This is a genomic window from Bacillus sp. RB3 (genome assembly GCF_030164735.1).
GTDB lineage: Bacteria > Bacillota > Bacilli > Bacillales > Bacillaceae_G > Bacillus_A > Bacillus_A cereus.
Window position 1 is genome coordinate 170011 of record NZ_JASNGE010000005.1, and the last position, 57671, is coordinate 227681.

Consider the following 57671-nt stretch of genomic DNA (forward strand, 5'->3'; position numbering starts at 1 on the left):
GTCATTGTTTCTATAGTTTACAAAGCCAGGGACTAATTTTATATTCATGAATGATAGCGTTAGGAGAAATGAAATGATGAAAGCATGGAAAAGTATTTTTGTTTTATGTAGTTTTCTTCTTATGTTAAGTGGTTGCTTCCATCAAGAAGAAAAGAAAGCTGAACCGAAGAAGAAAGAATCTATTCCTGAAACAAAAGAATATGGTGGGCGTGAGCTGAAAAAAGTAGGACAAAAAGTGAAAGAAACAGGATGGGGTACTTTTAAGTTAGAGCAGATGCATTCTGTGAATCAAACATTTGAAGTAGCGCCAATGAAAATTCACGTACAAGATGTGAAAGTAATTTCTTTATCACAGATGAGTGAAAAGGCAAAAAAAACATTGAAAGTATACACGGCACTAACCCCTGAAGAAGTAAAACGGAGATTAGGGGATAAAGTAAGCCAAGAAGATGCAGAATTATATGCATCGCTAAGTGGAACAGAGATTAGTAATACAATTCGTTACGTTGAGATTACATATAAAGTGGAGAATACCGGAAATAAAAATATGCAATTTTTCTCTATGAATGATGTTATGATTAATGGTAAGCAACATTTTAAAGTAGCCACTCAAAACTTTTTATATGACGAAGATACGTTAGTTGGTACAAAAAATGTATCAAGAGAAGACTATAAGCCTGGTGAAACAAGAGATGGTATTATTGGTTTAATACTTGACGATGGAAAAGACAAGGTAAAGGATATTCAGTTTACAACTGATGATTTACTTGCAGGAGATTCAGAAACACAAGATGTTGTAAAAGAGCCACAAACGTTTAACATCTCACTAAAATAATGTAAGGCAAAACAGTCAGCATTCAAATATTATGCTGACTGTTTTTTTATTTCTTTTATGTATGAATCTACATTTTGAAAAGGCACCTTAATTTTAAACGCATCTTTTTGTTCATTAAATTGCTTTTCATTGTAGGGACCGAAACGTTTATTGTGCTTTACGTCAATAATCCAATAATGTTCACTTTTTTTATTTGCAATTGCTGCGTCAGGGTTATTCGGATCTGATTTTTCCTCGGTTTGTTTTGCAATAATGTATTTATCATCCCAAGCAATGTCTGTAATTTTTGCAGGGATGTATTGTGTGGCATATACAGCATCTTGCGAGGGGAAAAGTTCAAATGCATTTCCAGAAGTACGTATGAGTTCGTATTCATCGTTAACCGTATAAGTTAAGTGACCTGTGTTTCCTGCACAACCAGTTAATAGGAAGGCGACGAATAGGATTATCCATTTTTTCAATATGGGAACCTCCTTTATAATGCTATTGTAACAAATTGTACAAGAAAAGTAAGAGAAAGGCTAGTTTACAATGTTTTTTAGAAGTGGTACGATGAGACGGGTAAAGAAGGATATGAAGGAGTCGACATAAAATGAAGTTAAAGATGCATCGTCCAGCGCTTGTAATGAATCGCATAGGTGCTTCCCTAATTGACATGTTTTTAATCTCGGTTATGTATGGTGTAGTAGTAGCTATTATGACCGGAAACTATAGTGCTATGTTTAAGCGCTTTAATATAAGCTTAGGTGATTTTAGATATGATTTCGCAGTAGTTTTTATATTAATGGCGATATATTTTATTGTGTTACCCTTTATTTGGAACGGTGTTACACTTGGAAAAAAGGTAACGAGAATAAAATTAATTTCATTGAAGAGTGAAAAGCTAACGTTGCAAACATTAATTATAAGATTTTTTGTAGTGTTATTACCGAACGTATTGCTATTAGGAATTCCATTAATATGTAATATATATATGATGTTGTTCCGCAAAGATAATTGTGGTTTTCAGGATTTAATTACAAAAACGAAAGTAATAAGTCTTGTATAATGAAAAAAAGACCTTTTTATATATAAAAGGGTCTTTTTGATTTTATAAGTATATGGGGAATGTTTACAGTAAGGAAAAGCTAAAACGTGTTAATTCTATTTATAATAGATTGAAAATTAAGAAAATGATATAATGATTAAAAATAATATCTTTATTCCGCCATATTGGGGCTGATTAAAATTTCACTTTATATAATAAGGGGGAGATTAAAATGACTGGAGGTAGTGTAATCTTTTGGGGGATTTTAATTTTCATCGGTTTAGTTTTCGATCAGCGTAATAATAAGAAAAAAGAAGGATAAAAAGTAAACGTTTACAAGTAAAATAGCAATTTTTCTTGCTTGCAGATTAATCTTATAAAGGAGTATACTGAATGACGGTAAGACTTATAGAAGGGGTAATGAAAATGAAGCTTGCAGGAAAAGTTGCTATCGTAACTGGCGGTGGCATCGGTATTGGACGTAATACAGCTCTTTTGTTGGCTAAACAAGGCGCAAAAGTTATTGTGACGGACATTGATCAAGAGAGTGGACAAGCAACAGTGGAGGAAATTATGAATCTAGGCGGAGAGGCACTTTTTGTATCCTATGATATGGGAAAGCAAGGAGATTGGCAACGCGTTATTAGCATTACTTTGAATGCATTCAGTCGCATTGATATGCTTTTTCAAAATGCAGGTTTATATAAAATAGATTCTATTTTTTCTCGCCAACAAGAGAACGATTCCAATGTACTTTGTATTAATGACGTTTGGATAGAGATAAAACAATTAACGTCATCTTTTATGAAACAGCAAGAAGAAGTGGTGCTTAGTGATTTACCGATTTTCGGTATTATTAGCACAAAAGGACAATCATTTCATACAGTAGAAGCCCTAGTATAATAATAAAAACCGCCCTCAATATATGTGGACGGTTTTTTTGTATGTGTATAGTAAAGATAAATTTTTTAGCGAATACGTTGTTCAGTTTGGTTATCAAAGAAATGTGCTTTATTCATATCAAATGCTAATTTAATTTGATCACCAGGTGAAAATGTATGTCTTGCATCTACACGTGCTGCAAAATCTTGATTTCCAAGTTTCATATATAAAATGGATTCAGCACCTAATAATTCAGCGACTTCAATTTTTGTTGTGAAGGCAGTAGATTGCGAAGCTTCTAAAAATAGTAGTTCATCATGAATGTCCTCTGGGCGAATACCTAAAACAATTTCCTTATTTACATAGCCTTGTTCACGTAGCATCTTCATTTTTCCTTCAGATACTTTAATTTTTATAGTATTGTCTATAACGAAATCGGTTTCAGTCAATTTACCACGGAAGAAATTCATCGCTGGTGAGCCGATAAATCCACCCACGAAAATGTTTTCTGGCGTTTCGTATACTTCTTTTGGAGTTCCAATTTGTTGGATTTTTCCATCCTTCATAACGACAAGACGCGAAGCCATAGTCATTGCTTCTGTTTGGTCATGTGTTACATAAATTGTTGTTGTTCCAAGGCGATGATGTAGCTTAGAAATTTCTGAGCGCATTGCAACACGGAGTTTAGCATCTAAGTTTGATAATGGTTCATCCATTAAGAAAACTTTTGCATCTCGAACGATTGCTCTACCTAACGCAACACGTTGGCGCTGTCCACCTGATAATGCTTTCGGTTTTCTATCTAAATATTGTTCAAGTCCTAAAATTTTTGCTGCATCTTTCACACGACGATCGATTTCATCTTTTGGTATTTTTCGAAGTTTTAATCCAAATGCCATATTATCATATACACTCATATGTGGATAAAGAGCGTAGTTTTGGAATACCATAGCGATATCTCGATCTTTTGGAGGAACATCATTCATTAGTTTACCATCAATTGAAAACTCGCCTTTTGAAATATCTTCAAGTCCAGCTACCATTCGTAATGTTGTAGATTTTCCGCATCCAGAAGGACCGACAAATACAATAAATTCTTTATCTTGAATGTGTAAATTAAAATCAGTTACAGCTGTTACGTTATTATCATATATTTTATAAATGTTTTCTAATTTAAGTTCTGCCATGGTATTTCCCCCTAGAAATAATTATGCAAACGTTTTCTTTGAGTTCATTATAAACGAATAGATTCAAAAAATAAATAAAAAAATAAAACGTTTTCATTTATTGGAGATTTATTAGTGGTTTTCATATGTTTTCTTAGAAAAAGAACAATAAAAATTGTAAGCGCTATTTTAAATTGAGATAGAATCTGTTATCATTCATTAATGAAAACGTTTGCGCCTTAAAAAAGAGAAAAATGAATGATGAATGAAATGGGGTAGCATAATGGAAAAACAATGGTGGAAAGAAAGTGTAGTATATCAAATTTATCCTCGTAGCTTTATGGATAGTAATGGTGATGGTATAGGAGATCTTCAAGGGATTATTTCAAAGCTAGATTACTTAAAAGAGTTAGGGATTGATGTGATTTGGTTATCACCAGTCTATGAATCTCCAAATGATGATAATGGTTATGATATAAGCGATTATTGTAAAATTATGAACGAGTTCGGAACAATGGAAGATTGGGATGAGCTATTACATGAAATGCATGAACGTAATATGAAACTTATGATGGACTTAGTTGTTAATCATACTTCGGATGAACATAATTGGTTTATTGAATCACGTAAATCAAAAGATAATAAATATAGAGATTACTATATATGGCGCCCTGGAAAAGAAGGGAAAGAACCGAACAACTGGGGAGCTGCTTTTAGTGGATCTGCATGGCAGTATGATGAAATGACGGATGAATATTATTTACATCTGTTTTCTAAAAAACAGCCAGATTTAAATTGGGATAATGAAAAGGTAAGACAAGATGTTTATGAAATGATGAAGTTTTGGTTAGAAAAAGGAATTGATGGCTTCCGTATGGATGTTATTAATTTTATTTCTAAAGAAGAGGGATTACCAGCTGTTGAAACAGAAGAAGAGGGGTATGTTTCAGGTCATAAGCATTTTATGAACGGTCCAAACATTCATAAATATTTACATGAAATGAATGAGGAAGTATTATCGCATTATGATATTATGACGGTTGGTGAAATGCCTGGTGTAACGACAGAAGAAGCGAAATTGTATACTGGAGAAGAACGAAAAGAGTTGCAAATGGTATTCCAATTTGAACATATGGATTTAGATTCAGGAGAAGGTGGAAAGTGGGATGTAAAACCATGCTCACTTCTTACTTTAAAAGAGAATTTAACAAAGTGGCAAAAAGCATTAGAGCATACCGGATGGAATAGCCTTTATTGGAATAATCATGATCAGCCTCGCGTTGTATCTCGTTTTGGTAATGATGGAATGTATCGCATTGAATCAGCAAAAATGTTAGCGACAGTTCTTCATATGATGAAAGGAACGCCATATATTTATCAAGGAGAGGAAATTGGAATGACGAACGTTCGATTCCAATCAATTGATGAATATCGAGATATTGAAACGTTAAATATGTATAAAGAAAAAGTGATAGACCATGGTGAAGATATAGAAAAAGTAATGGAATCTATTTATATAAAGGGTCGTGATAATGCTAGAACTCCGATGCAGTGGAATGATCAGAATCACGCTGGATTTACAAAAGGTGAACCTTGGATTACTGTAAATCCTAACTATAAAGAGATTAATGTGAAACAAGCAATCCAAGATGAAGGTTCAATTTTTTATTACTATAAGAAATTAATTGAACTACGCAAAAATAATGAAATAGTTGTGTATGGATCATATGATTTAATATTAGATAATGACCCTTCTATTTTTGCTTATGTAAGAACATATGGAGATGAAAAACTACTTGTCATTGCAAACTTTACTGCGGATGAAAGTGTATTTGAAATGCCTAAGGATATTAGTTATAGTGAATCAGAGTTATTTATACACAATTACGATGTAGAAATCGGATCAATAGATAACATTCCATTACGTCCGTATGAAGCGATAGTGTTCAAATTGAAATAAGAAAAAGCCTTATGCCATTTCGAACTTGGCATAAGGCTTTTTTGGATTACCATTTTAATATGGAGAATCCATATGGAGGAAGTGTAACTTGTAATACACTTGCTTCCGCTGAAAATTCTTCGTTTGTATAAATGTTAATTATTTTCTTACCAGTAACATGAAGAGGGAGTGAAACTGTAACTTCACTATTAGTAGGGTTTAAAACGAAAAAGATAGTTTCATCCTCATATGTTTTCGTATAAGAAATATAATTATGTTCATCATTTGCTTCGATGAATTGAAAAGTACCATGTCCTCCAAATGCTTTATGTTGTTTACGTAATAAAATCAATGTTTGTATATGGGTAAATAATGCATGATCTTGTTCTTTAGTATCCCAAATCATACATTTACGGCAATCAGGGTCCATGCCGCCATCCATACCAATTTCATCCCCGTAATAAATACAAGGAGAGCCGATGAAAGAAAGATGGAATACATAGAGCAATTTCAACTTATTTTTATCTCCGTTGCATGTTGTTAAAATTCTTGGAGTATCATGGCTGTCTAATAAATGAAATGCTGCTTCATTTACATTCATAGAGTAGGAATGTAGAGATTCTGTAATTTGCTTCATGAATTCACTTGCTTTAATGGAATCGTTAGCAAAGTAAGAAAGTAGAGCATTTGTAACAGGATAGCTCATGACAGCATCAAATTGATCGCCTTGTAGCCACGGAAGGGCATCGTGCCAAATTTCTCCCAAAATATATACTTCAGGATTTAGTGTCTTTATTTCAGTTCGGAATTCTCTCCAAAAGTTGTGATCGACTTCATTGGCGACATCAAGGCGCCAGCCATCTATATTGAATTCTCGTACCCAATAACGTCCTACTTCAAGTAAGTATTCTTTTACATCTGGATGAGCTGTATTTAATTTAGGCATATACGGTGTAAAGGCGAAAGTATCATAATTTGGAAGTGGTTCGGTTATAATCGGAAATTCATGAATGTGGAACCACTCTTTATATGCGGACTTCTCACCATTCTCTAGTACGTCTTGAAATTTCTCGAAAAAGTATCCACTATGATTAAACACAGCATCGAGCATTACTTTTATACCGTGCTTATGACATTCTTCAACGAGCTCTTTAAAAGTTTCTTTCGTCCCAAATTGTGGGTCAATTTCCATATAGTCAATTGTGTCATATTTATGGTTTGAATGAGCTTTGAAAATAGGTGTGAAATATAATCCGGAAATGCCAAGCTTAACAAGGTAATCAAGGTTTTGAATAACACCAGAAAAATCTCCGCCGAAAAAATTAGTTGGAGTTGGATTCGCACTTCCCCAAGGAAGGGTGTTTTCTGGATTCAGCGTACTATCGCCATTAGCGAATCGCTCAGGGAAAATCTGATACCAAATGGTGTCTTTAATCCAAGATGGTGCTTTGAATACATCATCTGCATGAATAAATGGAAAACAAAAAAAGTTACCAACATCATCATTTGGAATGCTAGAAAAGAATCCTCGCTCTGCATAAATAAGAGTGTCTGTTTCAGATTTTAATTCAAACCCATAACGTAAGCGCTTAAATTTTGGTTCGATTGCAATGGACCAATAATCAAATAATGCAGTAGAACCCGTTTTTTTCATGGGTGTACTTGCTGATATCCATTTCCCGTCTTTCCATTCGTAAGGATCACCGTAAATAAGATCGGCGCTTTGAATATCATCTCTCTTAGTACGTACTCGGATGTGAATTGTTTGTTCATCATAAGCGTATGCATAATTATCTTTCGGCCTATGATAAATGGCTTCTTTAAACATATAGAAAATCCCCCTTCAATATCTCTATACATAGTATTCCCTTAAGTGTAATAATAAAGCCTGTATTGCAAACGATTGCCTTTCTCGTAGCTTTAATATTGCTTATAAGAGTAGTATTCATTTTATATAAAGTCAATGTATAAAGAGTATAATGACATAATTTTTAAATTAATATTTGCAAAATGAATAAAAGAATGTATAATGATAGACAAATAGCGCAAACGTTTTCATAGATTGAGATATTGTTTGCGCTTCAATTAAACTATTAAATGCAAACGTTTTCAGTTACTGAGGTACATAGACAATTTAGGGAGGTTTTTGGGATGAAGAAAGCATTATCATTATTAACGGTTTCAGCATTATCTATTGGTATGTTATCTGCATGTGGACCGAAAGATTCAGGGAAAAAAGAGGAAAGTAAAGCGAAAAAAGACTATGATCTTCTTGTTTGGGAAGATGATAAAAAAGGTGTTGGTTTAGAACCAGCAGTGAAAAGCTTTGAGGAAAAATATAAAGTAAAAGTAAAAGTTGTTGAAATGCAAATGACAGATCAAGTGAAGAAGTTACGCCTTGATGGGCCAGCGGGGACTGGACCAGATGTTGTAACATTGCCACACGATCAAATCGGAAATGCAGTAACAGAAGGTTTACTTTCTGAAGTGAAAGCAGATGATGCTGTAAAGAGTAAATTTACTAATTCATCAATAGAAGCACAGACATATAACGGAAAATTATATGGTTTACCAAAAGCAATTGAGACACCAGTCTTTATTTACAATAAAAAACTAATGCCAAAAGCGCCAGAAACGATGGACGAGCTGTTTAACTTCTCAAAAGAATTTACGAAAGATGGCAAGTACGGATTTTTAGCATTAGGAGATAACTTCTACTTTGCTAATGCATTCATGGCAGGTATGGGCGGTTATGTATTTGGTGAAAAAGATGGAAAGCCAAATGCAAGTGATGTTGGATTAAATAATAGTGGAGCAGTACAAGGTGCTGAATATCTTCAAAAATGGTACAAGGAAAAATTATTCCCAAAAGGTATTATCGGTGAATCAGGTGGGCCTGCTGCTGATGGACTATTCAATGAAGGAAAAGCAGCTTCTATCATGAATGGCCCATGGGCGTTCCAAGCAATGGAAAAGAACGGGATTGATTATGGCGTTGCTCCAATGCCGAAATTACCAAATGGTCAACCAATGAAAACGTTTGTTGGGGTTAAAGGATGGCATGTAACAAGTTTCTCTAAACAAAATGATTTAGCTACAAAATTCACTGAGTGGGTAACAAATGAAGAAAACGCAAAAATTCGATTTGAGAAAACAAAAGAAATTCCTCCAGTAAAATCAGTAATGGAAGATCCAATTATTAAAGATAACGAAGCTGCAAAAGCAGTTGCAACGCAATCTGAAAATGGAATTCCAATGCCAAACATTCCAGAAATGCAAGAAGTTTGGAAACCAGCTGGAGATGCGCTTCAATTAGTTGTTACAGATAAAGAGGCACCAAAAGCGGCGCTTGATAGTGCAGTGAAACAAATTAAAGGTAATATTGAGGCAAATCATAACAAGAAAAAATAAGGTGAAATTCGTGCCTCTAATATGAGAGGCACGAATTCTCTCCCTTCCATGTAGGAAGAAAAAAGGGGGAAGGAACATGCAAACATCTATGGAACCAGCAAATGGGTTAAACCATTCAAAGCATAGGAAAATGGCAACCATGTTATCAATCATTCCAGGCGTGGGCCAAATGTATAATAAACAATTTGTAAAAGGTCTTATTTTTCTAGTATTAACAGGTTCTTTTATTGTAGCCTTTGCTGATTTATTAAATATGGGATTATGGGGTATTGTAACGCTTGGTACAGAAGTTCCACGTGACCATTCTGTCTTTCTATTAGTAGAAGGAATCTTGGCCCTTATCGTTATCGCTTTTGGGCTAGGCATATATGCATTTAACTTATATGATGCATACCAAAATGGAAAGAAACGTGATAGCGGAACACCGTTAAATTCTGTAAAAGAGCAATATCGTAATTTGTTAGATCAAGGTTTTCCTTATTTAATGGTTTCACCAGGTTTTCTACTACTTATCTTTGTGGTCGTATTTCCAATCATCTTCGTAATTTTAATTGGATTTACAAACTATGATTTATATCATTCTCCTCCAGCTAAATTAGTAGATTGGGTGGGCTTTAAAAACTTTATTGATATTTTCACTTTACCGATGTGGAGAGAGACATTTGTAAGTGTATTCTCTTGGACTGTCATTTGGACATTCGTTGCAACAACATTACAAGTTGCACTTGGTATTTTCTTAGCGATTATCGTAAATCAGCCTGGTATTAAAGGAAAGGCGATTATTCGAACAATCTTCATTTTACCGTGGGCGGTTCCAGCATTCGTATCTATTCTTGTTTTCTCTGGTATGTTTAATGAAACATTCGGAGCGATTAACAATCAAGTATTAGCTTTATTCGGAATTGAAAAGATTGCTTGGATGACAGATCCATTTTGGGCGAAGATTGCTTTAATTATGATTCAAACGTGGCTTGGGTTCCCGTTTATCTTTGCGATGACAACAGGTATACTGCAATCGATTCCGGGAGAATTATATGAAGCGGCTACAGTAGATGGAGCGACAGCTTGGCAACAGTTTCGTAAAATTACATTGCCACTTGTGTTATATGCAACAGCACCAATATTAATTACGCAATATACGTTTAACTTTAATAACTTTAGTATCATCTATCTATTTAATGGTGGAGGTCCTGCTGTAGCTGGACAAGACGCAGGTGGAACGGATATTTTAATTTCATGGATTTATAAGTTAACGATGACTTCAGCGCAGTACGGAAAAGCAGCAGCTCTTACAATGATATTATCGTTAATTGTTATTACAGTTGCGTTATGGCAATTTAAGAGAACAAAATCATTCCAAGAAGAGGATATGATGTAAATGAATATTAAAAGACAGAAGATGTTACGTCTCTCATTAAGTTATTTAGTTATTTTCGTAATGTGTGCCATCATTTTCTATCCGTTATTATGGATTATTGGCTCATCGTTTAATCCAGGTGATAGTTTATCTGGATCAAGTATTATTCCACAAAATGCAACGTTAGATCATTATCGTAAGTTATTAGATCTAGAGAATAGTAATTACTTACTATGGTATAAAAACACATTAAAAGTAAGTGTTTTAACGATGATTTTCTCAGTGTTAGCAATTAGTTTTACCGCTTATGCATTTTCGAGATATCGTTTTGTTGGAAGAAAAAATGGTTTATTAACATTTTTAATTCTGCAAATGATTCCAAACTTTGCAGCGTTAATTGCTTTATACGTATTAGCTCAATTAACAGGATTAATTGATACACACCTTGCATTAATTTTAATTTATGTAGGCGGGGCTATTCCGATGAATACATGGCTTATGAAAGGGTATTTTGATACGATTCCGAAAGAACTGGATGAATCAGCTCGAATGGATGGAGCAGGACATTTTCGTATTTTTTGGCAAATCATTATGCCACTTGCAAAGCCAATCGTAGCGGTTGTAGCGTTATTTACTTTCATTGGTCCATTTACAGATTTCATTTTAGCGAGTATTATTTTGCGAACACCAGAAAATTATACTTTAGCAGTTGGATTATATGAAATGGTTGCGAAGAAATTCGGTAATGAATTTACAACGTTTGCAGCGGGTTCTGTGTTAATTGCGATCCCAATTTCAATTTTATTCCTATCACTACAAAAATACTTTATTTCTGGTTTAACAGCTGGAGGTACAAAAGGATGAAAAATGGGACATTACGTCCCATTTTTCTTTTCATCTCCCTATAAATAAGTTTATAGGGAGATGAAAAGAGATTTGACATCACATGTGAAAAGAAGTGAAATAAATAGTATATTATAGTATAGGAAAAAATAGCTATATCCCTTACAATACATGAAGAGGGAGAATAGGATTAGTTTTGCAAGATATAAGAAATGAAAGTTTATGACTTGCAATGAGTGCGAGATAAAATATATGAAAAATGGCAGAGAAATGAGAGGAGGGGGATTTTTATGACAGTTACAATTAAAGATGTGGCGAAGCAAGCGAATGTTGCACCATCAACAGTTTCTCGTGTAATTGCTGATAATCCAAGTATAAGTGAAAAGACAAAGCGCCGTGTTAGGAAAGTGATGAGTGAATTAGGGTATCATCCCAATTTAAATGCGAGAAATCTTGCGAACCAAACGACGAAAACACTTGGTCTTGTTATGCCAAGTTCTGCAAGTAAAGCTTTTCAAAATCCATTTTTCCCAGAAGTTATAAGAGGGATTAGTTCATTTGCACACGTAGAAGGTTATGCGCTTTACATGTCGACAGGTGAAACGGAAGAAGAAATTTTTAATGGTGTCGTAAAGATGGTACAGGGACGCCAAATTGGTGGCATTATTCTTTTATATTCAAGGGAGAATGATCGGATTATTCAATATTTACATGAACAAAATTTCCCGTTTGTTTTAATAGGAAAACCATATGATCGAAAAGATGAAATTACATATGTAGATAATGACAATTATACAGCTGCAAGAGAAGTGGCAGAATATTTAATTTCATTAGGGCATAAGCAAATCGCGTTCATTGGTGGTGGATCAGATTTACTTGTAACGAGAGATCGTTTAGCTGGTATGAGTGATGCCTTGAAATTAGCAGACATTGTATTACCAAAAGAATATATTTTACATTTTGATTTTTCGAGGGAAAGTGGTCAACAAGCTGTTGAGGAATTAATGGGACTGCAGCAACCGCCAACGGCAATTATGGCAACGGATGACTTAATTGGACTTGGTGTGTTAAGTTCTCTTTCTAAAAAAGGATTCGTTGTACCGAAAGATGTTTCTATTGTAAGCTTTAATAATGCTTTATTATCAGAAATTGCGAGCCCTCCACTTTCGACAGTTGATGTGAATATTTATCAGCTAGGATATGAGGCAGCAAAAGCTTTAGTTGATAAAGTAGAGAATGCAGAATCCACTGCAAAGTGTATCATTATTCCTCATAAATTACTAAAACGTCAAACTTGTGATCATTATGCATAAAAAAGCTAAGAGTTTAACTCTTAGCTTTTTTCATTAGAAAGGCTTCTAATCGGTCGCAGCCTTCTTTTAAAGTTTCGATACTATACGCATAGGACAAGCGAAGGTAGCCTTCACCGTATTCAGAGAATGCTGTTCCAGGAACTACAGCTAGTCCCGCTTCTTTGACAAGATCAAGTGCAAAATCAAATGATGAAGATGTCAAATGACCAACATATGGGAATAAGTAAAATGCACCTGTTGGCTTTTCAACTGTTAATCCCATTTGAGTGAGTCTATTATATACGTAATCACGGCGTTTTTTATATTGGTGGCGCATCATTTTTGGTGCGTCTTTAGCTGCTGTTAATGCTTCAATTGCAGCGTATTGAGCGATTGAAGTAGCACACGTTACATTGTATTGATGAACTTTTAATATGTGTCCTGCTAAATAACTTGGTGCAAATAAAAGTCCAACACGCCAGCCAGTCATAGAATGTGATTTAGATAAACCGTTAATGACAATTGTTTTTTCACGCATTTCTGGGAAATGAGCGATAGATGTATGCTTTTGTTCATATACAAGCTCGCTATAAATTTCATCTGAAAGGACGAAAATATTTTTATCTTTTAAAACATCTACAATATCTTTTAGCTCTTCTGTTGATAAAGTTACACCGGTTGGGTTAGAAGGATACGGTAGTACGATACATCTTGTTTTTTCTGTAATAGCATTTTTAAGCGCTTCAGCTGTTAAACGAAATCCAGTTTCACGAACATCTACAAAAATAGGCGTTGCACCGCATAATCGAATAATAGGTTCGTAGCCTGGATAAATAGGAGCAGGTAAAATTACTTCTGTTCCTGGCTCTAAAATCGTTCGGAATGCAACATCAATTGCTTCGCTAGCACCGATTGTAACGATGGTTTCGTTTTCAGGTGAATAATGTAAATCGTAGTTATCTTTTACGAAGTTACAAGCTGCCTTACGTAATTCTAGTAAACCAGCGTTATGTGTATAGCTTGTATAGTTTTCTGTAATAGCCCGTTTAGCCGCTTCTTTCACGAGAGAAGGTGTAGGGAAATCGGGTTGTCCAATTGTTAAAGAAATCAAATTATCATAGTTTTGAATCATGTTAGAGAACTGACGGATTCCAGAAATTTGGATGTCCTTCACTCTAGGGTTAATGAATTGTTCCATTGTATCTCCCTTTCTTCCGTTTGAAAATTAAGTTCATTTTATCATATTTTCTATGATTACGCTTTGTATATGTTATTTAGAAAGAGAGAGAAAAGAGAAAAAAAGCCGCTATAAGCGACTTTTTAATATCCGTATTCCCAATCTATTTCATCTTCATTCCAGAGTACAGAGGATACCTTGCCAAGGTGAACGACTGATTCGTTTACAGCACATGTGCAGTTTTCATCTCCCGCTTTATGCTGTAACTCTTCATATACTGATTTTTCAACATTTTCTAGAACAACCAAATTTTCTTCTTTTAAAACAAGCGTAGTACCCGCCATATTTATCTTCCTCCTACTAAAGTAATGATCACTTATTTGTAAACATAGATAGTATGGATTATATGCTGTATTTTGCTATAATTGTCCGTCTAAAAAAGTATTTTTATATTTTCTTTGTAATCCGTATTCATTGTATACTGCACGAAGGAAATTTGGTACAGGGTTTACAATCATTTCGAAAATCTGTAACAATTATTATGAGTTGTTAACAAAGAATTAACAAATATGTTAAGAAAAATCAAAATTTTAAAACAAATACACCTATAAAATGATATAATCATATCAAAATACATATAGGGGATGAGAGGTTATGGAGCTTATCCGTGATTTATTGATTCAAATTGCCATCATAATTTTGCCACTATTTTTATATGAAGCGATTCGTTTAAATCGCTATCAAGAAATGCCTCCGAAGCCAAATCGTTACTTTATTATGTTTTTATCTAGCGTTACGCTCGTTCTCTCCATGACATACTCTATTTGTTTTGGCAATGTGTGTGGGTATAACTTTCACCCCATTCCAATTGTCAGTGGTTTTTTATATGGTGGGATTGTTGGTTTAATCCCAGCGGTTATTTTTGTTGCATATGAATGGTTACTAAAGGGAATGAGCTTTCTTCCAGTTTTAGAAGTAATATTTCTATTGATAGTTCCGCTATTTTTATCAAAGAAATGGTCTCTTTTTTCAAGGGATAAGAAATTAATTTTAGCATTTATGATTTCATCATTTTATGTGCTTGTTTCTTTAGTATTAGGCATGATTAATGTTCTTTTGGAAACAGGATTTACACCGTATATTTCGCAAATATATAGCGGATTTATATTTGCCTCGCTTATCATGGTCATGACAATGGTATTTCAGGTGTATTTAACTGAATATTTAAATGAAAATGCATTGCTACGTACAGAGATGCAAAAATCAGAAAAGCTTAATATTGTAAGTGAGTTAGCAGCAAGTGTGGCACATGAAGTTCGAAATCCACTAACTGTTGTTCGTGGATTTATCCAATTGCTAGAAAGTACGGAAGATGTGAAGAATAAGGATTATATGCGTCTTGTATTAGCTGAATTGGATCGGGCGGAACAAATTATTTCAGATTACTTAAATTTAGCAAGGCCGCAAATTGAGAAAAAAGAACACATTTGTTTATCAGCCCAATTAATAGAAATGACCACTCTTATGTCGTCATTTGCAGCGATGCAAGGTGTATATTTACAAGTTGAAATTTCAGAAAGCCTTTATACGATTGGTGATAAGACAAAATTGAAGCAAGCTATTATGAATGTTGTTAAAAATGGTATTGAAGCAATTCAAGGAAATAAAGGATATTTAAAAGTAACAGCTATTCAAAAAGATGAAACAATCATAATAAGAGTTAAAGATAGTGGTGTTGGTATGACGAAAGAACAGTTAGCAAGGCTTGGGCAACCATATTATTCTTTAAAAGAAAAAGGGACAGGATTAGGACTTATGGTAACATTTAGTATTTTACAAGCGCATAATGGTACATTGGAATATAAGAGTGAAAGTGGAAAAGGCACTGAAGCAATTATTATATTACCAGCTGTACAAAATAAGGAATAAAAGTTACCGATGAAAGGTAACTTTTTAATTTATATTGTTTATTCATTTGTTTTTTCTTGTTTTGCTCGGCTAAATAAACTTTTAAATGATTGAAAGAAGCTTTGCTCTTTTGAGGCAGCAACCATTCTTTTTGTTTCTTGAATTTCTCGAATAACTTGCATAAGCTGTGCATCACGGTTACTGTCTTTGTTATAAATTTGACTAACAAGTTTATTCATTTTTTCTTCCTGTTTGGATTCTCGTTTATACATATGATTCATTAATAAGTCCATCTTTTCTTTTTGCAGTGCATCTGTTTGAGCGGCGTGATCGACTAACTCTTGAAGCATTTTTTCTTGAGAGCCTTCTTTTACATAAACTTGTTGCATCAATTCGTCTAGTTTCTCATCCTTTAAACGATTTTGTGTAATTAGAGTAGAATTTTGATGAATAATTGCTTCATTTAATTGAGCTAGCATTTCAAGTTTTAACATGAACTCCTCAAAGTTACGCCCATCTTCTTTTTCTTTCGTTTGTATCTCTTGCTTATCTTGTATAACTGGTACAGGTGGGGCCTCTTTTTCTTTTAAAATAATCGATATCGTTTCTGAAATATCTTCTTGTAATGTAGCAGCTCTTTCGTGTATAGATTTCAATAGTTTTAAATCATCAAGTTTATAAATACGAGCATCAGCTGTTTTGGAAATCATATAACCATGTTCCTCTAACAGCTGACTATATTTGCGAACTATATGTTTTGGGATGCCTGTTTTATTCGTGACATCTTTCGTTTTATAGGTAGCTTCCATCATATTTCCTCCCCAAAAAGTATCGTATATATCATTTCAATCTTTTATGAGGACTTCCTTTGAAAAAGAATGTCGGAAGGCTATTAGTTTTCTACAGCATTAGTGAAAAAATGAAAATTTTTGGCGGAATGGCAAGGAATAACTAAAATAATGTCTGAAAACATATACAGGAGAAGTTTGTTATAATAACGGAGGAAAAGAAACTGGTAGAAACATGGAGGTATACATGAAGCAATTAAAAGGTATTATCATTTCAATTATCGCAATTCTGTCTATTTTAGTAGCAGTTTATGAAGTACTTGTGCCAGAGGAAACAAGTGTAAAGAAAACGAATACGTATGATCAAGTGTTAGAATTTCCGAAAGAACGTTATCCAGAGACAGGAAAACATATTACGGATGCTATAAAAGAAGGGCATTCAGAAGTTTGTACAATCGATCGTGGTGGTGCTGCAGATAGAAGGAAATTGTCGTTAGCACCATATCCATCAAAAAAAGGGTATGATCGTGATGAATGGCCAATGGCGATGTGCAAGGAAGGCGGAAAAGGAGCACATATTGAATATATAAGTCCGGCGGATAACCGTGGAGCAGGCTCTTGGGTAGGGAATAAGTTAGATAAATACCCAGATGGTACGCGAGTAAAATTTGAAGTGAAGTAGTAGTTGTATATTTCATAATGAAGGAGAAGGGGAACTATGGAGTTAACGATTTCTTATTCGCAATTAATGTTGATGAACTATGACGGTGAGCAGCCTTATGTAGATTGGACTGATGAAGATTTTGAAAGAGGTTATGCTAAGGCAGATGGAACTGTTATTTTTGAAGCACTTTCTGATTATACTTGTGAAGTGAAAGTGACCCCAGGGAAACATATTGAAAAAGAAGAAGTAGTTAGAACGATTACGGTTCCTTTTACAGTTGAAAATGAAAGTATCGTTATAACGAGTATTCTTTCTAATAAATTTCAAATACCTATTCCAAATGGTGAGTATACAGTTGTATTACAAGCAATTCCTCTTGAAGAGCCAACGGATGATGAATTATATAAAATACAATATGAATTCTTTTTTGAAAGTAAAGAATAAAAAATGGGTTATCCTGAGAAAAGGATAACCCATTTTTGTTATGCGTTTGTTTTTAAAAGGGAACGAGCATCTTTCGCTGCTTGCACCATATGTTCTAAAGCTGGAATAACTTCTTCTGTTCTTCTCGTTTTTAAACCACAATCGGGATTAATCCAGAAATATTTAGGATCACATACTTCTAAAGATTGTTCTACGATTTTATACATTTCATCTTTACTCGGTACACGTGGGCTATGAATATCATATACACCTAGGCCAATGCCTTTTTCATATGTTGTATGTTTTAATGTATCAATAAATTCTCCGTGACTTCTTGATGTTTCGATAGAAATTACATCTGCATCTAATGCGCGAATCGCGTCAACAATATCTTCGAAGTTACTGTAACACATATGAGTATGAATTTGTGTTTCATTTGCTACAGAAGAAGTTGCTAAAAGGAAGGATTGTACTGCCCATGTAATATAAGCATCCCAATCTTTTTCTTTTAGTGGCATTCCTTCACGAAGTGCGGGCTCATCGACTTGGATTACTCTAATTCCAGAAGATTCAAGTAGTTCAATTTCGTGACGAAGAGCTAGTGCAATTTGATACGAAACTTCTTTTCTTGGAATATCATTTCGAACGAAGGACCAATTTAAAATTGTAACAGGTCCGGTTAACATTCCTTTTACAACTTTCTCTGTTAAGCTTTGTGCATAAACTGTTTCCTTAATAGTCATGCCGTTAATAAAGGCTACATCACCATAAATAACAGGTGGTTTTACGCAGCGGGAACCGTATGATTGTACCCAACCGTTTTTAGTGAATGAGAAACCAGCAAGGCGCTCACCAAAATATTCGACCATGTCAGTTCTTTCAAATTCACCATGTACAAGTACATCAAGCCCAATTTCTTCTTGGTAACGAATCCATTTTTCTGTCTCTTTTTCAATAAATTGTTCATATTGGTCATTTGAAATAACACCGTTACGCCATTCTTTTCGCGTTTGACGAACTTCAGTTGTTTGCGGGAAGCTACCAATAGTCGTTGTTGGTAATAGCGGTAACTCTAGAGCAACTTGTTGTAATTCGTATCGTTTTTCAAATGGAAGAGGACGTGAAAAATCTTCTTCTTTTAGTGCTGTTCGTGCTGCTTTGACATCTTCTCGGTTACGTGCAGCAGATGAACGAATTGTATGATGTACGTTTCGATATGTTTCCAGCTCATTACTAATGCTTTCTGTACCTTGAGTGAGAGCGGAATGAATAAGAACTAACTCTTCTAATTTTTGATTTGCAAATGCTAACGCATCAAACAGCTCAGTCGATAAGTGAGTTTCTTCTGTTTTATCGATTGGTGTATGCAATAAGCTACAAGAAGGCTGAACGATGATATCTTTCGTTTGGACTTGTTTTTGTAACGTTGTAAATAACTCAAGAACTTCATCAAGGTCAGCTCTCCAAATGTTACGGCCATCTATACAACCGACAGCTAAAGTTTTATCAGCTGGGAATCCATATTTTGAAATAGCATTTAGATTACCTTCTTTACCATGAATGAAATCTAATCCAATACCGGATACCGGGAATGTAATAATTTCTTCATAGTTTTCTTCTACGCTATCAAAATATGTTTGTAAAAGAAGAGTCGCATTTGGAACTTCTTTACGAATAGCTTCATAAATTTCTTTTGCTTGTTGAACTTCTTTTTTAGTTAAAGAAGCGAAAATCGGTTCATCAACTTGAATGGCTTGTGCCCCAGCTGCATGTAGTTCTGAAAGCAGTTGTACGTAAGGTGCAACTAACTGTTTTAAAATGTTAGGAAATTGTTCTTGTGTATAGCCTTTAGCTAATTTTAAGAAAGTATATGGTCCTAAAATAACAGGCTTTCCATCTACTCCTAATTCTTGTTTTGCCTCTTCGTATAAGCGAAGTGGGCGATTATCTTTTAAAGAGATTTGTAATCCCTCTTCATATTCAGGAACGATATAGTGATAGTTTGTGTTAAACCATTTTGTCATTTCGGAAGCTACGTGATCTTTAGAGCCACGCGCCATTGCGAAATATACATCAAGGTAAGATGTAAACTCAGAAAAACGTGATGGAATAAATCCTAGCATATAGGCAGTATCCAAAACGTGATCATAATATGTAAAGTCGCCAATTGGAATGAGTTCAATCCCTTTTTCTTGCTGTACTTTTACGTGTTGAAGGCGAATTTCTTTCATTGTTGTTAAAAATTGTTCTTCATCGATTTTATTGGACCAAAAAGCTTCCAATGTTTTTTTCCACTCTCGTTGTAGTCCGATACGTGGATAACCTAAGTTACTTGTTTGAATTGCCATTTTAAATTCCTCCCTAATTGAAAGTAAGCATTTCCGTTTACTAGGAAATACCTATAACAAAAAGTACAAAGACATAGAAAATAAGCCTTCCTTTTTGTTTTAACACCTCATCATCATCCGTGAATCTATCAGTGTTGTTAAAACAGGCAGGTCTCCTGACTTATGCTTCATATAATTTCTTTCACCTTCCCGTTTTCACAGTGGCACCAAAAAGAAATCTCAGCATTTACAGTGGCGGGACCGTGTTGGAGTTTCACCAAGCTTCCCTTTTAAACACGAAACGAAACTTTCGTGTACCTATTTTCCTTTTGAAAGGAATTTAACAAGCGATATGATATTGAAACAAATTCTAACACAATTTTTGGAATTTTGTCTACTGTTTTGAAATAAGAAAATTCAAAAGTTTTTATTTCTTATTATTATGACTTTTCATCCTGGATTAACTAATAATATTACAGTATAAAAAGAGAAATTGAGCTATGAAAGAAGTAGGGATGCCTTCTTTCATAGCTCAATTTTCATCTATAGCAACTTCTGAAAGTCGGCCTGCTATAGCATCTTTAAGGAGGGTGTTTAGCCATTGTAATTCAACTGTAATATGCTCAATTACACTTTGCAAAATATATAGTTGTGCACGTGGAACCTTTCCTTTATTACAATCATATATCGTTTGCATAGTATGTAAATATTGAAGAGTATCGTTTTTCTTTTTTTCTAAAATAGGAACTAATTCGTGATCATTGCTAAAGTGAGCGAAAGATAAGGCCGAATAAATAGGTTTATATATTTGGTTTTTGGCTTCGAATTGTTTTAATAGTAAAGTGTGGAATAGTTTTTTGCCTTCTTCTGTTATATGAAAAATCGTTTTGTCAGGTCGATTTGTGTCTCTAATTACATTTGTAATATGAATTGCGCCTTGCTTTTCTAATTGCTCGAAGGCGTAATAAAGTGATCCTTTAGCATATTTAATGTAACAATCCATTTGTCGTTCTTTCATAATATGCTGCACTTCATATGGATGTTTATCTCCTTCGAGTAGCAAGCCGAGAATGACTAATTTCATGCTCATGCTGTCTCAACTCCTGTATATAAAAACTTTATCTAGTAAGATCCCCACCCAAAAATTCAGCGGAAGCAAAGAAGTTAGGTGGGGATTAACTGCCCGTAAAAGCCCGATTGGTGAGGGCTAATAATCAGTGGGGGATGAACACCCCCCCACTGATTAAAGTTTCACTTTATACATATTATAAACGGCATATCCTTTTTCATAAAGGAATATGCCGCTTCTTTTTTATATTAACTAACTTGCTTTTGTTTTTCTTTCTTTTTAGGGCCTGTAAAGAGGCGTTCATTTCCCATAAGTAAAATACAAATAATACTTAGTACAGCCGGGATGAGTGCCCAGAAGAATGTATTCGCAATAGATGTAGCGAGAGCTTCTTTAATACCCGCTAATATTTCAGCAGGAATTTTTGCGGTAGCGCCTGGTGATAATAAGAAACTTGTGTCTCCGCCTTTTGGAGCTAATTTTGCTAGTTCAGGGGGAAATACAGAGTTTAGTTTATCTGTAAAAATATGATTTTGAATTGTACCGAAAATCGTTACACCAAGAGTCATACCGAGTGATCGGAAGAATGAGTTTGTTGATGTCGCCGAACCACGGTCCCGCATTTCCAACTTGTGAATAGAAGACATACTTAATACTGAGAATGAGAAACCAACACCAAGCCCAGCGAGAATCATAAATAGTGTTACGAGTAAACGAGGTGTGTCCATTGTTAAAGTACTTAATAAATAAATACCAAGAACGAAGAAGAAACCAGATACCATCATAATGTTACGATAGCTTGTTCGAGACGCTAATTGTCCTCCGGTTTGACTTCCAATTACAGAACCAACCATCATTGGTGTTAAAATTAATCCAGCATTAGAGGCGGAACCTCCAAGAACGCCTTGAATGAAGATTGGAATATAAACTGTACAGATAATAAAAGCGGCACCATAGAAAAAGGCAACTCCTTGACTAGCTGCGAATAAAGGTTTTTTAAATAGATGGAACGAAATAATAGGCTCGGTTGCTTTTCGTTCTACAAAGAAGAAAATAATAAGCGTAATAACTACTGTTGTAAATAAGCCAATAATTACAGTAGAATTCCAGGCATATTCTTTACCACCAAGTTCTAATGCGAACATTAAGCAAACGATACTTATGACAAGTGTAATAGCACCAGCCCAATCAATTTTTTGTTTTCTAAATCCTAGAGACTCACTGTAGTATTTAGTAATGAAGAAAAAGGAGATAAGTCCTAATGGAATATTAATATAGAAGACCCAATGCCAACTTATGTAGTCAGTAATATAAGCACCTAATAAAGGGCCGAATACACTAGATGTCCCAAAAACAGCACCGAATAGTCCTGTCATCTTCCCGCGTTTTTCTGGTGGGAAGATATCATACATAATTGTGAAGGCGATAGGCATAAGGGCACCACCACCGATACCTTGAATAGCTCTATAAATACTTAATTGCTCAATACTTGAAGCTGTTCCGCAAAGAGCAGAACCGAATAAGAAAAGAATGAGGCCCCCAATATAAAAACGTTTCCGCCCGTACATATCAGAAAGTTTCCCGAAGATAGGCATCCCTGCCATTGTTGCTACCATATAAGCTGATGTGACCCAAACAAACTTATCAAATCCTCCTAGGTCTCCAACGATTGTTGCCATTGCGGTTGCAACGATTGTATTATCCATTGCGGCCATTAATATACCAAGCAGTAAACCAGCAACAACAAATTTTGTTTTGTTGGCGTCTTTTTTTAATGGTTGAGTTTCCAAATATAACCCTCCTTTAGAAATAAGTAAACTATATTAAGTTTTGAGTGCAGTGGATAAAAAATTTTAAATGTATAGTTGATTTTAATTCCTTTTCCATAAGTGCACTGATATGCCATAAAGAATATTATAGTCAAATTTGACTATAAGGCAAACTTTTTCTTCCGTCAAAATATTCTTTCGTATGAGTAGAGAACGAGTGAGCCATACTGAATATTGCTATAAAGGAAATGAAGTAAATTGTAAAAAAATTTCATAAAGAACACCTTCTGTTAATAGATGAAAAATGGTTTTTTCTTCATATTGTCGAATAGGATAAAAGGAAGAGAAATATTAAACATTGCTTGTAGCAAGCTTTAGTGATTTGGGGAATTCATTGTGTGTATGTTACATCTGAAATGAGGTGAATATATATTATGAAAATATGGGGACGAATTTCGGATACAGGAAAGTATTCAATACCGCTACAACCAGTATTGTGGATTGACGGATCGAAAAAGGAAAACGAATTTCCTCAAGTAGCCGTTACATTACAAATTGGTAGTATGTATACAGAACAGTTTTCGTATGAATTGACCTACGATGTAAACGACATACTTATTATGCGAATTGAAGTGGAAAATAAAGGGGTAGAAATGATTTCGAGAGTTGTTGTAAGTCATATGATTCGAGATTACTTTGCTTATATTCCTAATTCTTTAAAAGTTGATAAGGGGATAAGTGAGTTTTTATTCCAGCTTGTTAGATGGCGAATTGATGATTTGTTACCGAATGAGAAGGTGGAACTACGTTGTAAAATAAAAGCTAATAAAGATAAAGCTCTTAAACAAACATTCTTTCAGGCTACATATACATTTCAAGATAAAGAGATATCATATGGCCCACTGCAAACAAATGAAGTTGTTGTGCGTCAATGATAAAAAGGAACCTGTACAAAAGGTTCCTTTTTTAGTGAAGGTTGTGTTTTTTGAGTATTTTCTTTTGCTCTATTCCTTTTTTTCCTACATAGTTATTTTTGTAGCCAAAGTATAGAATAAATAAAAATGAAACAACATTAACAATAGCGTCGATTTGATCGTTTGTAATAAAGTGTATGCCGAAAGAGGTAAATAATAATTTTAATGATAATAGAAAACCAGCTAGTAAACGCATAGCATCTGATAGATTCTCTTTTTGTAGCATATAGATTACTCCTTTCTATAAAAGTTATATTATATATATATGAAATAGAGTAGAAAAGGTATACAAGCTTAAGCAGAAATGTACATTGCATATGTACATTTTTTATTTTGTAGAAAAACATTATTGATATAGAAACATATATTGGTATAAAAGGGGGAAAAGTATGAAACATAAAGGGAAAATTAGTGGATTATTGCTTGGCAATACTGTGGCAGTTACAGAATGGATTGCACTTCAGGATGTAATTGCAAAACTGGATTCACGATCATTTTATACCGTCTTTATTATTTATATATTGCAAATGATACTAAGTTATTATTTTGGACATTGGTACGATAAAAGAGCGAACGAGCGTATGGGTATGGAAGTAGGAGGAATGGCAAGCAATGATTTTGTTGTTGATTTTTTTGGGAAAGTAGCTGCTTTATCTGAAAGAGATTCTCGTAATATTACAGTGTACATTCTTTCTGTAAAAGAATGGGAAGGATTAAAAGACACGTTGCAAGAAAAAAAGTTGGGAGTATTAGTACAAAAATTAGAGAGTACCATTGTAAAGACAATTCGGAAGGGCGATGTTGTTACAAAGTGGGATGAAAATAAGTACGTTATTGTAGCAATTGATAATGGTCATGAAACATCAACAATAACAAAACGATTAATGAAAAATATTGAAAGTGAAATAGAAGGTGATTTACTCAGTGTCACTCTTTTATTTGGAGCAGCTAGCTATCCAGTAGAAGGAAAAACGTTTGAAGAACTGTTGAGAAAGTCGCAAAATCAATTGTACCAGTATAGAAATTTGCAAGAAAATGAGTGAAGCTTTGATTTGAAGATATATGATAGGAAGATGTTTTATTTGTAACATTTTTTTGACTTTTATTACAAAAAAACGCCACGTTTGTAATAAAAGTCTTTAAAAATATATGAAATAAGCATATAATTATGATGGTAGTGTCAATGCAATTTGCACAGTGTGTTTTATTTTAAAAGTGTAGAGGAAAGCAAGCTCTACACTTTTCCTTTTTAGGAAATGAAAAGAATATTTGTAAGTTGTTGCGAGATATCGATTGTACTGTGTAAAATGAACAAAGAGATTAATTGATAGAAAGCTGGAAAGGGAATGATAGACGTGAGAGCGGAGCGATCACCTTTTATCAGGTGAACTATTATAGTCTTATTAAGACTGAGGTGAAATTCCGTGGACATTAAAGTAATACATAGTGTAAACAGGCCTTAAAAAACACGAAGTAGTATACTTAAAGATGGATATGGAATTGCTAAATAATTCAAAAAGAATAATGTAATATCAAGTAATAATTTGTACAAACAATATTAATGATCTTCGTAAAAAAGATGCGAGTGTATAGAACAATTACATATTTTATAACTTTTTTATATTACACGATGGTCGTTTATAAGTAGGAGGAAGAGATGTTGAAATATAGTAAATTAGCAATTGTAACTGCATTATCAATGATTTTATTAGCCGGTTGTTTCGGTCCGAAACCAGAAGAAGAATTATATGTAGCGTTTGAAAACGCTGCTAAACAAGAAAAAACAATGTTTGAAGATGCAAAAAAACTTGAGACTTTAGAGAAAGAAGGACAAGAATTATATAACCAGATTGTTCAAGAAGGAAAAGATAATAATCAAACTGTTAAAGAAAAACTGAATCAAGCAGTGAAAAATACAACTGAACGAGAAAAAGTGCTTGCAAAAGAAAAAGAAGTTTTAAATAAAGCGCAAGAAGAAGTGAAGTCAGCTGATAAGTATGTGAAGAAAATTGAAGATAAGAAATTGAAAGATCAAGCTGATAAAGTGAAAAGCACGTATGAGAAACGACACGATTCATTTAATAAAATGTATGACAGCTATGACAAATCTTTAAAACAAGAAAAAGAGTTATATACAATGTTACAAGATAAAGGTACTAAATTAAAAGATATTAGTGAAAAAGTAAAAGTAGTAAATCAATCTTATAAGGATATTGAGTCAGAAAAAGATAAATTTAATGAATTCACAAAGTCTTATAATACAGAAAAAGTAGCTTTTTATAAACAAGCAAATATTAAAATTAAAGAAGAGAAAAAATAAAACAGTTTGGCCTACACTTGGCCAAACTGTTTTATTTTTTTGTATAAGTACGACTATACCATGGAACAGGTTCACTTAATTTTTTTTCTTGTTTTAATGCTTCAGGACCAATATAATCTTGAATTGTTTTTTTTGCCACTGTTAAAGATAAGGTTGTTTTCGGATTTCGATAGGAGGATTCAAGATGACCAAGATGCGGTAGAATTCGAAAATCTTCTTTCGTAGGAGGGATGTGGAAAAAATAATCGCCTAAACGTATAAGGACATCAGATTGTTGTTGGCTAAAACGTGGGTTTCTAGAAAAATGTAATCCTTCTTTAATTGCTTTTTTTTCAGCAATCAAACGTTCTAAAGCTGTCTTTTTTAACCAGTATAAATATTTAGGATTAGTAGCTGCTTTAGCATGACGATTCACAACGAAAATAGATTGAGCTAGTCGATTAATAGAATGTTGGTTTTGTAATTGAGATTGTGGTTGTGAAGGTTTCATATTGAATCTCCTTTCAATTTTTCATTATTATACCATAAATAAAATAGGTATTTATTATACGCAAAAAGTGATTGTATATATTTTCAATATTAAAGCAATATTGTTACAAAAAACAACTATTTTGTATAATAGTAATAGAATATGTTTTTGAAATTTGATAATGAAAGAGTGAGAAGTTTGAAAGAAATATTAAAACAACAGTATGCCATTATAGATATTGGATCTAATACAATGCGTTTAGTTATTTATGAAAAGCAAAATGGAGGTTTTTATAAAGAGATTGAAAATACGAAAGTTGTTGCTAGGTTAAGGAATTACTTAATTGATGGTGTGTTGAATGAAGAGGGAATAGAAGTATTATTACAGACATTATTTCAATTTCAAGAAAGTACAAGATTCCATCAGTTGCATCATGTACTTTGTGTTGCAACAGCAACAATTAGACAGTCGGAGAATCAAGAGGAAATTAAAAAGCTTGTTGAAGGACAAACGGACTTTACTCTTAGAGTATTATCAGAGTATGAGGAAGCGCGTTACGGATACTTGGCGGTTATGAATTCTACATCGTTTTCAGAAGGAATAACGGTAGATATCGGCGGGGGAAGTACAGAAGTTACATACTTTAGAAATAGAGAGATTTTAGAGTACCATAGTTTTCCATTTGGGGCACTTTCTTTAAAGCAACAATTTATTAAAGGGGATATTCCTACTAAAGATGAGTTAGAGGGAATGCAACAGTATTTAGAGTTTCAATTTCGAACGTTACCATGGTTAATCAATAAGAAATTGCCTCTTATTGCAATTGGTGGTAGTGCTAGGAACTTAGTGAAAATCCATCAAAATTTAATATGCTATCCTATAGCAGGATTACATTTATACAAGATGAAAGAAGAAGATATTGAAAGTGTAAAAGATGAATTGGAAAAATTGTCGTACATAGAACTTCAGAAATTGGAAGGATTGGCAAAAGATCGAGCAGATACGATTATTCCAGCGGTTGAAGTATTTCATACACTTGTTAATGTTATAGAGGCACCGGCATTTGTATTAAGTAGAAAAGGGTTAAGAGAAGGTGTTTTCTATGAAGAGTTGACAAAAGATTTGGGGATTTCATATTATCCGAACGTAGTTGAAGAAAGTCTGCATTTACTATCACATGAATACGAAATGGACATGGAATTTGTTATTCAGCTTATTAAACATGGAAGACTAATTTGCAAACAACTTGAGGAAATAGGGCTTATTTCTATGTCAGTAAAAGACTGGGAAGTGTTCCATCAAGCAGCGAAAGTATTTAATATAGGCAAATATATAGACGAAGAAGCAAGTCGTTTACATACGTTTTATTTATTAGCGAATAAGACAATTGATGGCATGATGCATAAAGATCGAGTAAGGCTAGCGCTTATTGCATCGTATAAATCAAAAATGTTATTTAAACAACATTTATCTCCATTTGAAGGTTGGTTTGATAAAAGCGAACAAAAAAAAATCCGCCTGTTAGGAGCTGTTTTACAATTTTCAGCTACTTTAAATGTAAGGCAACGATCGCTTATTGATACCATATCTATAACAGAAAACGAAGAAGGATTAACATTTAAAGCTTTATGTGAACAATCGGCATTAGCGGAAAAAGTGCAGGCTGAAAAACAAAAAAAACAGTTAGAAAGAGTGTTAAAAACGAATATTAACTTGTTATTCGAACTAAAACATTAGGTTGTACGGATGTCTTTACAAAAAAATTACACTTTATAATATTGTAATTTGCTAAAATAAAAGTAACTAAATTATAGTGAAAAAGTTTCAAGGGGAAGTGTGAAGAGAATGGAATTATTGAAGGGGAATGCAGTAAATTTAAATGATACAGCTTATTACAATAATCGAGAGTTAAGTTGGTTAGCATTTAATGAACGTGTCTTACAAGAAGCGCAAGATGCAAATAATCCACTTTTGGAAAGATTGAAATTTATTAGTATTTTTAGTTCGAATTTAGATGAATTTTTTATGGTACGTGTAGCGGGATTAAAGGATCAAGTGAGTGCTGGATTTAATCAGCCAGAAAATAAAGCTGGCTTAACACCAAAAAAGCAATTAAATAAAATTGCGATAAAAGCCCATGCACTAATGACAGTACAATATGATACATTTAAAAATTATGTATTACCAGCGCTTGAGTTAGAGGGAATTGAACGTTTAACATTCAATGATTTGACGAAAGAGCAGCGAGAATTTATAGAAGAGTATTTTGATGAGCAAATTTTTCCGGTGTTAACTCCTGTAGCTATTGATGCATATCGCCCATTTCCAATGTTATTAAACAAAAGTTTGAATTTGGCTACTCTTTTATATGATGAGAAGCAAGCGGAAGAGGAAAACAGGACGAAGTTAGGAATTGTGCAAGTTCCTTCATTACTTGAGCGCTTCATAATTTTACCGAGCGAAGGGCAAAAGCATAAATTTATTTTATTAGAAGACGTAATTAGTAGCTTTACTCATAAATTATTTACGGGATATACAGTATCATCTGTTACTCGTTTCCGTATTACACGCAATGCAGATTTAACGATTCATGAAGAAGGTGCGAGAGATTTATTAAAGGTAATTGAAAAAGAATTAAAAAAGCGTAAGTGGGGGGCTGCTGTTCGTTTAGAAGTTGGGAAAGAACACATTGATGAAAGAGTACTAGCGTTATTATATGAGGTTCTGGAAGTAAAAGATGAAGATGTATATATAATGGATGGTCCATTAGATTTAACATGTTTGTTTTCTTTATATAAAAAACTAGCTCCTTTATATGAACATCTTGTATATCCGGCTCTTATTCCGCAACCACCTCAAGATTTAGGTGATGAAGAAGATGTATTTGAAAAAGCAATTGAGCATGATATTTTATTACATCATCCTTTTGAATCATTTCAGCCGGTAGTTGATTTTGTCCGTGATGCGGCGGACGATCCGAATGTACTTGCGATTAAACAAACGTTATATCGTGTAAGTGGTGATTCACCGATTATTCAGGCGTTAAAGATAGCGGCTGAAAAGGGAAAACAAGTAACAGTATTAGTTGAATTAAAGGCAAGATTTGATGAAGAAAACAATGTTCATTGGGCTAAAGAATTGGAACAGGCAGGCTGTCATGTTATTTACGGTGTAAGTCACTTGAAAACACATAGTAAAATTACATTAGTTGTAAGAAGAAAAAACGGAAAAATCGAAAGGTTCGTACATCTCGGAACTGGAAACTATAATGATGCAACAGCGAAGTTATATACTGATTTTGGATATATTACATCAAGAAAAGACTTTGGGGTTGATGCAACCAATTTCTTTAATTATTTAAGTGGTTATACAACAAAGCCACATTTTCATCATTTATCGGTTGCTCCATTTGATATAAGAGAGCAATTTATAGATTTAATAGATGAAGAAATCCGTTATCATAGGCAATATGGAAATGGATATATTATCGCTAAGATGAATTCATTAACAGATAAACCATTAATTAAAAAAATGTACGAAGCATCACAAGCTGGAGTAAAGGTAGAGCTCATTGTTCGAGGGACATGTTGTTTAAGACCTGGCATTCCAAATGTAAGTGAAAATATTCGTGTAGTTAGTGTTGTTGGAAGATACTTAGAGCATAGCCGTATTTATTATTTCCATCATAATGGGGAGGAGAAAATATATTTATCTTCAGCTGATTTGATGACGCGAAATATGGAGAAGCGAGTGGAAATATCTTTCCCGATATTAGATATTGAAATGAAGGCACGAATTAAGGCGATTTTACAGCTTACATTAGCTGATAATGTGAAAACACGTGAACAAAATAAAGATGGTGATTACTATTATGTTATTAATAGTAGTACAGAAGAAATTGATAGCCAAGTGAAGTTGTTTAAGATGGCATATCAAAATACAGACGCTGAATAATGAAAAAAGTAAAAACCTCTTATGTCAATAAGAGGTTTTTACTTTTTTCTACTCATATGCTCCAAAAATGGAAGGATGAGTAGAAACAATAGTTTTATTATAAGCGTGTAATGAGATGGCTCGTTGAGAGAATAATATTTGAAAGAATCGTTATTTTAACTTAGTAATAGTATGGTTGCTGACATGGTCCACCGTAACAAGGATAAGGTGCTGGCGGCGGGAAAGGTGGTGGATAAGGTGGATAAAATGGTCGAGGGCCGAAAGCTAATGCTCCGCCGAGCAATCCACCAGCAATTCCAGCTAGAAAGGGAACGCCAAAAAACGGGAAGAAGCGTGAGTCGCCTACTGGACCAATAGGTGCTGAACGGACTGGAATTGGTTGATAATATGGATACATGAACATACCTCCTTTATTGGACTCACTTTTATCATATGGTAAACAAAACGTGGATGAGCGCGTACAAGAAAGGATATGTAAGAAAATAGGCGAATTATTACGAATGTTGGAGTGTGAAAATTGTGATTTCAGGTTTTGACATAAAGCGAAATGGGACACGTGTTCTTCCCAGGCCTCGATTGACATAGAGAGTTAAATCCTGAATTGTATAGAAGCCTTCAATATAGTCTTTGGCGAGTGAAGGTGTAATAATAGCTCCTAAAAAAGGAATTTGTACTTGTCCGCCGTGACTATGACCAGAAAGTTGCAAGTTGATTGGATATTTAGAAACTTTGGGCGCGATATCTGGTTCGTGAACAAGAACAATGTTATAAGTACTTTGCCGTGCATGCTCTAATGTTTTCTCTATTTTTGGTTTGCCTAATAGTATATCATCGAGACCGAAAATAGAAATTTCACTATTATCCATTAGATGAATTCTTTTTTCACTATTGAGCAATAGCTCAAATCCTGATTCACGCATGATGTGCTCATAGTATTCAGTTCCATATCCACCGTGATCATGGTTACCATAAATAGCGAATTTACCAAAGGGGGCTTGTATATTTTTTAAAATGGATGCAACGAAAGGAGTGTCAGTATACGTTTGATAATTATCAATGAGATCTCCGGTAAAAAGGACAATATCTGGATTTACAGCATTAATTTTAGAAACAACTTTAGATAAATGTTGAAGCGAGAAATAGTATCCGAGATGTAAATCGCTGAATTGAAGAATTTTCATACCATGAAAACTTTTTGGGATGAGTTGTGATTTTAATGTGTGCTGTGTAAAAGAAATGAAATGGGGCTCTATATATTTAGCATAGTAGTATCCGATGCTACTGGTTATAAATGAATAGAGACAAGTACGCATACCAATTTTTAAAAAATTTCTTCTTGTAATGTGCTTCATAAAAATATGAGTATACCTCAATGTTTTCATTCCATTTATAGGCTACTCAAATCTCCTTTCAGTTTATTTAAAATATACTTTACATAATAAAAAGTAGTATAGATTACGAAAAAAAATGAATAAAAAGAAAGTTCTTTACGCTAAAATATCAGAAAAGTTTAAAAATATAAAGATTTCTATTAAATAAAGTGATAAAATGAATGTGTATTCATTTTTTGGAGGGGATGTATGTGAAAGAAAAGGTAGTTATTATAACAGGTGGATCGAGTGGAATGGGAAAAGGAATGGCGACTCGTTTTGCAAAAGAAGGGGCACGAGTTGTTATTACAGGACGTACAAAGGAAAAACTAGAGGAAACAAAGTTGGAAATTGAACAATTTCCAGGGCAAGTATTACCTGTACAAATGGATGTAAGAAATACGGATGACATTCAGAAAATGATTGAACAGATTGATGAGAAGTTTGGTAGAATTGATGTTTTAATAAATAATGCAGCTGGAAACTTTATTTGTCCAGCAGAAGATTTATCTGTGAATGGCTGGAATTCAGTCATTAATATTGTATTAAACGGTACGTTTTACTGTAGTCATGCTGTCGGAAAATATTGGATTGAAAAAGGTATAAAAGGGAATATCATTAACATGGTAGCAACATATGCATGGGATGCTGGTCCAGGAGTTATTCATTCGGCTGCAGCGAAGGCAGGAGTATTAGCGATGACGAAGACGCTCGCTGTTGAGTGGGGACGTAAATATGGAATACGAGTTAACGCTATCGCGCCAGGACCAATTGAACGTACGGGCGGTGCTGATAAATTATGGATTTCAGAAGAAATGGCTAAACGTACGATACAAAGTGTTCCGCTTGGAAGGCTGGGTACGCCAGAAGAAATCGCTGGTCTAGCTTATTATTTATGTTCAGATGAAGCTGCGTACATAAATGGAACTTGCATGACAATGGATGGAGGACAACATTTACATCAATATCCATTTTAAAAGGGATAAAAAAATGAATATTTGATTCATTTTTTTATGGCTAAATGTGACGGAATTGTGACATATGAAAGAAAAGTGTTTACAAGAGGTCATATATACGTTATATTTAAGACCTCTTTTTTCTTCATAGTAGAATTGCTAATTCCCCTTAGCATTTTACCCCTCTAATCCCTTCAGGAAAACTGAAGGGATTTTTTATTATTTTTCCGTAAATATCATGTTATAATTTTTGAAAAGTAAAGGGAGGGAAGCACGTTGATAGATGCATTAGATGTAATGAGTAACTTGGATAAAGTCCTTCCTTATTATCAAGCTATTTTTAGTGCTGATGAGCATACTGTAATTGGATACGAAGTAGTAGGACGTATTCAAACAGAAGAGGGCATACAAAGTTTAGCTTCTTTCTTTCACGATGATTCGATTCCAAGTGAATTTCAACTGGAAGCGGATAATATTATAGTAGAAAAAGCTTTAAATCGTTATTTAGAAAGCGATCAAAAATTATTATTATTTATACATCGGAATGCTAATGTATTAATGAATGATGATGATGAAAGCTTGCTTCAACTTTTATTGAGGTATGAAGAACAAGGTTTAAATTTAAAACAAATTGTTTTAGAGATTACAGAACATGAATGTAAAGAAGATATAGAGCAATTTAATCATTTGCTTATGTATTATCGTACATATGGTATTCAAATTTCGATTAATAAAGTCGGAACGGGCACAAGTAATTTAGAGCGTATTAGCGTGTTAGCACCTGATATTTTAAAAGTAGATTTAACGAACTTAAGGCAAACAGCACTTTTACAATCTTATCAAGATATTTTATATTCTTTATCATTACTTGCTAGAAGAATTGGTGCAACTTTGTTATATGAAGAAATAGATGCTTTTTATCAACTGCAATATGCTTGGAAGAACGGCGGAAGATATTATCAAGGTAATTATTTGAAAGAATGTTTACCTGATTTTATTGAAACGAATGTTTTGAAAGAGCGACTAGGTAATGAATGTCATCAGTTTATTCAGCATGAAAAGAAGAAGTTACAAAAAATTTATAATTTAACAGAGATGTTACGCGATCGCATTGGCGATGTTTTATCAAAACAAAAAAAGAATGAAGATATAAATGATTGGTTATTACAATTTAGTCAAAGTGTATCACAGTGTAGTTTTCGTATATTTATTTGTAATGAAGATGGTTTCCAACAATCAGGAAATGTTATGAAAAAAGATGGAGAATGGATTGTGATGCCGGATTATTATATGAAGAACTGGAGTTGGCGCCCGTATTTTCTCGAGAATATCATGAAAATGCGTTTTGAGAATAAGGCGAGGCTTTCAGATTTATATGCAGATATTGAAACGGGAGAAATGGTACGAACATTTTCTTTCCCGATTGATGATGACAACTTTTTATTTATAGATTTATCTTATGAATATTTATATGAAGAAGATGTTTTATTTTAATGCACGAAGAGATTCGTGCATTTTTTGTTTGTTTTTATCATAAATTGGTAATAGTGAAAATGGTGATGAAAATGCTGTCTATCGTTGTAAAGATTTTACGAACGAAATCTGTCCTGTCTTTGCATAATCATTGTTACAATGAATACTACAAAGACAAGTTCTTTTAAAAGGAAGGTGAAAAAATGAGGAAATATGGAATATGGCTTGTTCTATTTGTATGTGTTGCCTTTCTAGTTGGTTATAGTGTTACGACTGTTTTAGGAAAAGAGGAAGTGGAAGTCGATCGGAAAGAAGTATTTACAACGATACAAAAAGGCTATGAAACCCAGTTTTCAATTCGTGGGAAGCATTTGCCGATGAATAAGATGATAGAGACGTTATCACCGTATTTTACAGATAATTTCCTTCAAGTATTTACAGATGAAAATAGCAGAAGTGATAAACAAAGTGGTGAATATTTACTTCCGGCAAAAGAAGCACCGTTTTCTTTTAATTCAGAAACGAAAATGTCGTATGATGAAGAACATAAAAATTTATATGTATATGAGCGGACAAAAAGTGGACAGTATCAAATTGTAACATTGAAAAGGGATCAAGATAAATGGAAGCTAGCAGGATATCATGAAAGTCAGGAACTTTTAACTGAAATAAAAAGGTTGCAACAATTATAAAGTGAAACTTTTAATCAGTGGGAGGGATTACTCTTCCATCTAACTTCTTTGCTGTAGCTAAATTTGGGGTAGGAGTTTTACTACCCACAAATAGCGGGATAAGAATAGGAATAGGTATTTACCTATTCCTATTCTATATTGAGTAGTTGTTGTAACTTTTCAATTTGAAACCCTGCAACTACTTCGCCATCAATTACGACTGTTGGAGTTGAATAAGAATCATAGTCGTATAAAAGACGATTGCGAGCAGCAGCGTCTTTTTTTACGTCAAATTCTTCATATGCAACGTTATTATGCTTCAAAAATTCTTTCACAATAACACAGGGCGGACAATCGGGTTGTGTATAAACCTCAATTTTTTTCATTGTTATTCCTCCTTTTTTCTGTTTTTTATTATATTCTTCCAGTATAAAAACCGCAATAAAGAAGGGGAAATATGTTCTTTCTGTTTTTTCCTTCGCATTTCGACAAATTTTTAGTTGAGTTTCTGGCCAATAACCTTTATCCTAGAGTGTGGAACATTTTTTCTGTTATGACGGATAGAATGAGTATAGCTGTAAAACCTATTGGTAGGAAGATCAGAGAAAGGAGAGATTTCATGTCTCTACTCCAAGGAATTTTAACTCGACTTGTTAGTCTACAAGAACAAGCTGAAAGCGGTGAAGTAGCACAACGCTATTTTGAAGTGAACGGTGAGCGCAAATGTAGCGTGAAATTTTTCGATAAAAGTGAAATGTATGAGTTAGAAGTGTATCAACAAGGTGAAAAACCTCAAGTGTATCAATTCGATAATATCGACATGGTTGCAATTGAGATTTACGATATCATTTCTTGATACATATAAAAAAGGTACTGCCATGTGGCAGTACCTTTTTTAGTTCTATTACTTTCTAGTGGAATGTATAGAAGTTTTTTATTTTTCCTACAATGGTATTAAAATGAAATTTTAATCCGTGCAAGTTTGCTTATCCATGTGGAAAATGAGTCCCGTCAACCGGGTGAATATGTGAAGCTAAACTTCTCACAATCGCTGGGTTCTGCAAATAGCGGGAGAAATATAACTAGGAGGTTATCGTATGGAACGTTTACCAGTTGTGATTTGTCCTAATTGTCAAAGTTCTGCTGAGATTATTCATGTATTAACGGCTCAATCTAATCAAAATGTAATTTATACGTGCCAAGTTTGTCACTTTGTAATTCGAAATATTGAAACGAATAAAGGATAGGAAGTTATAATTTTAGTTTTTGTCCCATACAATGAGAATACGAAAAGTCTGTCTAATTGAAAGGACGTGACTCTGTGGACGGTGCACATAAATTTTACAATGTTTCAGAGAGACATTTAAATTTTGATATGGTCTTTAACCGTATTTGTAGTTTCATTGAAAAGGATCCGCGAAATTTATATCGATTATCCATTGGGACAGACTCACAAGCGCATCAAAAGGATACGAGGTTTATTACAGCAATCCATATTCATCGTGTTGGAAAAGGTGCCTGGGGCTGTTTACACCATAGATCAGTAAAAGATAAGCCGGCAACCTTACGTGAGAAAATATATTTAGAAACGCAGTTTAGTCAAGAAATCGCATGTCTATTTACGCCTACTCATATACAAACAATATGGGAGTTATTGCATCCTTATGCTCAAGATGGGGCTGGATTCATAATGGAAATTCATTTAGACATTGGGAATGATGGTTTAACAAAAGAATTTATTTTAGATATGACAGAAAAAATTCGAGCGATGGGATTAACTGCAAAAATTAAGCCAGATGCTTATGCGGCGTTTAGCTATGCAAATCGATATACGAAATGATTTTTTTGTATGTATACGATTGCTATATATCTTTTAATAAAAACTGAATATTACATCTATTAAATAGGTTGAATTTTCTATATAATAAGAGTAACGATGCGAGTGTAAGGAGAGGGGTATATGCAAAGGGAAGTTGTTTTAACGAAGGAAGAAGAAAGTTTACTACTAGATATTTTATTTCAGCAAAATTACGCAAGTGAAATTTTAGCTGTGGAACTTACAGATATTGAGAATGGTTTGAAACAGACAGATGTGATGCAATATAAAAAAATCACAAGGTTATTTTACAGATTAAAAAATAAAGGGTATTAAGCGCTACCGGAATGGTAGTCTTTTTTTTGTGCTGTATGCTAAAATAGCTGTGTGATTGTATTTTTATTGAAATAAATTTAGGACAAAATAATAATATGAAAACGCTGTCATAAAATGTGAATAGAGTTGTGAACATAAGCAGGAAAAAGGGAAAATGGGGGATGTAATATGATTAGTATTCCGAAAGACGAATTTCAACAAATTCTTGTGAAGGATTTAATGATTTCATCGGAAAAAGTAGCTCATGTCCAAATTGGAAATAGTTTAGAACATGCTTTACTCGTTCTTGTGAAATCTGGATATTCGGCGATACCTGTCTTAGATCCAATGTATAAACTACATGGTTTGATTAGTACTGCCATGATATTAGATGGTATGTTAGGATTAGAACGTATTGAGTTTGAAAGACTCGATGATATGAAAGTAGAGCAGGTGATGAAAGAAGATATACCTGTTCTTAAATTAGACGATTCATTTGCAAAAGCTTTAGAAATGACAATTGATCATCCTTTTATTTGCGCTGTTAATGAAGAAGGCTATTTTGAGGGGATTTTAACACGTCGGGCTATTTTAAAATTGTTGAATAAGAAAGTAAGGCAACATAATCGATAACGTAAGAAAAGTGACTTCATAGAAACGAAGAAGTCACTTTTTTTTCGTGCATATCACTTGTGTATGTATTATATTTAAAAAGACATAAAACATAAGGAAAGTTTGCGCTGGACAATTGTATTTTCTGAATGAAAGCATTCGGGTAAATTAAGGATGAAAAGCTTATTGAAATAAGGTGTATGGAAGCTAAGGAAAGAGGGAGAAAGTTGCAAATTGATGATTTTCAAATGATGGTTGTGTTAGCTCAGGAATCAAATATGAGAAAAGCGGCGGAACGTTTATTTGTTTCCCAACCTGCGCTGAGTCAACGATTACAATCTATGGAGAAACAATGGGGAATGAAGTTTTTTATTCGCTCACAAAAAGGATTGACAATTACACCTGAAGGGGAAAAAGTTGCAAATTATGCTAAAGAAATGTTGCAAAGGGAAGAAGATATAAAAAGTGAGCTAGCTGTTTTCAGAACGGAAACTCATGGAACGTTAAAAATAGCTGTTGCATCAGTTATTGGTCAATATTGGCTCCCTCCTGTTTTGAAAAAGTTTGTGCATAAATATCCTTCTGTCAAGATATCGCTGTTTACTGGATGGAGTAGTGAAGTGCAAAAGCAGTTTTATGAAGGAGACGTTCATGTTGCTATACTGAGGGGAACACAAGAATATAAAGGTCAGAAGCAACAATTATTTGAAGATGAACTGTATTTAGTTGATAAAGAAATAAAAGATATTTCGATGTTAAAAGAAACAAATAGGCCGTTCATTCAATTTAAAAGTGATTCGACTTATTATGGACAAATACAAAATTGGTGGTATGGTTTATTTTCTAATCCGCCTAAGCGAACGATTGTAGTTGACCAAATTGAAACATGTAAACAACTTGTTTTAAATGGTATAGGTTATGCCCTTTTACCTTCTACTGTTTTAAAGGAAGTACAGGAAAATATGTATAAAACACCTGTTCAACTGACGAGAGAAACATGGTTGTTAACAAGTGACTCGGCAAGGCAGTTGAAGCAAGTACAAGCATTTTTAGAAATTATAGAAGAAATTCAAAGGGAAAAATAAGATTATTATCTTGCTACTCGCTCTTTCGTTTGGTAGAGTAACATTATAAATGGATTTAGGAGGCAACAAGAATGAAAATGATGGACGCTAACGAAATTATTTCGTTTATTCAAAAAAGTGAAAAGAAAACTCCTGTAAAGGTATACATAAAAGGGGATTTAAAAGAAGTAACATTCCCTGAAACAGTACAAGCATTTGTGAATAAAAAGTCAGGTGTATTATTCGGAGAATGGTCTGAAATTAAGACAATTCTTGATGAGAATAATAAGCACATCGTTGACTACGTTGTAGAAAACGATCGTCGTAATTCTGCAATCCCGATGCTTGATTTAAAAGGTATTAAAGCTCGCATCGAGCCAGGTGCTATTATTCGTGACCATGTTGAAATTGGTGACAACGCTGTAATTATGATGAATGCAACAATTAACATTGGTGCTGTAATTGGTGAAGGTTCTATGATCGACATGAACGCAGTACTTGGTGGACGTGCAACAGTCGGTAAAAACTGTCACGTAGGTGCAGGTGCTGTACTTGCAGGTGTTATTGAGCCACCTTCTGCAAAACCAGTTATCGTTGAAGATGATGTAGTAATCGGTGCAAACGTGGTTGTTTTAGAGGGTGTTACAGTAGGGAAAGGTGCAGTCGTAGCAGCAGGAGCTGTTGTAACAGAAGATGTGCCTCCATACACAGTTGTTGCAGGTACTCCAGCACGTGTAATTAAAGAAATTGATGAGAAGACAAAAGCAAAAACAGAAATTAAACAAGAGCTTCGTCAATTAAACCCAGAGAAATAAAAAGTAAAAAAAGCGTAAGAGCGTAAATGGGCTCTTGCGCTTTTTATAGATAGAGGTGCAAAAATGACAGTAAGCAAATTTATCCAAATTCGTAGAGATTTACATAGAATTCCAGAAATCGGATTTAAGGAATGGAAAACACAACAGTATATTTTAGATTATATAGGAACACTTTCTCATGAATTTATGGAAGTGAAGACATGGAAAACGGGTGTAATCGTTAAAGTAAATGGAAAAAATCCCGAAAAAATAATAGGTTATCGTGCAGATATAGACGGTTTACCAATTACAGAGGAAACTGGATACGAGTTTGCTTCTATTCATGAAGGAATGATGCATGCATGTGGCCATGATGTACATACAACAATCGGTTTAGGCCTTCTAACGAAAGCTGTGAGCGAAAGAATAGATGATGACCTTGTATTTCTATTCCAGCCAGCAGAAGAAGGACCAGGCGGTGCTCTTCCTATGTTAGAAAGTGAAGAGTTAAAAGAATGGAAACCAAATATAATTCTTGGTCTTCATATTGCACCAGAATACGCTGTGGGGACAATTGCAACGAAAGAAGGACTGTTATTTGCCAATACTTCAGAATTATATATTGATTTAAAAGGGAAAGGTGGCCATGCTGCCTATCCGCATACTGCAAATGACATGATTGTTGCAGCGAGTCACCTTGTTACACAGCTTCAATCCGTTATTAGTCGCAATGTAAATCCTCTTGATAGTGCAGTAATTACAATCGGGAAAATTACAGGTGGTACGGTTCAAAATATTATTGCAGAAAAATCTCGTTTAGAAGGAACGATTCGAACATTATCAGTGGAATCAATGAAGCGTGTGAAAAGCAGAATTGAGTCAATTGTTGCAGGTATCGAAGCTTCTTTCCAGTGTGAGGCGATTATAGATTACGGAGCAATGTATCATCAAGTATATAACCATGAAGAGTTAACGAGAGAGTTTATGGAATTTGTACATAAACAAACTGATATGAATGTTATTACATGTACTGAGGCAATGACGGGTGAAGATTTTGGTTATATGCTTCGAGAAATCCCTGGATTTATGTTTTGGCTTGGAGTAAATTCAGAATATGGTTTACATCATGCAAAATTAAAACCAGACGAAGAAGTGATTGAAAAGGCAATCACATTTTTAAGCCAATATGTAAAGTGGAAAGGGAATAGAAAATAAAACTTCCGCTCTCTTGAAGGTTCCAAATAACTTTTTGTTCTGAGGTGTAAGTAACGCTCGTATAGATTGATTTTAGACATTTACATACAAATGGAAGAATTAAAGTTAATTGTACTGTTTTAATAATGAGCAGGGGGTTTAGCCACTGCTCATTATTAATTATTTGACTAACTTATATATGTTTACTTTTAGTATGAAAAGTGTGTAAAATCAATGTGAAACATAGAAAAAAGGGTGGGGAATTACGTGCAAATTAGCAGTGCGATTTTATGTTTCGTCTTATATGCGTATGTTATTATTGCGGCGGTTTATTTTGGGATAAGTTTTTATGCCTATCGTCTAGTAGATAATAATGAATATGACGAAACATACAAATGGGTGAAGAGATATTTATCACCTGTACTAGAAATTATGAATGGGTTTGTGCTCTTTTTATTTATTGGATTAATTGCTTTCTCAACGAGTTTAGTAGGGAATAAAACTACGTTATTTGTATTGGGTATCATTATTTTTATGTTGTTAGGAATAAGGATTGGTAATACGGTCTTTTGGAATGAAAGAAAAGTAGATGGTTGGACGGGAATGTTAATTCCGTGCATGTTAGCTGCAATCGTGACAAATATAGAGCATGAATATTATCAATTACATTTTTGGCTTATTATCGTTTTAACAATTCTTTCTGTTTTGTATATAAGCACAGTAGTACTAACATATATTGCACATGAAAAAGGAGATGTTAAAGGCACTCGTTTCTTTAGAGGACGGGCATTATTTTGGAGTGTGCCGACGATGGCAGTTATCGCGCTTATTGCGATATTAGTAAATGGATATCAATTTTCTAATTGGCAACTATTTTTAGAAAATTGGTGGATCTTTATCTTTTCGTTTATTGCTTTTTTAGGTGCAACGCATTATTTATTCCATCAACATCATTACATATGGGCGTTGTTATTTGCATTCACACAGCTTCTATTTGCCTTTTTTGGTCAAGAAACATTATTATTCGTTTTTGAAACATTTAGTTCTTTTGGAAATATATTTGTATTTGCTATGCTACTTGTTGGTATCGCTTTTTACTTGCAACAATATTTTTATATACAAAAACAAAAATAAGAGCTAATCATAGTTTTTGTGACGCATATAAAGTGTGTTACACTGAAAATAAATAGTACTTGAAGTTATTGGAGGAATTCTTGTGGGTGAGAAAGAAAAAGAATTTGCTGTCATTGGACTTGGTCGCTTTGGTGGAAGTATTTGTCGAGAACTAGCTCAATTAGGTATGGAAGTAATGGCAATCGATTCAGATGAGGATAAAATTAATGAATTTGCAAATATAGCTTCGCATGCTGTAATTGCAGATTCAACAGATGAGATGGTATTAAAAAGCCTTGGTATTCGAAATTTTGATCACGTAGTCGTTGCTATTGGAGATAATTTAAATTCAAGTATTTTAACGACTTTGATTTTGAAAGAGTTGGGTGTAAAAAATATTACTGTAAAAGCTCAAAATGATTATCATGAAAAAGTGTTAAGTAAAATAGGTGCAGATCATATTGTGCATCCAGAACGTGATATGGGAAAAAGGATTGCTAATAATATTGCATCAAGCAATGTGCTAGACTACCTTGAGCTTTCAGATGAGCATAGTATTGTAGAGATTATTGCGAATAAAAAAATTGATGGGCACTCTTTAATTGAATTAGATATTCGTGCGAAGTTTGGATTGAATATTGTAGCAATTAAACGAGGCAAAGAAGTTATCGTATCCCCTCGAGCTACGGAGAATATTCAAGCAGGAGATATATTAATTGTCATTGGTCATGACGATGAAGTGGATCGATTTAAACACTTTTTAAGATAAGAGAAAAGAAAAGGACAATGCCTTCATGGCATTGTCCTTTTTCTTATATTTCCATAATGATTGGTAAAATCATTGGACGACGTTTCGTTTTCTCATATAGGAATGGGGCTAATGTGTCTGTAATTTCATTTTTAATTTCAGACCATTGTGTTGTTTTACGCTCCATTACTTTTTCTAAATGAGTTGTAATTAATGTTTGTGCATCATTGATTAAATCGCTGCTTTCACGCATGTAAACGAAACCGCGTGAGATGATATCAGGTCCTGCTGCAACTTTAAATTCTTTCATATCAATGCTTACAACTACAATTACAAGTCCTTCTTCAGAAAGGATACGACGATCGCGTAATACGATATTGCCAATATCTCCAATACCGTTTCCATCAATGTAGACCGAACCAGATGGGATTTTTCCAGCTACGCTAGCTTCATCCGAACGTAAAGCAAGAACATCGCCATTATCCATAATGAAGCAATTTTCTTCAGGGATGCCACAATCATTTGCTATGTTCATGTGCATACGCTGCATACGATATTCACCATGAATTGGCATGAAGTACTTCGGTTTAATTAGACGTAACATTAACTTTTGTTCTTCTTGTCCACCGTGTCCACTTGTATGGATATTTGAAAGTTTCCCGTGAATTACATCAGCGCCAGCGCGGTACAACATGTTAATTGTACGACTTACGCTAATTGTATTTCCTGGAATTGGTGAAGAAGAGAAAACAACTGTATCTCCAGGAATAATTTGAATTTGGCGGTGTGTACCATTTGCAATACGTGAAAGTGCTGCCATCGGTTCACCTTGACTACCTGTACATAAAATAACAACTTTATTAGCTGGTAAGCGGTTTAGTTGAGATGCATCTATGAATGTATCTTTCGGGCAACGAATATAACCAAGGTTTTGTCCAATTTCAATCGCTGCTTCCATACTTCGACCAAACACAGCTACTTTACGGTTGTTTTCAACAGCAGCTTCAACAACTTGTTGTAAGCGGTGGATATTTGATGCAAAGGTTGCGAATATAATCCGTCCTTCTACTTTACGGAAAATGTCTTGAATGCTATCACCAACGCGACGCTCAGACATAGTAAAGTTTGGAACTTCACTGTTCGTACTATCAGATAATAGACATAGTACGCCATCTTTACCGATTTCAGCCATTTTTGTTAAATCAGCTGGTTCACCAACTGGTGTGAAGTCAAATTTGAAGTCACCTGTATGAACAACTTGACCTTGAGGTGTTTTCACAACAACGCCGTACGAATCTGGAATACTGTGAGTTGTACGGAAGAAGGATACAGACGTTTTTTTGAATTTAATAACGTCATCTTCTTGAATCTCGTAAAGTTTTGCTTTACGAAGTAAGCCGTGTTCTTCTAATTTGTTTTTGATGAGTGCAATTGCTAATTTTCCGCCGTAAATCGGAATGTTCACTTGACGTAATAGGTAAGGGATTCCGCCGATATGATCTTCGTGACCATGTGTAATGAATAACCCTTTAATTTTATCTTCGTTTCGCACAAAATAAGTGTAGTCTGGTATTACATAATCGATCCCGAGAAGTTCGTCCTCTGGAAATTTAATTCCAGCATCAATTATAATAATTTCATCTTGAAATTGAACAGCGTATGTATTTTTACCGATTTCACCAAGCCCACCGAGAGCAAATACAGCAACTTGGTCGTTTTTTAGAAATTTCATATCGCTATACGATTTCCGCTAATGTTAAATCAGCGTTTTCTTTTTCATATTCAAGATGAGCGCCAGTAACAGACTGAACAAACTCGATATTATATGCGAACTTATTTAACTTTGTACGAACATCCTTTTCAGACGTAGCCTCTAAATATAAAACTTTTGTATTTTCACGTACTGGAACCTCAGTTAATTTTTCTTGATAAAATACTTTAAAAATCATTTGGAAAACCTCTCCTTGTCTATGTTTTGCATTATCTGTTACTTATTATAAAGCAAACAGTCACGATTTTCATGTTTTTTCGAATGAGAATGAAGAAAAAGCCCGAAATGGGCACAATTTAAGCGATTGTCTTTTTACGGACTAGACCGTTTAAATAACGCTTGAGCTTTTTCTTCAGCTTCTTCAGCATGATTACTCCTTCCTTTCCTTATTTTAAACATGCCTATTACTAGTGAAAACTCTATCTCTGATATAAGAGATAGGACAAAAGTGAATGGTGAATCTTGTCCTTTCCCATACAGTGAAAGTTATTCTATAGTAACGATCAGTAGCCGTTAGTTATAGGTATAGTATGAGGAAGAATGGAAAAGAAAATTCATCCGAACAAGTATCTACATGTTTTACTAATATATATATGCAAAGTTTACAAATAAGGTCAGAAAGGGAACGCTTTCTTCACAGATGTTTAATATGTTATACTTTTTTTTAGAATTTGAAAAGTGATATTCAAAATAGGAATATAGAGTCCCAGAAAGGATTTTGACAAATGAATGATAAAATTGTCTTTTTTGATATTGATGGAACATTATTAGATCATGATAAAAAAATTCCGCAATCTACACGAGATGCAGTAAAACAGTTACAAGAAAAAGGTGTACATGTAGCAATTGCGACAGGGCGCGCGCCATTTATGTTCGAAGATATTCGCAGGGAACTTAATATACATAATTATGTTAGTTTTAATGGACAATATGTTGTCTTTGAAGATGAGGTAATATTTAATAATCCGTTACATCCAGATGCTTTACATAGGTTTACTCAGTTTGCAAAACAAGAAGGATATCCACTTGTATATCTTGACCATCAAGATATGAGAGCATCAGTGGAATATCATGATTATGTGAAAGAAGGCTTTGGAAGCTTAAACTTTGAGCATCCAGCATATGAGCCTAATTTTTATGAGGAACGTAATATTTATCAAACACTACTTTTTTGTGAAGTAAATGAAGAGGAAAAGTTTATTAATCATTATCCAGATTTTCATTTTATTCGTTGGCATGCATATTCAATGGATATCATTCCGAATGGTGGTTCTAAGGCAAAAGGAATTGAGAAATACATTGAAAAGTTAGGTTTTAATCGTGATCAAGTGTATGCATTTGGAGATGGCTTAAATGATTTAGAAATGATCGAAGCCGTTGGCACAGGTATTGTGATGGGAAATGGCCATGAAGACTTGAAAAAACTTGCAAATCATGTGACAAAGGATGTTAATGAAGACGGTATATATCATGGACTAAAGTGGGCTGGATTGCTATAAGTGAATATGGAACCCATTTCATAATAAAAAGGCGGAAGATTAACTTCCGCCTTTTTATTATTATCGCTCTAGAGGTTTGGAATCATTAGGAGCGGCAAAAGGATTTTCTTTATTGATATGGTCATAGAACATAACGCCATTTAAATGATCAATCTCGTGTTGGAATACGATTGCTGGTAAACCTTTTAAACGTAATTTTACTTCTTCTCCGTTAATAGAAGTTGCTTTTACTGTAATTCTTGTATAACGAGGAACATAACCAGGTACTTCGCGGTCTACAGACAGACAGCCTTCACCACCCTGTAAATATGTACGTTCAACAGAATGGCTAATGATTTTTGGATTGAATAATGCATGGCTATATAATGTACCATCCGCATCGGTTACATGAACTGCAATCATTTTTTTTGAAACACCGATTTGCGGAGCCGCTAATCCGATTCCAGGGCGTAAACTATATTTTTCAGCCATTTCAGGATCTTGGCTATTTATTACGAATTCAATCATTTCTTTTAAGGTAGTTGTATCTTCTTCGCTTGCCGGTAATGACACCTCTTCTGCAACGTTGCGCAAAATAGGATCTCCTTCGCGAATAACATCTTTCATTGTAAGCATATGTAATCTCTCCTTTCCTCTTTAGTCTACCAAAGGAGATGGAAAAAGTCATCGGCAAGAAAGGGAAGGCATTTTGGAAATTGTTCTATTATAGAGTAGTTATGTATGTGATAAAAAGAAAAAGACGGCAAAGCCGTCTTTTTCTTTCCATAGTTGTTTCGTTTTACATTAGCGAATGCAAGCAGCACCAACGATAATTAAAAGAATAAACAACACAACGATTAAGGCGAAGCCGCGTCCAGACCCGCCACAAGAACCGCCATAACCGTAGGAAGGATATGAACAAGTTGGATAGCAATATGAGTATCCGTACATGAGATGACCTCCTTTATCATTTCCCGCTAATACTGCGGTTACTATAATGTATGGAAGAGAGGGTAGAAATGTATAGGTATTTACCTAAAAAAGGAAGAGTAGTTTGTATATTTTTGTTACGAAGAGAGAAAAACTAAAGAGAATTAAATCGTTTACATATTATTCTAAGAGAAAAAATAAGTGAAAAAGGGAATAATATAACAGTAGGTCAATGCTTACTAATACAGATGTAAAAAATAAAAACACGTTTGTGTAGTAGAAACCTGCATATTATTTATAAAAAAACGTATTCAAAGTAATTGACATCGTAATTAGAATAGTTGTAAACTAAAAAACGTGATCAAGATTGTATTAATATGTTTCTGAAAAAACATTAGTACAGATTGTTAGGTACACAAAATTATTCTCAACCGACATACAAACATGTTGGTTTACATCGTTGCGCTTTTTAAACTGGAAAATAGCCAGTGAAAGCGTTTCAGAATATGGTTCAAGAGAGGAAGAGGTGAACGGAATGGGTACTAAAACAAAAAAGACCCTATTTAATGTTGATGAGCAAATGAAAGCTATCGCAGCTCAATTTGAAACATTACAAATTTTAAATGAAAACGGTGAAGTTGTGAATGAAGCAGCTATGCCTGAATTATCTGATGATCAATTAAAAGAATTAATGCGTCGTATGGTGTATACTCGCGTATTAGATCAACGTTCTATTTCTTTAAACCGTCAAGGACGTTTAGGTTTCTACGCACCTACAGCTGGACAAGAAGCTTCTCAATTAGCAAGTCATTTCGCACTTGAAGCAGAAGACTTCATCTTACCAGGATACCGTGATGTACCACAATTAGTATGGCACGGATTACCATTATACCAAGCATTCTTATTCTCTCGTGGACACTTCATGGGTAACCAAATGCCTGAGAATGTAAATGCATTAGCTCCACAGATTATTATCGGTGCGCAAATCATCCAAACTGCTGGTGTTGCGTTAGGTATGAAACTACGTGGTAAAAAATCTGTTGCAATTACTTACACTGGTGACGGTGGTGCTTCACAAGGTGACTTCTACGAAGGTATGAACTTTGCAGGTGCATTCAAAGCTCCAGCAATCTTCGTTGTTCAAAACAACCGTTATGCAATCTCTACTCCAGTAGAAAAGCAATCTGCAGCTAAAACTGTAGCACAAAAAGCAGTAGCAGCAGGTATTTACGGAATTCAAGTAGACGGTATGGATCCATTAGCTGTATACGCAGCAACTGCTTTTGCTCGTGAGCGCGCAGTAAATGGCGAAGGCCCTACTTTAATCGAGACTTTAACATTCCGTTACGGTCCACATACAATGGCTGGTGATGACCCAACTCGTTACCGTACAAAAGATATCGAAAACGAATGGGAACAAAAAGACCCAATCGTACGCTTCCGTAAGTTCTTAGAAGCTAAAGGCCTATGGTCTCAAGAAGTTGAAGAGACAGTAATCGAAGAAGCAAAAGAAGATATCAAACAAGCAATTGCTAAGGCTGACCAAGCTCCAAAACAAAAAGTAACTGATTTAATGGAAATCATGTACGAAAAAATGCCTTACAACTTAGCTGAACAATATGAAATCTACAAAGAAAAGGAGTCGAAGTAAGCCATGGCTCAAATGACAATGATTCAAGCAATCACTGATGCTTTACGCGTTGAAATGAAAAATGACCCTAACGTACTTGTATTTGGTGAAGACGTTGGTGTAAACGGCGGTGTATTCCGTGCTACTGAAGGTTTACAAGCTGAATTTGGTGAAGATCGTGTAATGGATACTCCACTTGCAGAGTCTGGTATTGGTGGACTTGCAGTTGGTCTTGCACTTGAAGGATTCCGTCCAGTTCCAGAGATCCAATTCTTCGGTTTCGTTTATGAAGTAATGGATTCAATTTCTGGTCAATTAGCTCGTATGCGTTACCGTTCTGGTGGACGTTGGACTGCTCCAGTAACAGTTCGTTCTCCATTCGGTGGTGGTGTTCATACTCCTGAACTACATGCTGATAGCTTAGAAGGATTAGTGGCTCAACAACCTGGTCTAAAAGTTGTTATTCCATCTACTCCATACGATGCTAAAGGTCTTTTAATCTCTGCGATTCGTGACAACGATCCAGTTATCTACTTAGAGCATATGAAATTGTACCGTTCATTCCGTCAAGAGGTACCAGAAGGTGATTACACAATTGATTTAGGTAAAGCTGATATCAAACGTGAAGGTACAGATGTATCTGTTATCGCTTACGGTGCTATGGTTCACGCTGCATTAAAAGCTGCTGAAGAACTTGAAAAAGAAGGTATCTCTTTAGAGGTTGTTGACTTACGTACAGTTCAACCATTAGATATCGAAACAATCATCGCTTCTGTTGAAAAAACAGGTCGCGTAGTTGTAGTTCAAGAAGCTCAAAAACAAGCTGGTATTGCAGCTAACGTTGTAGCGGAAATTAACGACCGTGCAATCTTAAACTTAGAAGCTCCAGTTGTACGTGTTGCAGCTGCTGATACAGTATTCCCATTCTCTCAAGCAGAGAGCGTATGGTTACCAAACCACAAAGATATTGTTGAAGCTGTAAACAAAGTAATGAACTTCTAATTTTTAGCTTTTCATGTGCAAAAGAAATCAGCACATGCTGGTTTCTTTTGCACATATTCCATAATAATGAAATGAATCAGGGGGCTGAATTCCGTGGCATTTGAATTTAAACTACCAGATATCGGTGAAGGTATCCACGAAGGTGAAATCGTAAAATGGTTTATTAAACCAGGCGATGAAGTAAACGAAGACGATGTACTTCTTGAAGTACAAAATGATAAAGCAGTAGTAGAAATCCCTTCTCCTGTTAAAGGTAAAGTACTTGAAGTACTTGTAGAAGAAGGAACAGTTGCAATCGTAGGAGATACATTAATTAAATTTGATGCTCCTGGATACGAAAACCTTAAATTTAAAGGTGACGATCATGATGAAGCTCCAAAAGCTGAAGAAGCAGCAGTAGAAGCTCCAGCAGCGGAAGCTACTCCAGCAGCAACTGCAGAAGTAGTAAATGAGCGCGTAATTGCTATGCCATCTGTTCGTAAATACGCTCGTGAAAAAGGTGTAGACATTCATAAAGTAGCTGGTACTGGTAAGAATGGCCGTATCGTAAAAGCTGACATCGATGCATTTGCAAATGGTGGACAAACTGTAGCAGCAACTGAGGCTCCAGCAGCAGTAGAAGCTACTCCAGCAGCAGCGAAAGAAGAAGCACCAAAAGCACAACCAATCCCAGCTGGTGAATATCCAGAAACTCGTGAGAAAATGAGTGGTATCCGTAAAGCGATTGCGAAAGCAATGGTTAACTCTAAACACACAGCTCCTCACGTAACATTAATGGACGAAGTAGATGTAACAGAACTTGTTGCTCACCGTAAGAAGTTCAAAGCAGTAGCAGCTGACAAAGGTATTAAATTAACTTACCTTCCGTACGTTGTTAAAGCTTTAACATCTGCATTACGTGAATACCCAATGTTAAACACTTCTTTAGACGATGCATCTCAAGAAGTAGTTCATAAACATTACTTCAACATCGGTATCGCAGCTGATACAGACAAAGGTCTATTAGTACCAGTTGTTAAAGATACAGATCGTAAGTCTATCTTCACAATCTCTAACGAGATCAATGATCTTGCTGGTAAAGCACGTGAAGGTCGTCTAGCTCCAGCTGAAATGAAAGGTGCTTCTTGCACAATTACAAACATTGGTTCTGCAGGTGGACAATGGTTCACTCCAGTTATCAACCACCCAGAAGTAGCAATCCTTGGTATCGGCCGTATCGCTGAAAAACCAGTTGTGAAAAACGGTGAGATCGTTGCAGCTCCAGTATTAGCATTATCTCTAAGCTTTGACCATCGTTTAATTGACGGTGCAACTGCTCAAAAAGCGTTAAACCAAATTAAACGTCTATTGAATGACCCACAATTATTAGTAATGGAGGCGTAATAACAATGGTAGTAGGAGATTTCCCAATTGAATTAGATACAGTCGTTGTTGGTGCAGGTCCTGGTGGATACGTTGCGGCAATTCGTGCAGCACAATTAGGTCAAAAGGTAGCAATCATTGAAAAAGCTAACCTTGGTGGCGTATGCTTAAACGTTGGATGTATTCCTTCAAAAGCGTTAATCAATGCAGGTCATCGTTATGAGAATGCAATGCATTCTGATGACATGGGTATTACTGCAGAAAACGTAAAAGTTGACTTTACAAAAGTTCAAGAATGGAAAAACGGCGTAGTTAAGAAATTAACTGGCGGTGTTGAAGGCCTTCTTAAAGGTAACAAAGTTGAAATCATTCGCGGTGAAGCTTACTTCGTAGATGCTAATACATTACGCGTTATGACTGAAGATGCAGCTCAAACTTATACGTTTAAAAATGCTGTTCTTGCAACTGGTTCTACACCAATCGAAATTCCAGGATTCAAATACTCTAAACGTGTTATCAACTCTACAGGTGCTTTAAGCTTACCTGAAATTCCTAAAAAACTTGTTGTAATCGGCGGCGGTTACATCGGTATGGAATTAGGTACTGCATATGCTAACTTCGGTACAGAAGTTACTGTAGTAGAAGCTGGCGACGAAATCTTAGCTGGTTTCGAAAAAGCTATGAGCTCTGTTGTTAAACGTGCTCTACAGAAAAAAGGTAACGTAAATATCCATACAAAAGCTATGGCTAAAGGCGTTGAAGAAACAGAAACTGGCGTAAAAGTTAGCTTTGAAGTTAAAGGTGAAATCCAAACTGTAGAAGCAGATTACGTATTAGTAACTGTAGGTCGTCGTCCAAACACTCAAGAAATCGGTCTTGAGCAAGTTGGAGTTAAAATGACTGACCGCGGCATCATCGAAATCGATGAGCAATGTCGTACAAATGTACCAAACATCTATGCAATCGGTGATATCGTTCCTGGACCACCATTAGCTCACAAAGCTTCTTACGAAGGTAAAGTAGCTGTAGAAGCAATTAGTGGCCATGCATCAGCTATCGATTACATCGGAATTCCTGCAGTATGCTTCACTGATCCAGAACTAGCATCTGTTGGTTACACTAAAAAACAAGCTGAAGAAGCTGGAATGACTGTAACTGTATCTAAGTTCCCATTCGCTGCTAACGGTCGTGCATTATCATTAAACAGCACTGACGGTTTCCTACAACTTGTAACACGTAAAGAAGATGGTCTTCTTGTAGGTGCTCAAGTTGCAGGTGCAGGTGCTTCTGATATTATTTCTGAGATTGGTTTAGCTATCGAAGCTGGAATGACAGCTGAAGATATCGCTCAAACAATCCATGCTCACCCAACATTAGGTGAAATCACAATGGAAGCAGCTGAAGTTGCTCTTGGAATGCCAATTCACATTGTAAAATAATTTAAGTAATGTAAATAGCCCTTCTCTTATTGTAAGAGAGGGGCTATTTTTATTTTCATCAAATGACTTGCAAGGTCTTTAAACGTACTTGTCGAATGAATATATAATACTTTAACAAATGATTCAGGCTTAACTTACTTCGAAGGTAATATATATCATCCTATAATATGTAATTGATTCAAACTTACCCCCATATATTAATAAAATAGAGCATGTCAAAGGAGAAGGTTCCATGAAAATATTACATGTTATATTTTATCATTTACTACTATGGAGTGGCTTTTCCACTGTATTAACATTATCGAATGGTGATAAGTTTCATTATAAAGTTATTCTTTTTTTCGTATTTCTATATTTAGCCTATGTAATAGCATATTTTGTATTGCACGTAAGAAAGCAAGCTTTATTTCTTACATGTTCGAATTGTATATTATTTTTAATCATATTATCTATTTTTTAAATTAGCGTTTATAAAAATACATTGTTCTTCCATTAAATAATTGTAACTCTCCTTCTAATTTCTTCGCTAAAAAACGGCAAAATTCATTTGCTTTCCCTTTGTCACCAAATGTTGCATTAGGTGGTAAAGAAACTTGGATGAAAGATTGTTCATTTTCTATACCAACACCAATATAAATTGAGTCATACCGGTCGTGAGTGGATTGAAGTTTTAATGTTGTTGTAGATGTATCTAAAATTTCATAAGGAAAAGCGGTATTTGTATACGTGTAATTAATTTGGGCACCAGTTTTAGAAGTAACTGTTTTATAATAATGAAAAAGTTGTTTTATATCATCTATTGAAACTGATTGTTGGTTGGATTTCGGTACAAGCGTAATAAAGGCGTGTTGCATATAAGTTCCCCCTAGCTTAGTAGAATACTATCATTCTACATCCTACTGAATTTTTTGACAATTAAAAGGAGTATTACATGTTTTGTTTAATATACTATTAATGAAACGTGATGTAGAAAGGTGGAAACCAATGTTTGAAAAATTGTATGATGAGCATGAAAGTGTGAAGGTACGATTTTTAGGGTTTATGACACATGATACACGTTATGATTTTGGTGTTATTTATACAAATATGTTTTTTGGAAAGCCGCTCATTGTTTGTATGCAAACAGGAAGGTCTACTTTACTCGGACGAGATGATGTAGAGAATGTTCAATATATACAGGAGATTTTTAAATTAGGATCAGAAGAGGAAGCAAAGGAGTTAGCTCAGTTTTTCAAATTTCTAGTTCCGTCAACTTCTTTACATGCGGAATATGAAGAATAATTAATGTGAAACAGTCGTACTTATAAATATGGCTGTTTTTTTATTTTAATATCGCATACTAATTTAAATTAAAAATATTTAATGTGTTATACTAAAAACCTATTGACGTAAAAAGTATAACATATTAAAATAAAGACAGAAAGTTAAGCGGTTACAAAAAGTTTTTGGGATTATAAACTTAGGGGGAAATGAAAAATGGGAACAATCGTATGTCAAGATTGTGAAGGTACAATTGCACACTTCGAAGATGAGAAAGTAACGGTACTTTACGGGAAATGTGGATCTTGCGGATGTGATCACACAGAGCATACAAAAGCCCAATAATTGATAGGAAATGGACAGCTAAAAGTTTTTAGGACCATAAACTTAGGGGGAAATGAAAATGGGAACAATCGTATGCCAAGTATGTGAAGGAACAATCGGACATTTTGAAGATGAGAAAACGACGGTACTTTACGGAAAATGTGGAACAAATTGTGACTGTGCTAGAAAAGATAATGCGAAAGCTTAATGATAAATAAATAGATTACTATTAAAACTCAGGGGGAAATGAAAATGGGAACAATCGTATGCCAAGTATGTGAAGGAACAATTGGACATTTTGAAGATGAAAAATCAACAGTACTATACGGGAAATGTGGATCTCATTGCGAATGTGACCATAAAGAACATACAAAAGCTTAATAATAAGAAAAAGCGCCTACATGTGTAGGCGCTTTTTTAATAAATTGTAGTTGTATGACCAACTGTTGCAACGATTGCATCATCTCTAATTGGAATAAAGCTTATGGATGTATGTGGTGTACTAGAAGAAGCATATTGGCTCATTATACGGCTATCGATACGGGTAATAGTATCAGTCAAGAAAGCTGAAATAAAAGCGTAAGGGACTCTTCGTTCATTTAATGAATAAATAATTTCTTCTTTTGTTTTTACACCCACGCCATGTCCGTAAAAAAAGAAATTTCCTAAATAGATTGTGTTTTCTCCTTGCCACTCAATCGTAGCTGGATTCACTTGTGGGTTTTTAAAGTAAACGAGGTCACCTGGAACAAGATCGCCACCGTTTTTTGTTATGAGCCTTAGATCTTGATCGTAGTCCCATGTATAAAGTAAAAGATTTGCAAATAGACGATTGAAAGTTTCTTCCTCATACAATGATAGTAAAGCTTTATAAAAAATAATGATCATAGCGGTTGCGCATTCAGTTCCATATAGTTTTCCATTTTTAAAAATATCTTGTATGGCAATAGAAGATGGTATGTTTGGAAGAAGCTCGAATCCTCCAAGGGATGTTCTTTTCCAATACTGGGGGTTGCAAAAGGATTGTTGAAATGTGCGAAACTGAAATCCACTTTGAAAAAGCTCTAGTGCAGAGATAATAATATTAACTCGTAAATTGAGATCAAAGCTGAGTTCATCAGCTGTTCGGAAGGAATAAACTTCTTGATTTCCTGCCATTATTGATAAAATTTGTTGTTTCTCTGCTGCAAATGGCTCATATTCATTTGTAATATAAGGATGTACAATAGAACGGCCTATTACAATCATAATAGTATCCCCACCTATACGTTACATTCTTAAGTATCGTATGAAGAAAAGGAAAAAAGGTGAAAAAAAAGCCTATCAACTGATAGGCTTGTACTCTTTAATAACACGTAATGTTTGTAATGTCATATCTTCAGGACCTTGTACAGGTAAACCTGCTTCTAAGTTTTTCCGAATATACTCTAAGTTTTCTTGTGTAATAATTTCCCCCGGAGTAAAGATTGGAATCCCTGGCGGATAAACCATAACAAAATCAGCTATAATACGACCCGCTGCATTTTCAAATGGGATGACTTCTGTTTCCGAATAAAAAGCATCTCGAGGAGAAAGTGCTAGCACTGGAATTTCTGGAATCTCTACTTGTACTTGAACACCTTTATCTGCCCTATTTCTAAATGTTGCTGCTAAATCGTGTAAAGCTGCAATAAGTGTATTTGTATCACTTTCTGTATCTCCCAAAGTGATAAGACATAGTATGTTGTATAGATCTGAGAGTTCTACTTCAATGTTATATTGCTCTCTAAGCCATACTTCAGCTTGGTGGCCGGTAATACCTAAATCTTTTACAGATACAATTATCTTTGTAGGATCATAGTTAAAGGTAGCATCTGTACCTAACATTTCTTTTCCAGGACAGTAAAGATGCTCAATAGAATTTATAGCATCACGAACATGCTCAGCTAATTGTATTGTTTGTTCTATGAGTGCTGTTCCTTCTGTAGCAAGACGTTTTCTCGCAACATCAAGGGATGCTAACAAGATGTAAGAAGTTGATGTAGTTGTAAGCATACTAATAATAGATTGGACATGCTTTACATTCACTAAGCCTTCTTTCACATTAAGAATAGAACTTTGAGTTAAAGAGCCTCCTAATTTGTGAACACTTGTTGCTGCCATATCCGCACCAGCTTGCATCGCTGACATAGGTAATTCATCGTGAAAATGAATATGAACACCATGAGCCTCGTCGACTAGTACAGAGATGTCATAAGAATGTGCTAATTGTACAATCTGTTCTAAGTCTGCAGCAAACCCAAAGTACGTTGGGTTAATAACAAGTAAGCCCTTTGCATCTGAGTGCTCTTCAAGTGCTTTTTTGACAGATTGAATTGTGATTCCATGAGAAATACCGAGCTTCGGATCGATTTCAGGATGCATGAAAATCGGTTTTGCACCTGAGAAAATAATAGCTGACATTACTGATTTATGCACGTTTCGTGGTACTAGGATTTTGTCACCAGGACCGCAAACGCTCATCACCATTGTCATAATAGCGCCACTTGTACCTTGAATAGAAAAGAAAGTATGATCTGCACCGAATGCAGCGGCTGCTAAATCCTGTGCTTCTTTAATCATACCTTTTGGATGATGTAAATCATCGAGTGGCGCAATATTAATTAAATCAATTGCTAATGCATTATGCCCAATAAATTCGCGAAATGTAGGATCCATGCCCTGTCCTTTTTTATGACCAGGAATATGGAATTGAATTGGATTTCGCTTACTGTGCTCAACTAAAGCGGTAAACAATGGTGTTTCGTATTGGGACAATCTATACACCCCTTCTTCTTCATAATATTTAGTGTAATTTGTTTTATATAATCCTGCTCTAAAAAAGTGTAGCCTTTTTTAGAATAAGGCTTGTTTTTCTGCCATTCAAAAAATCGTTTTTGAGATGGTAGCTTCACTTTATTTTCTATAAAACAAAAGCATTATATCACCAATAATTATAGATGTATAGAAAAAAATGTTTTTAAGGTGAGTATGTTTAATAGTTAGCCTCAACTAATGAATAGAGGAAGACAATTCCATTAAAATGAATAAATAGTGTATAATGCAGAGTGGCTATAATGAAGAATAAAATATTCTCTTTAAGATAGCATAATGAAACAAGAAGAAATGATAAATGAGGTGCGAAATGGAATATCAATATCCGTTAGATTATGATTGGTCAAATGAGGAAATGGTTACAATTGTTAAGTTTTATGAAGCGATTGAGAAAGCTTATGAAAAAGGGATTATAAGAGAAGAGTTAATGGGTTTATATCGTCGTTTTAAAGAGATTGTTCCATCGAAAGCAGAAGAAAAGAAAATTGATAAAGAATTTCAAGAAGTAAGTGGATACTCTATATATCGTGCTATTCAAAGGGCAAAAGAAGTCGAAGAACAAAAGCTCGTAAAAATGTAAAAATATTTTGAAAAATAAAAACTGAAGTGATATAATGTGATAACAACTAAAAACGGACAATATAAATTGTCCGTTTTCTACTATCGATTACACAGTGCATATAAAGGAAGGAGTGATTGCATCGTAGATTCAATCTTAGCAAGGAATTGTTCGTTGGTCATTGCTGAAAACTCCTCTGGTGATATATGAATACCAACTAATAATTCTGCTTTTTTTACAGTAGCTAATCGTTCAATCATCTTTTGTAAGTCTTCGGTTTCAAGTGTTTTATGTAATTTCACATTTGGTTTAGTATGGTCAATGGACCAAACGAAGTCATTTG

The 57671-nt window shown here is 34.5% G+C and carries 64 protein-coding genes and 1 riboswitch (2 of these 65 only partly in view); of the genes, 42 read left to right on the forward strand and 22 right to left on the reverse strand.

The window, feature by feature from the left end; all coding sequences use genetic code 11:
* Both QO049_RS09930 and QO049_RS09935 read left to right on the forward strand, forming a co-directional pair.
* Positions 1–36: the end of a DUF4184 family protein gene (locus QO049_RS09930; RefSeq protein ID WP_246961077.1), read on the forward strand. The gene continues 693 nt to the left of window position 1, outside the view; only the last 36 of its 729 coding nucleotides appear in the window; its start codon lies off the left edge, out of view; its stop codon occupies positions 34–36.
* Between the two features lie 37 nt (positions 37–73).
* Complete coding sequence (locus QO049_RS09935; protein WP_000973895.1) at positions 74–835, forward strand: hypothetical protein; 762 nt, start codon at positions 74–76, stop codon at positions 833–835.
* Positions 836–864: 29 nt separating this feature from the next.
* Here QO049_RS09935 and QO049_RS09940 read toward each other — a convergent pair whose 3' ends face one another.
* Positions 865–1296, reverse strand: coding sequence for a DUF3997 domain-containing protein (locus QO049_RS09940; protein WP_000758785.1), 432 nt, complete (start codon positions 1294–1296; stop codon positions 865–867).
* A 131-nt stretch (positions 1297–1427) separates the two neighbouring features.
* Here QO049_RS09940 and QO049_RS09945 point away from each other — a divergent pair, with 131 nt between their 5' ends.
* The 3 genes from QO049_RS09945 (at position 1428) to QO049_RS09955 (ending at position 2765) form a co-directional block, all read left to right on the forward strand.
* The gene (locus QO049_RS09945; protein ID WP_000769098.1) at positions 1428–1883 is read left to right on the forward strand and encodes an RDD family protein; all 456 of its coding nucleotides are present in this window, start codon (positions 1428–1430) and stop codon (positions 1881–1883) included.
* A 211-nt stretch (positions 1884–2094) separates the two neighbouring features.
* Entirely contained in the window at positions 2095–2184 is a 90-nt protein-coding gene (locus QO049_RS09950; protein ID WP_000145650.1) for a hypothetical protein, read from the forward strand.
* A gap of 71 nt (positions 2185–2255) precedes the next feature.
* On the forward strand, positions 2256–2765 hold the full coding sequence (locus QO049_RS09955) for an SDR family NAD(P)-dependent oxidoreductase (RefSeq protein ID WP_000218410.1): 510 nt from the start codon (positions 2256–2258) through the stop codon (positions 2763–2765).
* A gap of 65 nt (positions 2766–2830) precedes the next feature.
* On the opposite strand, the gene QO049_RS09960 is transcribed toward QO049_RS09955, so the two are convergent.
* Positions 2831–3931 (reverse strand): ABC transporter ATP-binding protein, encoded by a 1101-nt coding sequence (locus tag QO049_RS09960; protein ID WP_000818931.1) that lies wholly within the window; start codon positions 3929–3931, stop codon positions 2831–2833.
* Between the two features lie 262 nt (positions 3932–4193).
* Here QO049_RS09960 and malL point away from each other — a divergent pair, with 262 nt between their 5' ends.
* A complete protein-coding gene (malL, locus tag QO049_RS09965) occupies positions 4194–5870 on the forward strand; it encodes an oligo-1,6-glucosidase (RefSeq protein WP_000415178.1) in 1677 nt (558 codons plus the stop codon).
* Between the two features lie 46 nt (positions 5871–5916).
* Here the strand turns inward: malL and QO049_RS09970 are convergent, their stop codons facing one another.
* Positions 5917–7677 (reverse strand): alpha-glycosidase, encoded by a 1761-nt coding sequence (locus tag QO049_RS09970; RefSeq protein WP_246961074.1) that lies wholly within the window; start codon positions 7675–7677, stop codon positions 5917–5919.
* A 323-nt stretch (positions 7678–8000) separates the two neighbouring features.
* Between QO049_RS09970 and QO049_RS09975 the strand changes: the two genes are divergently transcribed.
* The 4 genes from QO049_RS09975 (at position 8001) to malR (ending at position 12773) form a co-directional block, all read left to right on the forward strand.
* Complete coding sequence (locus QO049_RS09975) at positions 8001–9260, forward strand: extracellular solute-binding protein (RefSeq protein ID WP_000709923.1); 1260 nt, start codon at positions 8001–8003, stop codon at positions 9258–9260.
* 76 nt (positions 9261–9336) lie between these two features.
* A complete protein-coding gene (gene malC / locus QO049_RS09980) occupies positions 9337–10638 on the forward strand; it encodes a maltosaccharide ABC transporter permease MalC (protein WP_001194996.1) in 1302 nt (433 codons plus the stop codon).
* Positions 10639–11481: a maltosaccharide ABC transporter permease MalD gene (gene malD / locus QO049_RS09985; protein WP_001022608.1), complete on the forward strand. Its 843-nt coding sequence runs from the start codon at positions 10639–10641 to the stop codon at positions 11479–11481. It abuts the gene before it with no gap.
* Positions 11482–11750: 269 nt separating this feature from the next.
* The gene (gene malR / locus QO049_RS09990; RefSeq protein ID WP_246961071.1) at positions 11751–12773 is read left to right on the forward strand and encodes a maltose operon transcriptional repressor MalR; all 1023 of its coding nucleotides are present in this window, start codon (positions 11751–11753) and stop codon (positions 12771–12773) included.
* 13 nt (positions 12774–12786) lie between these two features.
* Here malR and QO049_RS09995 read toward each other — a convergent pair whose 3' ends face one another.
* Together QO049_RS09995 and QO049_RS10000 are read right to left on the reverse strand one after the other, a co-directional pair.
* Positions 12787–13950 carry an aminotransferase A gene (locus tag QO049_RS09995; RefSeq protein ID WP_000434578.1) on the reverse strand — a complete coding sequence of 388 codons (1164 nt, stop codon included), beginning with the start codon at positions 13948–13950 and terminating at the stop codon, positions 12787–12789.
* A gap of 122 nt (positions 13951–14072) precedes the next feature.
* Entirely contained in the window at positions 14073–14273 is a 201-nt protein-coding gene (locus tag QO049_RS10000) for a hypothetical protein (protein WP_000929277.1), read from the reverse strand.
* 310 nt (positions 14274–14583) lie between these two features.
* Here QO049_RS10000 and kinB point away from each other — a divergent pair, with 310 nt between their 5' ends.
* On the forward strand, positions 14584–15858 hold the full coding sequence (gene kinB, locus QO049_RS10005; protein WP_000420369.1) for a sporulation sensor histidine kinase KinB: 1275 nt from the start codon (positions 14584–14586) through the stop codon (positions 15856–15858).
* Positions 15859–15896: 38 nt separating this feature from the next.
* On the opposite strand, the gene QO049_RS10010 is transcribed toward kinB, so the two are convergent.
* On the reverse strand, positions 15897–16646 hold the full coding sequence (locus QO049_RS10010; protein WP_284489266.1) for a DUF3967 domain-containing protein: 750 nt from the start codon (positions 16644–16646) through the stop codon (positions 15897–15899).
* Between the two features lie 226 nt (positions 16647–16872).
* On the opposite strand from QO049_RS10010, the gene nucA reads away from it, so the two are divergent.
* Together nucA and comJ are read left to right on the forward strand one after the other, a co-directional pair.
* Complete coding sequence (gene nucA / locus QO049_RS10015; RefSeq protein WP_000811494.1) at positions 16873–17307, forward strand: DNA-entry nuclease; 435 nt, start codon at positions 16873–16875, stop codon at positions 17305–17307.
* A 36-nt stretch (positions 17308–17343) separates the two neighbouring features.
* Entirely contained in the window at positions 17344–17733 is a 390-nt protein-coding gene (gene comJ, locus QO049_RS10020; RefSeq protein WP_000424030.1) for a competence protein ComJ, read from the forward strand.
* A gap of 38 nt (positions 17734–17771) precedes the next feature.
* Here comJ and metE read toward each other — a convergent pair whose 3' ends face one another.
* From metE to QO049_RS10035, 3 genes are all read right to left on the reverse strand, one after another.
* Positions 17772–20060, reverse strand: a complete 2289-nt coding sequence (metE, locus tag QO049_RS10025; RefSeq protein WP_001007604.1) for a 5-methyltetrahydropteroyltriglutamate--homocysteine S-methyltransferase — start codon at positions 20058–20060, stop codon at positions 17772–17774.
* 128 nt (positions 20061–20188) lie between these two features.
* A riboswitch (cobalamin riboswitch) is annotated at positions 20189–20376 on the reverse strand.
* A 195-nt stretch (positions 20377–20571) separates the two neighbouring features.
* The gene (locus tag QO049_RS10030; protein ID WP_000062063.1) at positions 20572–21129 is read right to left on the reverse strand and encodes a PadR family transcriptional regulator; all 558 of its coding nucleotides are present in this window, start codon (positions 21127–21129) and stop codon (positions 20572–20574) included.
* Between the two features lie 227 nt (positions 21130–21356).
* Positions 21357–22898 (reverse strand): MDR family MFS transporter, encoded by a 1542-nt coding sequence (locus QO049_RS10035; protein ID WP_000449902.1) that lies wholly within the window; start codon positions 22896–22898, stop codon positions 21357–21359.
* 413 nt (positions 22899–23311) lie between these two features.
* Between QO049_RS10035 and QO049_RS10040 the strand changes: the two genes are divergently transcribed.
* Positions 23312–23812: a hypothetical protein gene (locus QO049_RS10040; protein ID WP_000708120.1), complete on the forward strand. Its 501-nt coding sequence runs from the start codon at positions 23312–23314 to the stop codon at positions 23810–23812.
* Positions 23813–23843: 31 nt separating this feature from the next.
* Here QO049_RS10040 and QO049_RS10045 read toward each other — a convergent pair whose 3' ends face one another.
* Complete coding sequence (locus QO049_RS10045) at positions 23844–24077, reverse strand: SPP1 phage holin family protein (RefSeq protein ID WP_000939446.1); 234 nt, start codon at positions 24075–24077, stop codon at positions 23844–23846.
* A 163-nt stretch (positions 24078–24240) separates the two neighbouring features.
* Here QO049_RS10045 and QO049_RS10050 point away from each other — a divergent pair, with 163 nt between their 5' ends.
* A complete protein-coding gene (locus QO049_RS10050; RefSeq protein WP_000680811.1) occupies positions 24241–24894 on the forward strand; it encodes a diguanylate cyclase domain-containing protein in 654 nt (217 codons plus the stop codon).
* A 614-nt stretch (positions 24895–25508) separates the two neighbouring features.
* Positions 25509–26171: a YkyA family protein gene (locus QO049_RS10055; RefSeq protein WP_000922482.1), complete on the forward strand. Its 663-nt coding sequence runs from the start codon at positions 25509–25511 to the stop codon at positions 26169–26171.
* Positions 26172–26202: 31 nt separating this feature from the next.
* On the opposite strand, the gene QO049_RS10060 is transcribed toward QO049_RS10055, so the two are convergent.
* Positions 26203–26661, reverse strand: a complete 459-nt coding sequence (locus tag QO049_RS10060; protein WP_000804862.1) for a YkyB family protein — start codon at positions 26659–26661, stop codon at positions 26203–26205.
* Positions 26662–26802: 141 nt separating this feature from the next.
* Here QO049_RS10060 and QO049_RS10065 point away from each other — a divergent pair, with 141 nt between their 5' ends.
* Complete coding sequence (locus tag QO049_RS10065; protein ID WP_050552234.1) at positions 26803–28377, forward strand: Ppx/GppA family phosphatase; 1575 nt, start codon at positions 26803–26805, stop codon at positions 28375–28377.
* A gap of 108 nt (positions 28378–28485) precedes the next feature.
* Positions 28486–30594, forward strand: a complete 2109-nt coding sequence (locus QO049_RS10070) for a polyphosphate kinase (RefSeq protein WP_000421677.1) — start codon at positions 28486–28488, stop codon at positions 30592–30594.
* A gap of 160 nt (positions 30595–30754) precedes the next feature.
* On the opposite strand, the gene QO049_RS10075 is transcribed toward QO049_RS10070, so the two are convergent.
* The gene (locus tag QO049_RS10075; RefSeq protein WP_000283738.1) at positions 30755–30991 is read right to left on the reverse strand and encodes a hypothetical protein; all 237 of its coding nucleotides are present in this window, start codon (positions 30989–30991) and stop codon (positions 30755–30757) included.
* Positions 30992–31088: 97 nt separating this feature from the next.
* Positions 31089–31946, reverse strand: a complete 858-nt coding sequence (locus QO049_RS10080; protein WP_033667426.1) for a metallophosphoesterase — start codon at positions 31944–31946, stop codon at positions 31089–31091.
* Positions 31947–32176: 230 nt separating this feature from the next.
* On the opposite strand from QO049_RS10080, the gene fadH reads away from it, so the two are divergent.
* From fadH to QO049_RS10095, 3 genes are all read left to right on the forward strand, one after another.
* Entirely contained in the window at positions 32177–32941 is a 765-nt protein-coding gene (gene fadH / locus QO049_RS10085) for a 2,4-dienoyl-CoA reductase (protein ID WP_000660913.1), read from the forward strand.
* 255 nt (positions 32942–33196) lie between these two features.
* A complete protein-coding gene (locus QO049_RS10090) occupies positions 33197–34414 on the forward strand; it encodes an EAL domain-containing protein (protein ID WP_000564306.1) in 1218 nt (405 codons plus the stop codon).
* Positions 34415–34596: 182 nt separating this feature from the next.
* On the forward strand, positions 34597–35085 hold the full coding sequence (locus tag QO049_RS10095) for a DUF3993 domain-containing protein (protein WP_001233804.1): 489 nt from the start codon (positions 34597–34599) through the stop codon (positions 35083–35085).
* A 128-nt stretch (positions 35086–35213) separates the two neighbouring features.
* On the opposite strand, the gene QO049_RS10100 is transcribed toward QO049_RS10095, so the two are convergent.
* Positions 35214–35450 (reverse strand): glutaredoxin family protein, encoded by a 237-nt coding sequence (locus tag QO049_RS10100; protein ID WP_000717875.1) that lies wholly within the window; start codon positions 35448–35450, stop codon positions 35214–35216.
* A 233-nt stretch (positions 35451–35683) separates the two neighbouring features.
* Between QO049_RS10100 and QO049_RS10105 the strand changes: the two genes are divergently transcribed.
* The 10 genes from QO049_RS10105 (at position 35684) to QO049_RS10150 (ending at position 42741) form a co-directional block, all read left to right on the forward strand.
* The gene (locus QO049_RS10105; protein WP_000055151.1) at positions 35684–35920 is read left to right on the forward strand and encodes a YkuJ family protein; all 237 of its coding nucleotides are present in this window, start codon (positions 35684–35686) and stop codon (positions 35918–35920) included.
* Positions 35921–36161: 241 nt separating this feature from the next.
* Positions 36162–36311 (forward strand): hypothetical protein, encoded by a 150-nt coding sequence (locus QO049_RS10110; RefSeq protein ID WP_000440540.1) that lies wholly within the window; start codon positions 36162–36164, stop codon positions 36309–36311.
* A 74-nt stretch (positions 36312–36385) separates the two neighbouring features.
* Positions 36386–36904, forward strand: coding sequence for a ribonuclease H-like YkuK family protein (locus QO049_RS10115; RefSeq protein ID WP_000348489.1), 519 nt, complete (start codon positions 36386–36388; stop codon positions 36902–36904).
* Positions 36905–37024: 120 nt separating this feature from the next.
* The gene (abbA, locus tag QO049_RS10120) at positions 37025–37216 is read left to right on the forward strand and encodes an antirepressor AbbA (protein ID WP_001188692.1); all 192 of its coding nucleotides are present in this window, start codon (positions 37025–37027) and stop codon (positions 37214–37216) included.
* Positions 37217–37384: 168 nt separating this feature from the next.
* The gene (gene cbpB / locus QO049_RS10125) at positions 37385–37828 is read left to right on the forward strand and encodes a cyclic-di-AMP-binding protein CbpB (protein ID WP_000623579.1); all 444 of its coding nucleotides are present in this window, start codon (positions 37385–37387) and stop codon (positions 37826–37828) included.
* A 179-nt stretch (positions 37829–38007) separates the two neighbouring features.
* Positions 38008–38892: a LysR family transcriptional regulator gene (locus tag QO049_RS10130; protein ID WP_001987174.1), complete on the forward strand. Its 885-nt coding sequence runs from the start codon at positions 38008–38010 to the stop codon at positions 38890–38892.
* 71 nt (positions 38893–38963) lie between these two features.
* Complete coding sequence (gene dapD / locus QO049_RS10135) at positions 38964–39686, forward strand: 2,3,4,5-tetrahydropyridine-2,6-dicarboxylate N-acetyltransferase (RefSeq protein ID WP_000783241.1); 723 nt, start codon at positions 38964–38966, stop codon at positions 39684–39686.
* Between the two features lie 63 nt (positions 39687–39749).
* Positions 39750–40880, forward strand: coding sequence for an N-acetyldiaminopimelate deacetylase (locus QO049_RS10140; RefSeq protein ID WP_000218662.1), 1131 nt, complete (start codon positions 39750–39752; stop codon positions 40878–40880).
* Positions 40881–41126: 246 nt separating this feature from the next.
* Positions 41127–41993: a cytochrome c oxidase assembly protein gene (locus QO049_RS10145; RefSeq protein ID WP_001167321.1), complete on the forward strand. Its 867-nt coding sequence runs from the start codon at positions 41127–41129 to the stop codon at positions 41991–41993.
* 82 nt (positions 41994–42075) lie between these two features.
* Positions 42076–42741 carry a potassium channel family protein gene (locus tag QO049_RS10150; protein ID WP_000504032.1) on the forward strand — a complete coding sequence of 222 codons (666 nt, stop codon included), beginning with the start codon at positions 42076–42078 and terminating at the stop codon, positions 42739–42741.
* 43 nt (positions 42742–42784) lie between these two features.
* On the opposite strand, the gene rnjA is transcribed toward QO049_RS10150, so the two are convergent.
* Together rnjA and QO049_RS10160 are read right to left on the reverse strand one after the other, a co-directional pair.
* Positions 42785–44452: a ribonuclease J1 gene (gene rnjA / locus QO049_RS10155; protein WP_000670377.1), complete on the reverse strand. Its 1668-nt coding sequence runs from the start codon at positions 44450–44452 to the stop codon at positions 42785–42787.
* Positions 44453–44456: 4 nt separating this feature from the next.
* Positions 44457–44669 (reverse strand): DNA-dependent RNA polymerase subunit epsilon, encoded by a 213-nt coding sequence (locus tag QO049_RS10160; protein ID WP_000576435.1) that lies wholly within the window; start codon positions 44667–44669, stop codon positions 44457–44459.
* A 547-nt stretch (positions 44670–45216) separates the two neighbouring features.
* Between QO049_RS10160 and QO049_RS10165 the strand changes: the two genes are divergently transcribed.
* A complete protein-coding gene (locus tag QO049_RS10165) occupies positions 45217–45990 on the forward strand; it encodes a Cof-type HAD-IIB family hydrolase (protein WP_000998279.1) in 774 nt (257 codons plus the stop codon).
* Positions 45991–46050: 60 nt separating this feature from the next.
* Here the strand turns inward: QO049_RS10165 and def are convergent, their stop codons facing one another.
* Together def and QO049_RS10175 are read right to left on the reverse strand one after the other, a co-directional pair.
* A complete protein-coding gene (gene def, locus QO049_RS10170; RefSeq protein WP_000957049.1) occupies positions 46051–46605 on the reverse strand; it encodes a peptide deformylase in 555 nt (184 codons plus the stop codon).
* Positions 46606–46773: 168 nt separating this feature from the next.
* Positions 46774–46920: a YjcZ family sporulation protein gene (locus QO049_RS10175; protein ID WP_000274562.1), complete on the reverse strand. Its 147-nt coding sequence runs from the start codon at positions 46918–46920 to the stop codon at positions 46774–46776.
* A 514-nt stretch (positions 46921–47434) separates the two neighbouring features.
* Here QO049_RS10175 and pdhA point away from each other — a divergent pair.
* The 5 genes from pdhA (at position 47435) to QO049_RS10200 (ending at position 52792) form a co-directional block, all read left to right on the forward strand.
* A complete protein-coding gene (gene pdhA, locus QO049_RS10180; protein WP_000536895.1) occupies positions 47435–48550 on the forward strand; it encodes a pyruvate dehydrogenase E1 component subunit alpha in 1116 nt (371 codons plus the stop codon).
* A gap of 3 nt (positions 48551–48553) precedes the next feature.
* Positions 48554–49531 (forward strand): pyruvate dehydrogenase complex E1 component subunit beta, encoded by a 978-nt coding sequence (gene pdhB / locus QO049_RS10185; protein ID WP_000068168.1) that lies wholly within the window; start codon positions 48554–48556, stop codon positions 49529–49531.
* Positions 49532–49624: 93 nt separating this feature from the next.
* Positions 49625–50914 carry a pyruvate dehydrogenase complex dihydrolipoyllysine-residue acetyltransferase gene (pdhC, locus tag QO049_RS10190; protein WP_000863419.1) on the forward strand — a complete coding sequence of 430 codons (1290 nt, stop codon included), beginning with the start codon at positions 49625–49627 and terminating at the stop codon, positions 50912–50914.
* Positions 50915–50919: 5 nt separating this feature from the next.
* Positions 50920–52332 carry a dihydrolipoyl dehydrogenase gene (lpdA, locus tag QO049_RS10195; protein ID WP_000260104.1) on the forward strand — a complete coding sequence of 471 codons (1413 nt, stop codon included), beginning with the start codon at positions 50920–50922 and terminating at the stop codon, positions 52330–52332.
* A gap of 232 nt (positions 52333–52564) precedes the next feature.
* The gene (locus QO049_RS10200) at positions 52565–52792 is read left to right on the forward strand and encodes a hypothetical protein (RefSeq protein ID WP_000697469.1); all 228 of its coding nucleotides are present in this window, start codon (positions 52565–52567) and stop codon (positions 52790–52792) included.
* Position 52793: 1 nt separating this feature from the next.
* On the opposite strand, the gene QO049_RS10205 is transcribed toward QO049_RS10200, so the two are convergent.
* Entirely contained in the window at positions 52794–53186 is a 393-nt protein-coding gene (locus QO049_RS10205; RefSeq protein WP_001163302.1) for a DUF1885 family protein, read from the reverse strand.
* Between the two features lie 130 nt (positions 53187–53316).
* On the opposite strand from QO049_RS10205, the gene QO049_RS10210 reads away from it, so the two are divergent.
* The 4 genes from QO049_RS10210 (at position 53317) to QO049_RS10225 (ending at position 54297) form a co-directional block, all read left to right on the forward strand.
* The gene (locus tag QO049_RS10210; protein ID WP_000462038.1) at positions 53317–53613 is read left to right on the forward strand and encodes a DUF3055 domain-containing protein; all 297 of its coding nucleotides are present in this window, start codon (positions 53317–53319) and stop codon (positions 53611–53613) included.
* Positions 53614–53808: 195 nt separating this feature from the next.
* Positions 53809–53937: a GapA-binding peptide SR1P gene (locus tag QO049_RS10215; RefSeq protein WP_000536778.1), complete on the forward strand. Its 129-nt coding sequence runs from the start codon at positions 53809–53811 to the stop codon at positions 53935–53937.
* A 58-nt stretch (positions 53938–53995) separates the two neighbouring features.
* Positions 53996–54124: a GapA-binding peptide SR1P gene (locus QO049_RS10220; RefSeq protein WP_000536803.1), complete on the forward strand. Its 129-nt coding sequence runs from the start codon at positions 53996–53998 to the stop codon at positions 54122–54124.
* Positions 54125–54168: 44 nt separating this feature from the next.
* Positions 54169–54297 carry a GapA-binding peptide SR1P gene (locus tag QO049_RS10225; protein ID WP_000536796.1) on the forward strand — a complete coding sequence of 43 codons (129 nt, stop codon included), beginning with the start codon at positions 54169–54171 and terminating at the stop codon, positions 54295–54297.
* Between the two features lie 36 nt (positions 54298–54333).
* Here the strand turns inward: QO049_RS10225 and QO049_RS10230 are convergent, their stop codons facing one another.
* Together QO049_RS10230 and speA are read right to left on the reverse strand one after the other, a co-directional pair.
* Positions 54334–55164: a protein-glutamine gamma-glutamyltransferase gene (locus tag QO049_RS10230; RefSeq protein ID WP_000635340.1), complete on the reverse strand. Its 831-nt coding sequence runs from the start codon at positions 55162–55164 to the stop codon at positions 54334–54336.
* Between the two features lie 75 nt (positions 55165–55239).
* Positions 55240–56712 (reverse strand): arginine decarboxylase, encoded by a 1473-nt coding sequence (gene speA, locus QO049_RS10235; RefSeq protein WP_284489267.1) that lies wholly within the window; start codon positions 56710–56712, stop codon positions 55240–55242.
* A gap of 367 nt (positions 56713–57079) precedes the next feature.
* Between speA and QO049_RS10240 the strand changes: the two genes are divergently transcribed.
* The gene (locus QO049_RS10240; RefSeq protein WP_000456552.1) at positions 57080–57349 is read left to right on the forward strand and encodes a UPF0223 family protein; all 270 of its coding nucleotides are present in this window, start codon (positions 57080–57082) and stop codon (positions 57347–57349) included.
* An 80-nt stretch (positions 57350–57429) separates the two neighbouring features.
* Here the strand turns inward: QO049_RS10240 and QO049_RS10245 are convergent, their stop codons facing one another.
* Positions 57430–57671, reverse strand: the 3' portion of a protein-coding gene (locus tag QO049_RS10245) for a YktB family protein (RefSeq protein ID WP_284489268.1). Its footprint extends 385 nt past the window's final position; the window shows 242 of its 627 coding nt (coding positions 386–627); its start codon lies off the right edge, out of view; it ends in the stop codon at positions 57430–57432.

What these genes read in the sequence shown, in the direction of transcription:
- QO049_RS09935 (WP_000973895.1), top strand. Translation starts at nt 74, where the DNA reads ATGATGAAAGCATGGAAAAGTATTTTTGTTTTATGTAGTTTTCTTCTT.
- QO049_RS09945 (WP_000769098.1), top strand. Translation starts at nt 1,428, where the DNA reads ATGAAGTTAAAGATGCATCGTCCAGCGCTTGTAATGAATCGCATAGGT.
- QO049_RS09950 (WP_000145650.1), top strand. Translation starts at nt 2,095, where the DNA reads ATGACTGGAGGTAGTGTAATCTTTTGGGGGATTTTAATTTTCATCGGT.
- QO049_RS09955 (WP_000218410.1), top strand. Translation starts at nt 2,256, where the DNA reads ATGACGGTAAGACTTATAGAAGGGGTAATGAAAATGAAGCTTGCAGGA.
- QO049_RS09960 (WP_000818931.1), bottom strand. Translation starts at nt 3,931, where the DNA reads ATGGCAGAACTTAAATTAGAAAACATTTATAAAATATATGATAATAAC.
- malL (WP_000415178.1), top strand. Translation starts at nt 4,194, where the DNA reads ATGGAAAAACAATGGTGGAAAGAAAGTGTAGTATATCAAATTTATCCT.
- QO049_RS09970 (WP_246961074.1), bottom strand. Translation starts at nt 7,677, where the DNA reads ATGTTTAAAGAAGCCATTTATCATAGGCCGAAAGATAATTATGCATAC.
- QO049_RS09975 (WP_000709923.1), top strand. Translation starts at nt 8,001, where the DNA reads ATGAAGAAAGCATTATCATTATTAACGGTTTCAGCATTATCTATTGGT.
- malC (WP_001194996.1), top strand. Translation starts at nt 9,337, where the DNA reads ATGCAAACATCTATGGAACCAGCAAATGGGTTAAACCATTCAAAGCAT.
- malD (WP_001022608.1), top strand. Translation starts at nt 10,639, where the DNA reads ATGAATATTAAAAGACAGAAGATGTTACGTCTCTCATTAAGTTATTTA.
- malR (WP_246961071.1), top strand. Translation starts at nt 11,751, where the DNA reads ATGACAGTTACAATTAAAGATGTGGCGAAGCAAGCGAATGTTGCACCA.
- QO049_RS09995 (WP_000434578.1), bottom strand. Translation starts at nt 13,950, where the DNA reads ATGGAACAATTCATTAACCCTAGAGTGAAGGACATCCAAATTTCTGGA.
- QO049_RS10000 (WP_000929277.1), bottom strand. Translation starts at nt 14,273, where the DNA reads ATGGCGGGTACTACGCTTGTTTTAAAAGAAGAAAATTTGGTTGTTCTA.
- kinB (WP_000420369.1), top strand. Translation starts at nt 14,584, where the DNA reads ATGGAGCTTATCCGTGATTTATTGATTCAAATTGCCATCATAATTTTG.
- QO049_RS10010 (WP_284489266.1), bottom strand. Translation starts at nt 16,646, where the DNA reads ATGGAAGCTACCTATAAAACGAAAGATGTCACGAATAAAACAGGCATC.
- nucA (WP_000811494.1), top strand. Translation starts at nt 16,873, where the DNA reads ATGAAGCAATTAAAAGGTATTATCATTTCAATTATCGCAATTCTGTCT.
- comJ (WP_000424030.1), top strand. Translation starts at nt 17,344, where the DNA reads ATGGAGTTAACGATTTCTTATTCGCAATTAATGTTGATGAACTATGAC.
- metE (WP_001007604.1), bottom strand. Translation starts at nt 20,060, where the DNA reads ATGGCAATTCAAACAAGTAACTTAGGTTATCCACGTATCGGACTACAA.
- QO049_RS10030 (WP_000062063.1), bottom strand. Translation starts at nt 21,129, where the DNA reads ATGAGCATGAAATTAGTCATTCTCGGCTTGCTACTCGAAGGAGATAAA.
- QO049_RS10040 (WP_000708120.1), top strand. Translation starts at nt 23,312, where the DNA reads ATGAAAATATGGGGACGAATTTCGGATACAGGAAAGTATTCAATACCG.
- QO049_RS10045 (WP_000939446.1), bottom strand. Translation starts at nt 24,077, where the DNA reads ATGCTACAAAAAGAGAATCTATCAGATGCTATGCGTTTACTAGCTGGT.
- QO049_RS10050 (WP_000680811.1), top strand. Translation starts at nt 24,241, where the DNA reads ATGAAACATAAAGGGAAAATTAGTGGATTATTGCTTGGCAATACTGTG.
- QO049_RS10055 (WP_000922482.1), top strand. Translation starts at nt 25,509, where the DNA reads ATGTTGAAATATAGTAAATTAGCAATTGTAACTGCATTATCAATGATT.
- QO049_RS10060 (WP_000804862.1), bottom strand. Translation starts at nt 26,661, where the DNA reads ATGAAACCTTCACAACCACAATCTCAATTACAAAACCAACATTCTATT.
- QO049_RS10065 (WP_050552234.1), top strand. Translation starts at nt 26,803, where the DNA reads ATGTTTTTGAAATTTGATAATGAAAGAGTGAGAAGTTTGAAAGAAATA.
- QO049_RS10070 (WP_000421677.1), top strand. Translation starts at nt 28,486, where the DNA reads ATGGAATTATTGAAGGGGAATGCAGTAAATTTAAATGATACAGCTTAT.
- QO049_RS10075 (WP_000283738.1), bottom strand. Translation starts at nt 30,991, where the DNA reads ATGTATCCATATTATCAACCAATTCCAGTCCGTTCAGCACCTATTGGT.
- QO049_RS10080 (WP_033667426.1), bottom strand. Translation starts at nt 31,946, where the DNA reads ATGAAGCACATTACAAGAAGAAATTTTTTAAAAATTGGTATGCGTACT.
- QO049_RS10095 (WP_001233804.1), top strand. Translation starts at nt 34,597, where the DNA reads ATGAGGAAATATGGAATATGGCTTGTTCTATTTGTATGTGTTGCCTTT.
- QO049_RS10100 (WP_000717875.1), bottom strand. Translation starts at nt 35,450, where the DNA reads ATGAAAAAAATTGAGGTTTATACACAACCCGATTGTCCGCCCTGTGTT.
- QO049_RS10105 (WP_000055151.1), top strand. Translation starts at nt 35,684, where the DNA reads ATGTCTCTACTCCAAGGAATTTTAACTCGACTTGTTAGTCTACAAGAA.
- QO049_RS10110 (WP_000440540.1), top strand. Translation starts at nt 36,162, where the DNA reads ATGGAACGTTTACCAGTTGTGATTTGTCCTAATTGTCAAAGTTCTGCT.
- abbA (WP_001188692.1), top strand. Translation starts at nt 37,025, where the DNA reads ATGCAAAGGGAAGTTGTTTTAACGAAGGAAGAAGAAAGTTTACTACTA.
- cbpB (WP_000623579.1), top strand. Translation starts at nt 37,385, where the DNA reads ATGATTAGTATTCCGAAAGACGAATTTCAACAAATTCTTGTGAAGGAT.
- QO049_RS10130 (WP_001987174.1), top strand. Translation starts at nt 38,008, where the DNA reads ATGGAAGCTAAGGAAAGAGGGAGAAAGTTGCAAATTGATGATTTTCAA.
- dapD (WP_000783241.1), top strand. Translation starts at nt 38,964, where the DNA reads ATGAAAATGATGGACGCTAACGAAATTATTTCGTTTATTCAAAAAAGT.
- QO049_RS10140 (WP_000218662.1), top strand. Translation starts at nt 39,750, where the DNA reads ATGACAGTAAGCAAATTTATCCAAATTCGTAGAGATTTACATAGAATT.
- rnjA (WP_000670377.1), bottom strand. Translation starts at nt 44,452, where the DNA reads ATGAAATTTCTAAAAAACGACCAAGTTGCTGTATTTGCTCTCGGTGGG.
- QO049_RS10160 (WP_000576435.1), bottom strand. Translation starts at nt 44,669, where the DNA reads ATGATTTTTAAAGTATTTTATCAAGAAAAATTAACTGAGGTTCCAGTA.
- QO049_RS10165 (WP_000998279.1), top strand. Translation starts at nt 45,217, where the DNA reads ATGAATGATAAAATTGTCTTTTTTGATATTGATGGAACATTATTAGAT.
- def (WP_000957049.1), bottom strand. Translation starts at nt 46,605, where the DNA reads ATGCTTACAATGAAAGATGTTATTCGCGAAGGAGATCCTATTTTGCGC.
- QO049_RS10175 (WP_000274562.1), bottom strand. Translation starts at nt 46,920, where the DNA reads ATGTACGGATACTCATATTGCTATCCAACTTGTTCATATCCTTCCTAC.
- pdhA (WP_000536895.1), top strand. Translation starts at nt 47,435, where the DNA reads ATGGGTACTAAAACAAAAAAGACCCTATTTAATGTTGATGAGCAAATG.
- pdhB (WP_000068168.1), top strand. Translation starts at nt 48,554, where the DNA reads ATGGCTCAAATGACAATGATTCAAGCAATCACTGATGCTTTACGCGTT.
- lpdA (WP_000260104.1), top strand. Translation starts at nt 50,920, where the DNA reads ATGGTAGTAGGAGATTTCCCAATTGAATTAGATACAGTCGTTGTTGGT.
- QO049_RS10200 (WP_000697469.1), top strand. Translation starts at nt 52,565, where the DNA reads ATGAAAATATTACATGTTATATTTTATCATTTACTACTATGGAGTGGC.
- QO049_RS10205 (WP_001163302.1), bottom strand. Translation starts at nt 53,186, where the DNA reads ATGCAACACGCCTTTATTACGCTTGTACCGAAATCCAACCAACAATCA.
- QO049_RS10210 (WP_000462038.1), top strand. Translation starts at nt 53,317, where the DNA reads ATGTTTGAAAAATTGTATGATGAGCATGAAAGTGTGAAGGTACGATTT.
- QO049_RS10215 (WP_000536778.1), top strand. Translation starts at nt 53,809, where the DNA reads ATGGGAACAATCGTATGTCAAGATTGTGAAGGTACAATTGCACACTTC.
- QO049_RS10220 (WP_000536803.1), top strand. Translation starts at nt 53,996, where the DNA reads ATGGGAACAATCGTATGCCAAGTATGTGAAGGAACAATCGGACATTTT.
- QO049_RS10225 (WP_000536796.1), top strand. Translation starts at nt 54,169, where the DNA reads ATGGGAACAATCGTATGCCAAGTATGTGAAGGAACAATTGGACATTTT.
- QO049_RS10230 (WP_000635340.1), bottom strand. Translation starts at nt 55,164, where the DNA reads ATGATTGTAATAGGCCGTTCTATTGTACATCCTTATATTACAAATGAA.
- QO049_RS10240 (WP_000456552.1), top strand. Translation starts at nt 57,080, where the DNA reads ATGGAATATCAATATCCGTTAGATTATGATTGGTCAAATGAGGAAATG.